Genomic DNA, 57,671 nt, shown 5'->3' with positions numbered 1-57,671 from the left:
GTGCCTCCTCACCATTGTCAGCAGCGTCTGTTTCAAAGCCCAGCCGTCGGAGCAGAGCGGTGGCGACCCTCTGGTTCACCATGTTGTCTTCCACCACAAGGGCACGGGCTTGCTCACTGCCGGTCTTGATGGGGCCCTGTTCCGCCGGCTCAACATGATCGACCCGGGTTGCCAGTTCAAAGGGCAGCTCGAAGAGGAACTGCGACCCTTTTCCAATGTCGGTTTCCACTTTGACGTGGCCACCCATCAGCTCAACCAGCCTCTGGACCAGTGAAAGCCCCATGCCGGTTCCACCATAACTGCGTGAATCACCCGTATCGAGTTGCTCAAACGAGTTAAAGATGTCGTGAATCCGCTCGACGGGAATGCCGCAGCCGGAATCGCTGACGGTGCAGTTGAGAACCAGGCAGTTCTCCTCAAGAGAGACAAAGCCAGCCTGTACTTTGATGAAGCCGTCGCCTGTGAATTTGATGGCATTATCGATAAGGCCCGCCAGGATCTGGCGCAGGCGTGGGGCGTCTCCCAGCACAAGCAGACGATCCGGCCAGTCTCCCATAAACTTGGTGGACAGTGCCAAACCCTGCTGCTCGGCAATATGACGGTAGCTTGCGGTACAATTGGTGATCAGTTCTTTCAGGTCAAACTCGCGGTTATCCAGCTCCAACGTACCCCGATCAATATGGGAATAGTCGAGGATGTCATTGATGACCGTCAGCAAGTCTTCAGTGGACTGCCGCGCCGTCTGGAGATAGTCCTTCTGCCGAGCACTCAGGGTTTCATCGGTCACGAGTTCGATCATCCCCAGAACACCATTGAGCGGTGTCCGTAACTCATGGCTCATGGTGGCAAGGAATTCGGATTTGGCTCGATTTGCCATTTCCGCGCGTTCTCGGGCTTTCTCAGAGGAGGCCAGGGTTTCATCCCTGGATGTCTTCAGGTTCCTCAGATGCCTGGAGAGAGCATTGAGACTTTCCTCCAGTTCCCGGGTTTCCCGGGTAGCGCCGGCAAGGCCGACCTCAACTTCCTCATATTCCCGATTGGTCAGTTTTGCAACCCGACGGGATAGGCCATGGATCGGTGAGACAATGCTGTTCAACGAGTGATTGACGATTATTAGCGTGAACAACAGAAGCGAAAATCCAACAGCCAGTGAGGTCCAAAGAATGTCCTGTCGGCGTGCAGCGAGTTGGGCTTTGTTGACACCCACCTGAACAGTACCGACACGAAGCGCTCCTGACCCGAACCCGTAGTTCGGTTCGAACCATTCGGTCTGGCGGTCTTCACCCAGATCTAGCGGTTGTTGCAGTATCTCTGCTTCGAAAACGTCGAAGGTTTCCTCAGCACGGATATTGCCAGGGTCGTCCGTGGAGACAAACCCAACCTCGTCGCCCACCACGTTAGAGACACGTATCCATTGGGCTCGGCTTCGCCGCAGTGATTGCGACAGTATCTGCTCAAGGGACGCCGCGTTTCCTGAAACAACGGCGTACTCAACCGCTGGTGCGAGGCTGTCAGCGAGCATCTGGCTGCTGTCAGCCAGGTCCTTGCGGGCGTCGTCGAGCCGGGCAGACGTAAAGAACACCATCAACACAACGAACATCACAATCGCTGGTGCGGCCCCCAGTAGCAACAGCTTCCGCGTGAGGGAGACTGGCCTGCCCATACGCTTACTCATCAGACGCCTCCTCGGAACCGGCGAGCCGCTCTTTAACAGAGTTGATGATCTCCTGACGGTCGGGCAGCGGAATGTTCAGGGAACGCGCGACCTGCCCGTTGAGCTCAATTCTGAACACGTCTGGATAGGCGGGCGGGGGGAACTGGCCATCAAGGCGGTACTGTTTTGTATATTCCGCTGCCAGTTTGGCAATTTCGGCCAAAGGTGTATAAGTAGACGCCAGCGATCCGGCCTTGACATAAGCCTGACTCGGGCCGATGACGATGCGGTTACGGCGGTAGGCGGTCAGCAGGATATGCTTGATGGTTCGGGGGTTGTATATGCCGCTATCCGGTGCAGCCAGAATAAAGTCACCGTAGTTCAGCGCATGAATGAGCGTTGGAATCAGATCGTCGTCGGAGCTGACGACAAATACCCGCGCCTGGAGCCCATACGTTGGCAGTTTGTCGACCAGGGGCTCGTAAAGTTCGACAGTCTCGGGCCGGGCAAGCATCGCCACCCGGGTCGCATGAGGCAGGATCACCCGCCCAGCGACGGCCTGTCTGACTAAAGGGGGGTTGTACAGTATGCCGGAAACCGAACCCTCAGAGCGCTCTGCGTATCCGCTGATGAACGATTGATCCACCAGTAAAGCCAGGATGGGCACATCACGGTTCTCCTGCCGGACTCGTGTAAAGGCTTCTGGTCCGAGCGTGATCACTGGTGTGGTACTGTCCTGCGACGTCTGACCGCTACTGAAGGAGCGAATGTTAGCAGTGCTGCCCAGCGCATCTTCAAGAAGAGAACGCATACGGCGGTTCAGAGCGGAGTTCTCGGAACCAGCCAGATACACCTGGGAACCCGCAGAGGATTGAGCGTAAACAGTCTGAAAAGGCACGGACAATACAAAAAGCAGCAACAGTACGGCACTGGCCAGGGCGCGCCGACTGGCATGGCCGCCTGGTTCATTCCCCACTTTGATGTTGTACGTTGGTTTCATACCGTCCAGGGTCGGGTATCGTCCGTGTGGTACCTTTAGAATCTTACGCCGGCTTCAGCGAAGAACTGGTTATGGTCTTTGATGACGTTGTCGGGGCTCAGATCCACCTCTCGGTTCAGGTAGTGTTGCATGGTAACGGCAAACTCATAGCTGTAGCCGGTTTTAAAAATGTGCCTTGCCAGCCTCAGGTCCAGACGCTCGAAATGTGAGCGCCGGAACTCATCCGCAAAATAGAATGCCGCCGATGAGGTCAGGTTTAAAGGCAGATCCTGTATCCACGCAAAACTTCCTGAATGTCTGACCGACAACCGCCCCAGCAGGTCAACCGCGTATCGTTTGTCACCGGCATCGCGATCATTGGCGCCGGTATAGCGACCGTCCTGATCCAAATAAGCATAGCTCATCCTCAGCTTTGTACCGGGAAAATCCAGTGACGCCTCGACTTCAAAGCCCTTTTGGTCAAGCGCGACATTGTTGTCGATGGTCCAGTCTTCTTCGTTGATGACGCCGCTGATCATGTCCCGAAGCTTGTCGTTAAAATAGCGAACTTCCAGTGATAAGGTGGAGCTGTCTAGATAATACTGACCAAAATAGCTTATTTCCCGGGAAATTATGCGCTCTTCTTCAAGTGTTTTGCCATACGTCGACGTGGCGGGGTCGACCAGGTTGGCGACCAGGAACCGTTGCCCTTCAAGAAAGGCGTACGGAGGCTGAACGTTTCTGGGACGATAGGACCAGTCCGGATTCTGTTCGAACGCATCCGGTGTGCGTACTGCCTGGGAGTAGACGAATCGGAGCGTGTGGTTGTTGGCCAGGATGAAGTTGGCGGCCACCCGGGGTGAAAAGTAGCCTTCGTCCGTGGTGGTGGTTTTTTCCCAATAGCCGCCGGCGTTCAAGGTAAGCCAGCGTAAAGGCGAGTACTCAAGGTTCGCAAAAACCTGTGACTGGTAGTTGTTACCGCGGCCATTGAAATAGGTTACAGATCGATAGGTATCCTTGCGGTAACCAAGACCCGATACGAGCTTAAGTTCCGGGTTGAACAACAGGGTATCCTGGATTTCGAACTCCAGGCGGGATTCCTCAATATCTTCATTCAGATCGGCCCGGAATGGGTCGACTTCGTTGGCTGTGCAGGGGTCCAGTTCGACGCTGTTGCCCTGGATAATGTCGCCAAAGGTATCCCTGGGAATACAGATGCTCCAACGCTGGCGGTGATCATAGTTCTGGAAGCTGGTCTGGACATGGTAGAAGTGATTTTCAGAGGTGTGGATGTTCAGGCGCGTTTGCAGATAAAAGTCGTCAACGATAATGTCCGGATGATCGTTGGCGCCGAGCTTTCCATTCTTGATCTTATCCTCTTCATCAATGCCATCCACTACGCCGGCACGTAAATCCAGGCTGTAGTTGCTGCTCAGGGAAAGCGTGCTGTCGTAGGTGAAGGTGTTGACGTCGTAGCCGTTGTGGAATGGGTAGTAAACGTCGTCGTCTTCCTGCTCGTCAAACCCGTCTGACTTGCGTTTCTCATATGCCAGGCGCCAGTTATAGTCACCACTTGAATTGCCTGCAGAACCAAATATTCTTTTATAGCCTCTGGAGCCGGTAATGGCGCGTGCTTCAAAGCCGGCGGTATCTTCGGGGGAGCGGGTAATGATATTGATGGAACCGAGAAAAGCATTGATCCCATAGGCCGCGCTGTTCGGACCACGGCTGACTTCAATACGCTCAATCAGTTCCAGGGGAACCGGCATGGTATTCCAGTCCATATCCGAAAGGTTAGGGCGGTAGGAGGTGCGGCCATCCACCTGTACCTGCAATCGGCGCTGCTCATAATGTACAGTGCCGTGATAGCTGGTCACCGGATTATTACTGCCGACCTCTGCGACGGTCATGCCGGGCACCAGGCGGAAAACCTCTACCAGGTTCATAATGCCAAGGTCACGGATCATTTCGCCGGTAATAATGGTGGTTGTGCCTGGCACCCGCGACTTCGGTTGCCTTAGCCGGGTGGTTGTCAGCACCTCGGGAATTGGGGACCCCATATCATAGCTTTCCGATGAGTCGCCCAGTGCCGCGAGTTCGAAGGATTCATCGTCACCCTCTGCAGCGCCTGCTGGGCCAGCGGCTATAAACATGCCCGCGAATATCGCCGGAACCACGCGACGGAGACCGTTATACGAGCGTGCAAGCGCAGGAATTTTAATGAGATAGGTCGTAACGGACATGAGTGTCGTTTTATACTTTGCCGAGTGTGGGATTTTTTTTATGGTCAACATTTTTTCTTATCCTAGGTGACCAGATTACATTTGTCTCTCTAAAATTTAATGAAAGTCTGATGAATGAGTTACAACTCTATGAATTGTTGGGAAGTATTGGGTATCGAGCCCACCGGTGATCATGCCCGTATCAGGGCTGCCTACGAGCAGCAGGAAAAGTTCGCCTCCGGTGAGGAACTTGAACGGCTGCGGCAGGCGTTCAAGGAGGCAACGGGCGGTGAACCGCAAGCTGATAACGGTCCATCTGATGCCAGCATTGAAGGGCAGGAGCCTCAGGTTGCTGTTGCCCCCGCGACAGCCGGGGAGGCTGAGGGATTGGATGCCTCGGAACGGCAGGTGGTACGGGAGGTTGTGATCCAGGTCCGAGCCCTGTTGAACGATTCCAGTCGCAGTAACGACGCGCAGATCTGGAAAGCCATTCTCGGCGAGCCCCCTGCGGATCAGCCTCATGTTCGCAGGGAAATCGCCGACGCGCTGGAGCCTCAGGTACGGCCGATGGCGGAAAACGGCAGTTTCCCGTCGCCCGTTGTGCAGTTTCTGGCAGGATGGTTCGATTGGTATAGCCTGCGGGATGCACATGAGCACGACGTTGACGAGGACATCGAGTCGGATAAGTCAGCGAGTGATCAGCAGCCCCAGGAAGAGCTGCCGCCCCAGATGGTTAACTTCTGGCCAGCGGTAATAGGCTGGATTGTCGGTCTGGCTGTACTGGCGACCCTATTTAGTGGCATGGGGGGCGGCGGCTGACGCGGCCTCAATCCTGCGGCGATACGCCTGAGCCAGCATGGCTCCCACAATGACCTGAATCTGGTTGTAGCACATGATCGGCAGCACGATCATGCCAAATCCGGGATGCCCGGAAAACAGAACCTTGGCCATGGGCAAACCGGATGCCAGGCTTTTCTTTGAGCCGCAGAACACCACAGCGGCCTCGTCCTCCAGACTGAATCCAAACCGGCGAACCACAAACATCGCCAGCACCATAAAGAACCCCAGCAGCGCGAAGCACAGCAAAATGGCCAGTAGAATCGCCTTCAACGGCAGATTCTGCCACAGGCCGCTCGCAACTGAATGGGAAAAAGCGGAATACACGATCAGCCAGATCACGCACTGGTCATAGCGGGAGGTGAGCGTTTCATTCCGAGCCAGGAAGCCTCCCAGCAATGGACGCAAGCCGTGCCCGACCGCAAACGGCAGAAGCAGCTGTAGCACGATGTCTTTGAGCGCCTCGGCCACCGAAAAGCCGCCGTCGCCCGACGTGCTCACCAGTAGCAACAGCAGGAATGGTGTCAACATCATGCCAAACACATTGGAAGCAGCGGCGCTGCAGATAGCGGCGGGCACGTTGCCTTTTGCCATGGCCGTATAGGCAATCGAGGAAGAGACGGCCGACGGCAGCACCCCCAGATACAGGAACCCCAATCCCAGGTCCGCTGGCATCCACTGAGGCGCAAAGCGACTGATTTCATTAATGGGTAACGCCACCAGGGGAAAGAAAACGAAGGTGAAAGCGGTAATGATGATGTGTAGGCGCCAATGGGTGGCACCGGCTACGATTTGTTCACGTGAAAGTGCCGCGCCATGAAGGAAGAACAGGAGCGCCACAGCCACGGTGCCAGCAGTTGCCAGGGCGTCGGCGGCATCACCACGCACCGGTAGGAACGTGGCAAGGGCAATAGCGCCCATAAGTAATAGCGTGAAGGTATCGAGCCTGAGTTTCATGTGCGCTTCCCCCCCAGGGCTTTAAGGCTCGGCTGGAGCAGGGCTCTCGACAGAGCTTCTGCCTTCACGGAGTCCTGCCGTCGAATCGCCGCAAGGAGCAGTTCATGATCTTCCTGGGAGGGTTCTGGAAGCTCTGAATCGAGTTCGGTCAGTTCAATGGTTTGCGTCACCGCATGGGCAAAATAGTCGTACAGCTCCGACAGGGCAGGGTTGTGTGAAGCTGCGACCAGAGCTGCGTGAAACGTGTGATCGTGGTGGATTCGGCTTTCTATGTCGTCACCGGCCTTTGCCCTTTCATCGAGGGCGAGTGTCATTCTTTCCAGATCCTTTGTGTCTCGGCGCTCCGCTGCTAGCTTCGCAGCCTCGGTTTCCAGCATGATCCGTACTTCAAGTTTGTCTCTTAATTGAGCACGGCTGACCCTTCGCAGGGTTTCTCCAGCGTCCTTTGTCGCACGCACGTAGGTGCCATCCCCCTGGCGGGTTTCCAGCATGCCGACATGCACCAGTACTCTGACAGCTTCACGAACGGTGTTACGGCTTACGCCGAGGGATTCCGACAGTTGCGCTTCAACGGGCAGGCGCTCGCCAATTGCCCAGTGACCTTTCTCAATGGCCTGGCGCAGACTTTCTATGGCGGTTTCGACGAGAGAGCCTTTGGAGATTCTGGCGAGGTGCATGTTTAAGATCCTGAAAAATGATGACCCAATCATCCTATGAATACAGTCGTACTGTCAAACTGTTGAGTTTTGATAAAACGGAAAAGGCTAAGCTGGAGGGTTCAGGAACTCGTAGTCGTCGGGATTCACCTCGCGCGTGACATTGCGGTAGGTGAAGGTAAAGCCGGACCAATTCACGGTGTTTTTGCCATTGCTGTCCAGGTACCAGGAGTGGCAACCAGATTCCCAAACGCTGTCCTTGAGCCGTTTCTGAACGTCTTCAGAGAATGCTCGAAGCCGCTCGGGTTTAACATCCATAGCGGTGCCGGGGGTTGCGTTTAATGTATCGATGCAACCGAGCACATACCGAACCTGGGACTCCAGCATGTACACAATGCTGTTGTGGGCAAGGTTTGTGTTGGGGCCGTAGAGCATGAAAAGGTTGGGGAACCCGGAAACTGTAATGCCTTTATACGCCTCCGATCCATTAGCCCAAGCCTGGTTGAGCGACACGCCGTCGCGGCCGGTGATGCTCATCGGTGACAGGAATTCCGACGCTGCAAATCCGGTTCCCAGGATGATCGTGTCTAACCTATGCAGAGCGCCGTCGGTGGTAATCACGCCGTCCTCTACGACGCGCTCAATACCTGTGGTGACGAGTTCGACGTGAGACTGATCAACGGCTGAGTACCAATCGTTGGAAATCAGTATTCGTTTGCAACCGATCTTGTAGTCCGGAATCAGATGCCTGAACTTCTCGCTATCGCGAACCTGGTGTTTGGCAAAGCGCTTTGCTTGCCAGGCAAAAAGCTCGAGCAAGCTACTAAAACGGGTGAAGGCAAGGGCGCGGCTTTCATTTTTCCAATAGATCAGGGAGCGATAGATGCGGTCCCAAATCGGAAAGTTAAGGAAAAGTGCCTGTTCCCATTTAAAGAACGGTCGGTCCGGCTTCGGAAGTACCCACGCTGCGGAACGCTGGAAAAGGCTGAGAGCCTTCACCTTTGACACGATTTCCGGCACGAACTGAATGGCACTGGCGCCGGTGCCAATAACGCCAACGGTTTTGCCGGTCAGGTCATGGCTATGGTCCCAACGGGCGGAATGAAACATCTTGCCTGCAAAGGTATCCATCCCGGGGAGGTTCGGCCAGGCAGGCTGATTCAACTGGCCGGTGGCGGTAACAATGACATCGGCAGTCAGGGATTCTCCGTCAGTGGTGGTGATTGTCCAGGTGTTGGTGGCTTCGTCGAAAACTGCGCTGGCGACTTCCTTATTAAACCGAATATGCTCCGTCAAGCTGTACTTCTCAACGCAGTGTTGCATATAGCCAAGAATTTCGGGCTGCAACCCGAACTTTCTTGACCAGTCGTGTTTGGGCTCGAAGGAAAAGGAATACAAGTGAGACTGAACATCACAGGCCGCACCGGGGTATGTGTTGTCCCGCCAGGTGCCCCCAACCCCAGATGCCTTTTCCAATAGGGTAAAGGTTTCTATTCCGGCGTTGCGGAGCTGGATGGCCATGCACAAGCCGCCAAAGCCTGTGCCGATAATGATGATTGACGGCGTGGTACTGCGGACACTCTCGTTCACGGAATCTTCCCTTTGACGTTATTGTGGGAATTCGGATACCGGGTAGAGTATACGTCAGACGTAAATTGCGGTAGGTGGTTAGAATCGGATTAACGCAGAACCCCATGTAAACCCACCGCCGAAGGCTTCCAGCAGCAGCACCTCATTTTTCTGGATGCGACCGTCGCGAACGGCAACGTCCAGTGCCAGCGGAATCGAAGCCGCGGAGGTGTTGCCGTGCTTGTTGACGGTCACCACGACCTGATCCATGGACATGCTAAGTTTGCGAGCGGTCGCCGCGATAATTCTTAAATTCGCCTGGTGCGGTACCAGCCAGTCCACATCGGACTTCTTCATCTGGTTGGCTTCCAGGGTTTCGTCCACAATCCTACCCAAGGTGTTCACGGCGATCTTGAAGACTTCATTGCCCTTCATGTGAACATGGCCCTTGCCGGCCCGCACCTGGTCGAAACCATCGCCAATACCAAAGGGAACGTGGAGCAGGTCTTCGTATTTGCCGTCAGCATGGATGTGGGTCGACAGGATGCCGGTTTCCTCATTGGCTTCCAGCACCACCGCACCGGCACCGTCACCGAACAGCACGCAGGTACCTCGGTCTTCCCAGTCCAGAATGCGGGAGAACAGCTCCGCGCCGACCACCAGAACCTTCTTGCTGCTTCCGGTTTTGATGAACTTGTCAGCGACTGATAACGCGTAGACGAAGCCGCTGCAAACGGCCTGTATATCGAAAGCGGGGCAGCCATGGATATCGAGCCGCGCCTGTAGAATGCACGCCGAGCTGGGAAAGATCTTGTCAGGGGTGGAAGTGGCAAAAACAATCAGGTCGATGTCAGCGGGCTGAAGGCCGGCGGCTTCAATGGCCCGGCGGGATGCCTTTTCAGCCAGATCGACGGTGGTTTCGCCTTCTACGGCGATGTGTCGCTGTTCAATGCCGGTACGCTCACGAATCCACTGGTCGCTGGTGTCGACGATTTTCTCCATGTCTTCGTTTGTCATGACATTCTCGGGCAGATAGGAGCCCGTGCCGACAATTCGCGCGTACGTCATGTGCTAGCTTCCTCAGGTGAACGGATCAATACTCAGATTCTTTCAATCATCCTATACCCTATTGATCGTCCCCAGCTATTAGCGTTTTGTCAAAGATGAGCCGGATTCGCCCAGGAAAAGCTGGTACTCAGGCTCTAGTCAGCTATACCTGTAGACAGGAACTCGTGTTGTGAAGGAGTGCTGCTGATGACAGACCTTCCCCTCGGTATGAAGTATTACCTGCTTATTCTCACCTCAAGCCTGATTGAAGACCTCAATGACTATGGCGTCAAATGGATCGCGAACGAACCGGGCATTGCGATTCGCGACGTGGAAAAGGCGTTCTTCTGCGCGCGGGCCCTCGAGACCAGGATGCCGGACGAACCGGGCCAGGCGGACCCCCGCCTGTGGCCGGAACTTATGAAGTCTATCCATACCATAAGGCGTGTGCTGGACGTGGTCGAGAAAACAACATTCGATGCCGTGATCGCCGAGGCCATGGAATCCACATCCGATATAGCCAGAGCTGACATAAAGCACGTCTTCGAGAAAAAACGTGAAGCAGGGGAGGTGGATTTTCGGCTCCACGGACTTCTCAACACCAAGCCGGTGTCCGGCGAGTCGGACCCGGCTGTGCGTGAGGCCTTCATGCTGAAGCGGGCACGGCGCTATCAGAGCTTTATGGCATTCGACGGCGCTACGCTGAACGACGACGAGAAGGTGATACTGGATGACGCGCAATCGGTCGCCCGCCAGATAATGGATGGCGACCGTGACAACCGTCGAATTGATGCATTGCTCGTGATGGGCGCCGTGCTGATTGAAACGGCCAGCGTAAGACCGAAAGCCAGGATACCCCGACTGATCCGGGATAGCTTCGACCGCATGGCCACCAAGGCTGCAATGGCTCTCGGCGCTATTGTCTACCGTGACGAGTATCGTGAGTTTAAAGCTTCCCTCGGATTGGAACGGCTGGATTCGGATTTATAGGGAGCTGCTATATAACGTTTTAACGGTTCACAACTCCCGATGATGAATGGCATCCTGATTAACCACTCTGCGAAAAGAAGGAGACGAGGTAATGGGTATTTCCAACCACGAACTTCATAACGAATTTCCCCAATTCGGCGAATTGATCGATGAACTGAAAAAGAACGACCCGACGTTCCAGCATCATTTCCGGCAGTACGCAGAGCTGGACCAGGAAATCGAAGGCCTGGAGCGCAGGGATGCCCCGATCGGAGATGACCAGCTACACCAGATGAAACAACACCGTCTGCAACTGAAGGATGACCTTTATAAAACACTCGTAAAGAGATCGAACGGCGCGACATAGGTACAAGTTGCTAGGCTCGCAGGACCCGAAAGGAGGCCTCGTAGTGGTTTCCAAGTATGGGGCCGGACAGGAATCATCCATAAAATAGGTAACTACTTAAAACCGGTTACGGTTTACCCCTTTGTTGTTATCGATAAATGGATGATTGAAATGAAAAGAGCCGCATCACTGTACAAAGGGTGGAGAATGAAGCGTAACTTCCTCCACCTGGTCCTGACCATGGAACCTCGCCTTCTGAAGGACGTTGGTTACCCACCTGAGCTTGTTGCACAGCGCCTTGACACGCCGTTCTGGAAGTTCTGATCTGTTATAAAACAGATGACTATAGAGACATCCTTAGAAACTGGATGAACTCCCTGGCACGCCTTGGCAGGTACCGCCGATCCGAATACATTGCGTAGATCGAGCGGGGTACCGGCTCCGCGCCAAGCTTTAAATGCTGAAGCGTGCCGGCTCCAAGCTCCGCGGCCACATAGTCGCGAGGCACCATTGCGATGCCCAACCCCTCTTTTACCGCCTCGATTAACATCATTGAGTTGTCCGCAACCAGCGGACCGGCGACGCTGACAGATTTTGTCTGGCCCGAACCAGTCGAGAGCAGGAACTCCCATCGTTTCGCATCTGAGCTCATGCTGTATACGAGGCATTGATGGGCTGGCAGATCATCGAGCGTGGCAGGCACACCTGCCTCGGCCAGATAACTTGGTGACGCCACCAGAATACGATCGAGCGACCCCAACCGCATTGCGACAAGCGATGAGTCTTCCGGTGCCTCTATCCCCCGAATGGCAACATCCACGCCGCTTCCAACCAGATCGGTGAGTTGGTCGCTCATCTGTAGACGAAGGGACAACGACGGGTTTTCCTTCTTGAACTGGAGAATTAACGGGCTGAGCACTTTGATAGACAGAGAAACCGGGCTGGCAACAACCAGCTCGCCCGACAGGTCGCCAGTATCAGCAACGGAATCGAGCATTTCGCTGGTCTGCTCATTGATGGAAAGGCAATACGTGTAGAATCGCTCGCCTTCGTCCGTAAAGCTGATCATACGGGTATTACGGTTAATCAGTTTCGAGCCCGTCCAGGACTCGAGGAACCGGACGTACTTGGAAATAACCGCATTCGAGCACTGGAACTCGTCGGCTGCAGCCGTGAACGAGCCCAGTTCGTAGATTCGCTTGAAATACTCCACACCCTTGAGGCGGTCCATGCCGGCGCTCCACATCAGATCGTGATCGATGGGGGAATTATACAGACAAGCGCCGGGGTGTGGCTGAATTCTACCGTGTCGGCCGGTCAGACCGCTTGAATCAATTGAGACAGAGGCTTGCGTACCTTGGGCATGTTAGCCATCCGGTCCTCCGCGGTGTCCCGGTACCCCAATGCAGCAATAACCACACTGCTCAGGTTTTCCTCGTTCAAACCGAGGGTGTGATCAAGGGCGGCTGGGTTAAACCCTTCCATCGGTGATGCGTCGACACGCTCGATAGCAGCGGCTGCTAGGGTAAAACCCAGAGCAATGTATGCCTGTTTTGCAGCCCAGGCCTGTTTGTCGGCTGCCGTTTCCAAGCCATTGATGGTGCCCTTGATAGCCTCAGCGAAACCATTCAGATCCCCAACGGCAACGCCTCTCTCCGTTGCCGTCAGTTCCATGTAGCGATCAACCGTTGAGTCATCCAGATCCGTCTTGGTGGCAAACACCAGCAGGTGTGAGCATTCCCTGACCTGCGGTTGCTGTGCGGCGTCTGTGTGGATGCGTTCAAGCAGCGAACGGTCGCTGATGACCTTGATGGTGTAGGGCTGCAAACCATAGGAGGACGGCGCCAACCGCGTGGCTTCGAGAATCCGCTTCAGGGTGTCTTCCGGCAGAGATTTGCCATTCATGCGTTTCGTGGCGTAACGCCATTCCAGGGCTTCGAGAAAATCCATTACAGTCTTCCTTTGTCGGTTTGGGTGGTTGGTTGACTGTCGACACTAAACGATGAGTATCGGGGAATCGATGCGCAAATTGGTAAAGCAGTTTTCACGAAACGTGTGGTGATCCGCAGTCGCTGCGCCGGGATGATAGGATTCGAAACTGACGGAGGAATCACCATGAAACAACGTGCGGGTACCGCATCCTATCAGCCCGACCTAACATCCATTCTCCTGTTATTGGGCGTTGGCGTGCTGATTGCCCTGATGCTACCACTGTCCAGGGCTGCCATGGATATCGGCATGACACCGCTGGCATATGCGTTCTGGCAAGCCCTGGGTGGCGGCATCCTACTGGTTCTCTGTCGTGGCCGGGGTTCTCCGGTTCGATTTGATGGGGCGTTGCTGCGATATTTTTGCATTAGTGGACTGACCGCCATTGCGGTTCCCAATGCTCTGGCCTTTATCGTTGTCGCGAATATTGGGGCCGGCCTGACAGCGACTCTTTACGCATTGCCATCCCTTGCTACCTACGCGATTTCTGTCATTCTGGGCATGGAAGCACTGAGCAAGAAAAGGTCCGTTGGACTTAGTCTGGGCGTTGCCGGTTGTGTCTGGATCCTGTCGCCTAACCCGGCGCGCATAAACCCGGACTCATTGCCATGGCTCATGTTGGGTATGGTGGTTCCGCTATCCCTCGCTGTTGGCAATGTGTATCGCACATCTCATTGGCCGAAAGGGGCCACTCCACAGCAGTTGGCTCCCGGCATGCTCCTGGCGGGAGCCGTGCTGATTCTCCTGGTGGTTGCGGTATCAGGAAGAGCGCATTCACTGCTCTTTAGCGGGACGGATCTCTGGACTATCGTGATTGTCCAGTCCGTCCTGACCGCCATCAGCTATCGCGGATTCTTTCACTTACAGAAGCGGACATCGCCAACCTTCCTTAGCCAACTGGGGTTCGTGATTACGCCGGCCGGCTTGTTGTTCGGGATGGTGATTTTTGGCGAGTCCTATGGCTGGGCTGTCTGGGGTGGGGTGGTTTTGCTCTTGATAGGTGTTGTATTGGCAAACGGTACCACCCGTGAACGCGAAAACTGCAACGCCATTAGCGATCCTGGCTAAACGCAACGTTGTTGTCGATACCCTCGGCGGCGGATTGGTGACGCCAGGCCAACAGGAATATGACGAGGCCAGCGACGGCCGTTGTGGCACCGACATACCCCGTTGACTGCCATCCCAGGCCGGCACTGATCGCCATCCCGCCCAGCCATGGCCCGAGCGCATTGGCCACGTTGAAAGCCGCGTGGTGAGAGGCGGCGGCCAGTGTCTGGGCACCGTGTGCCACATCCATTAGGTGGGTTTGCAGCGCGGGCCCAAGGCCCACCATCAAGGCCACCAGGAAGCACATAACCAGCATGGTCCAGATGGTTCCCGTGGCGTAGGGATACAGCAGCAGCATGCCGATGCTCCACAACAACATCCAGCCGACGCTGCGGAACTGGAGACGGTCGAACAGCCATCCTCCCAGGATGTTGCCAACAAATCCGCCAAGCCCAAAGACGGCCAGTGAAATCGGAATCCAGAAGGGATCGACCCCGGTGACTTCCAGCAGTGTCGGAGCCATATAACTGAATACACAGAACATCCCGGCAAACCCGATAGAACCGATGGCCAACGGGTACCAGATCTCCGGGCGATTGAACGCGCGGATTTCCGAGAACGGGCTTTGCCGTTCCTCTTTCCTGTTGAGGGGTAGGAAAAGAACGATCATTAATGCGGTAAGGGCTGCAATCGCACCCACGAAACCGAATGCGTACCGCCAATCCAGGTGTTGGCCAAGAATCGTTGCCAGCGGGTTTCCGATCAACAATGCGAGGGTGAGCCCCATCATGACCAGGCTCACCACCTTGGCGCGTTTGTTCAAAGGTACGAGTGAGGCGGCGACCAGGGCAGCAACGCCGAAATAGGCACCATGGGGCAGGCCGGCGATAAACCGGAACACCAGAAGTGATCCATACCCCGGTGCCAGGGCACTGGCAATGTTTCCCAGCGCGTAGAATGACATCAACAAAATCAACAGGTGCCGGCGATAAAGCCTGGCCCCGCCAATCGCCAGGATCGGGGCACCCACCACGACGCCCAGTGCGTACACACTGATCAAGTGGCCAACCTGTGGTTCTGTAACGCCCAGGTCCAGGGCGACACCAGGCATAAGCCCCATGATGGCAAACTCTCCCGTGCCAATCCCAAATCCGCCCATGGCGAGTGAGAATATGATCAGTGTAATCCTGGTGGGAGAGTAGGGAGCTTCCTGCAATTGAGAGGGCATGGGGTGGTTGGCCTTGGCTACAAGTCAGTAAATTTCAAACAAGGCGGACCAGTGTGAGCTATTCCAAGGTAGCTCGGAATACGCGTATGTCCCAATTAATAAAAGGGATAGATCAGCTGGCGGATCAAATCAGCCAGCCGAAGAGGAAGTCGAATAACGAGGCGAAAAAACCGCCACTGCTTTTCGCGACTGTGGAGGCTTCAGAGATGCTATCTGAAGACGAGTTCGTGGGCTGCAATGACTTCGAAACTTCTGGGTTGTCAGGATTTGTCGGTTTCTCTGGCAATTGATAATCAACATCCGTTGATGTCTCTTCGGTCGCCTCGGAAGACACATTCAGTGCCACGGAAGGCTCTGCATCAATCGTGGAGAGTTCTTCGACAGTTGATGTCTCCTCAACAATTGAGGGCTCGTCAATGGTTTGGGGCTTTTCCGTGGCTGAAGGCTTTCCAATGGCTGAGGGCTCTTCAACAGCCGCAACAGCAACGGGTTCGCTTTCAGGTTCTTCGGCGATTTGAGGCTCAGGCTTTGAAGCTTCAGCTATTTCCGCTTCTTCTTCCAAGGTTGGTGCTTCTGTTAATACCGGCGATGGCTCCGGCTTAACCTCCGGTTCAGGCGCTGCTGCAATGGGTTGCTTTGCACTGGGTGACCCGAAACGCTGCTTGCTGATTCCTGCGTCAGCCATTGCACTCTCACGGCTTGGCGCGGTGTTGCCAGTAACGGCATTGCCATCTTTACCGGTGATTCCCAGGGCGGACAGCGTTTGTGGGTCCAGGTCTCCAGTGGCCGGCAACCCCTCCTGACCGGATTGATACTTCCGGATTGCTGAGCGCAGGGTGTCGTCCATCCACCCATCAGCTTTGCCAATATCATAGCCCGCACCATAGAGGGCATTTTCAGCAGCAAAGATGGTGTCGGCAGGATTAGCCTGAGCGACTGCACAAAAGGACACCGTCAACGAGGCAAGAAAGCCGGGCACCCTGGTAAAACGTGAATGGCTCATGGGTGAATCTCTCCCTGATACGCTGTATCGCTTTTGTTTGAGTATTGAAAGTATCAGTAATTGAACATGTCGCCCATGACGCAGTTAACACAAGCGGAAAAGGGTCCTAGTTTGACGTTTTAAAGCGTCGAACCAGGCCGTTTAGGTCTTCCGCCATGTCCGCCAGTGAATTGCTGGATTGGTTAACGTGGGCGATATCATCTGTGAGCTTGTCGATGGCACTACTACTGGCCTCCACGTTCTGAGTCATCTCAGCAGCGGTCGCCCGCTGTTGCTCGGTGGCGCTTGCAACCTGCGTCGTCATGTCCACAATCCGGTTCACGGCCGCCATGATTTCTGACAGGGCAGCGCCAGATTTGCCGGCTTCCTCACTGGCCTCAGAGGCCATCTGTTTTGCCTTGCTCATATCAACCACTGCGCCGGCGGCACCGCTTTGCAGGTTCGAGACGATCCGTTCGATATCGACCGTTGAATCCTGAACCCGCTTGGCGAGACCACGGACCTCGTCGGCCACCACCGAAAACCCGCGGCCTGCATCACCCGCTCGCGCGGCTTCTATGGCGGCATTGAGGGCGAGGAGGTTGGTTTGTTCTGCGATAGCCTGAATAACGTCGAGCACGTTACCGATCTCCCCGGACTCCTGTTCAAGTCGCTGGATGCGCTTTGAACCTGCCTCGACCTGTTCCGCAAGCCGGGTGACCGATTTAACCGCGGTCGACACTGTTTCCTGGCCTGTACCCGCCAGCTCGGCTGCCTGACGTGCGGACTCATCTGTGTCACTGGTGTTCGACGCGATTTCGTCGGAGGTGGAGACCATTTCCTGCATTGCCGCCGAAACTTGCGTCACCTGATCCCGTTGTTGCTCGGCATTGGCAGTGGTGCTGTTTGTAATACCAGACAACGACTCGGATTCTGTGCTGAGGCGCCTGGATGAAGCAACAATGCGGGAAATAATGTCTTCAAGGGTTTCCAGGAAGGAATTTACCGCTGAGATAAAGTCGCCGATTTCGTCCGGGCGACCCTTGGTCAGCCGGGTAGACACGTCGCCTTCGTTGTTTCCTATGTTTTCCAGGTAACCCAGAATTTCTGACCGGGCACGTTTGACACTGTTGCCCATCATACGGCTCATCAGCAGCGCAACTATCAGTCCCAGAACGACAGACGCTATAAAAGCGGCGAGAGTCAGGTTGAGTGCGGCCTCGGTCTCTGCTTCCGCATCGTCAGCCACCGTTTCGAGGGCGGCGAAAACCTTTTTCTCAAGATCCCGTGCCAAGGTAGTGATTTCTGGCCCCATGACGTCAAGCTTGTCTTCTTTTGTCCGGATCATCGCCTTTTGCTGAACCAGCAGTTCGTTGACCGAAGCCTGATATTTCCCAAGAGCCTCTATGGCCGTATCAAAATACTGCCTGACGTAATCGGGGACGGAGTCCATATCCAGGAACTCGAGTGCATCGGCAATATCTTCCATGGCATAACCCAGAGCAGTTTCCGAGGACTCGCTACCATCGGCAAAGAAGCGCTGGGAGGCCATTCGCATCATGAGCGTATCGTGGATCAACTGTTCCAGAACGACTCGCAACCGGCTGTCAGGCTCTCTATTGGTGACGCCATCAATAGCCCTGCGCAGAGCTTCTGAAGCAGTGGGGCCGTATTGGTCCAGTTCATTGGCGATGATATTTTTTACGCGCTGTTTGGCGGGAACCAGTTCGTTGTTGAAGGCGTTTGCGAACTGCAACGTTGCCTCTTCGATCTCAGCAACCAATTGCGCGCGGTCTGAACTTTTAATCGTCTGCTGCGCAGCCGACAGCTCCGCGGAAAAATCCGTTTCGAGTTGCTCAAAGCGAGCCAGAATGTCTTCGTTTCCAGTGGCGTAGTAGTCAAAGACTCTCAATCTCATGTTGTAAAGATTGATAAGCACGCTGGTCGCAACGGCGGTTTCCGGCGCCAGATCCCTTGCCACCGTGTCCATTCGCGCATCAAGGTTCTGAAATTCCCGGATGCTGTAAAAGGTTACGAGGGCAAATAAAAGCAGAATGAAAACAGGTGCGATCAGAAGTTTTCCGCTAACACCTAGTCGACGCTCAATAAACTCCAATTTTTCTACAGCCACTGGTCTTCCCCTATAAGCATGCGCGATCTTTCGGTTATCGGCTGGTCCGGGATAATCTGGAGCCAAATAACCAGTCTATTCAACGAAATTTGCTTGAGTCGCAATCATGGGGGAAAGCTTCAGGTTCCAGTGAGCCATGCCGCTTTGGCTATAGATGTAGTGCCCGCTCAGGGAATTCATTTTCGGGATGCGGTCGGGCTTGACGCCATTCAGGATGAGGGACGCCAAGCGGGCAGCTGTAATGCCTTCCTGGTGAGCCGAAATGGTGAAGCCGCCAATCGCTTGCTGCTTGCCGATGTTAATATCCCAGAAGGAAAAGATGGGAACCCGGCTTTGATTAAATGCCGTGGTAATGAGTTCGTCCGGTGCTATGTAGGTACCCTCTGCGTCCCGGATGGTGTGGTGGGTGCCAACGATGATTGCATCGTATAGTTCATGGGCCTGAACAACTGACTTCAACCAGGTATCTTTGTCGTTGGTAAGGATGATGTCCAGTTTGGAGCCATATATTTCGGCACTTCTCTTGTCGCCGAAGTATTCGTTGACTGCGTTCTGCATCGTGGGCGAGTCGTCCATTAGTACCAGAAAGTGTTTATCCACTTTCAATACCTTCTGAAGATGACGGATGCTCTTCTCAAAAAATGGCCGTTCCAGTAAGCCGGCGACCAGCTCGTGTTCCAGGGTAGGGTGCTGTATTGGACCGCCATTGACGCCCAGGAATACAACCGGAATCTTCCGCTCAACCAAATGGTCGGCCATCAGAGAGAATGCGTTGTCATCTCCCAGAATGGCAATGTCAGGCTGAATTTCAGCAATGGATTGCTGGAGGCTGGCCACTTTTTGGGGCCATTCTGTTTTCGGTAATCGTTTGGTGTCGAGGGCAAGCACGCGAATATCGTGGTCATCGCCCAGCACTGACTGGACAGCGGCGATGTAATCGGCATCCCATTTGTAGCCTTGATGATAGCTTTCGATGATCACTACGGTTTTGCTGAAACAAAGAGGACTTACCAGCAGAAGAGCCAGGAGAAGCGTACGCATTGGGCGTTCCTTATTATTGTCCGAGTGAAGTCTGCATCCGCTCTTTCTTGTTGAAAACGCGTTATTTTTTTCGTTATACCACTGCACCAAACAGGAATCGTGCCAAATATTTAAATTATTGTTTTATATGGCTTATTTGTGATTCCAAGAGGCTTGCGTTGGACTCGTCGGCGCCGACTGTCTGGTTTTAGGGACACAATATCCAGGATGAGGGGTAGTAATGTCTTGTTATCCGGACAGGCGTGTCCTGATATCTGGACTTTGGCGGACTGGGTTGTGGCGATCTTCGGGTTTCAGGCGTCGGCTTCTGAGCTAGCGGCTCGCCGGGACGCCCAGACAAACCCCAGTAACCCGACGACAGGGCCCGGAACCAGCAGCCAGGCGGCGTCCAGACCGATATGATCGAACAGCGCAGTCGTCGCGGCAATCGATATTACGGAAATCGCAAAGCCAATGGAGTTCTGGATAGCCAGTGCGGCACCGACCACTTCCTTCGGGCAAGCCTGAGCGGCCAGGGCAGAAAACTGGGGAGAGTCCGCAATTACGGTGGCGCCCCAGGCAAGTAGAAGAATTCCTAACCACATGGCGGGTAAGTCACGCCAGAAAAGGGCAAACACCACGGCGCAAACGCAGGAGGATGCCAGCGCACCGAGCGCGACCTTTGCGCTTCCAATACGACGTGACAGAAATCCTCCTGCAAGACACCCCAAAGCTCCGATGCCAATAATACTGAACGCCATGCCCGATAATCCGATCGCCGAATACTCACTGATCAGCGCCGTATTGGCTACAAGCAGCGGCACCACCGTCCAGAAGGCGTAAAGCTCCCACATGTGCCCGAAATAACCCAGGGCTGCGGCACGAACTCGATTGACCTTGAAAGCGTCAAAGACCGTTGGCGGCCGCTCGGAGGGTGTGCGCGACGCATGCTTCGTCTGACCTGCACCGGGGAGATGAGGGCCGTCCCCAAGCAGATGGATAAGGAGAGCGCCAAGCAGCGCAAGCATCGATGACGCCAGGATAACGTACTGCCAGGGAAGGTCCGCACCGGCTTCTCGCAATGCATGGGGCAGTGCGGTGCCAAGTGTCAGCATTGCGACAAGCTGGGCGAGGGCCTGTCCTGTCCGCTCTGGAGCCCAACTGACAATCAGCTTCATGCCCACGGGGTAGATGCCCGCCAAACTCAGGCCGACCATGAAGCGGAACACAATGCCACTGGCCAGCCCCTCCGAAAACCAGGCGAAGCAGGCGTTAAACAACGCACCGCAGGCCGCACTGACCACGAAGATATGGCTCGCACGATACCGTTCTGCAAGGCCTCCCAAAGCCATGATCAGTGTGCCCAGGATAAAGCCGCCCTGAACTGCGTTGGTCAGCCAGCCGATATCAGCGGCACTGATCTGCCAACTGGTCATCAGGGTATCCGTGGCGCTGTTGGCGCTGAACCACAGCGATGTTCCGAACAGTTGAGCAAGGGCGATTGTCGCAACGGGGCCAAGCCAGCGCAAAAGTCGTGAAGGGATGGGAGTAACCCCCTCAAATTGTCCAGACGTCATACATTGGCTCCATATCCGTCGCGGCCGTCAGTGTAGACTGACTGTTTGGCACAGTATACTGATGCACCAGTCATCGTGTGGCGTAAAACTCTCGGCGTCAGATGAAGTAAAAACCGGATGAAGTACAAAGGAGTGTGGCAGGTTTTCAGTGTTCGCTGGAAGCGTGGTACCTTCGGGCAATATAACGTTATCTATGGATTTCAGAAAACTAAAGCGGGTGGATAGACTCTATGGACGTAATTATTATCGGCGCTGGGGTTATGGGAACCACGTTTGCCACGCTGGCAAAAGAGCTGGCTCCTGAGTTGAATATCACTATCCTGGAGCGTTTGGATAGCGCTGGGGCCGGTAATTCGTGGGTGTTCAACAACGCCGGCACGGGACACGAGGCGAACTGCGAGCTGAACTACACGCCGGTGGATGAGGAGGTTATCTCCGTCGAAAAAGCCTTGAAGATCCATGCCCAGTTCAATGTGGCCAAGCAATTTTGGGCTCACCTGGTCAAAAAAGGCGCTATTAAAGACCCCAAGACGTTCATCAACCAGACCAAGCACTGCACCATCGTGTCTGAATCCTCAATCGACGAATTGCGACTGCGATTCAAGGAAATGTCTGCTCATCATTTCTTTGAGAACATGCGTTTCTCAGAAGAATTCGACGAAATTAAGAACTGGATTCCTTATTTGATGGAGGAGCGCCCTCGCCATGAAAAAATGGCGGCGACCGTCATAGAAACAGGCACGGACGTAAACTTTGGTACTCTGACCCAACAAATGGCTGAATACGCTGCCCAAGACCTCGGTGTGAAGATTGAGTACGGCACCCATGTCAAACGCGTGCACAAGAGCCCCGCGGGCAGTTGGCTTATTGAAACCGAGCGTCACGGAGCCCACGCTCGTTATAAGGCTGATGCACTGTTTGTCGGTGCGGGTGGGGGAGCATTCCCGATCCTGAAGAAAAGCCATCTGCCATTTGCGAAACGGTTTACAGGCTTTCCAGTTGGCGGCCGTTTCCTGCAGGCCCCGATCAGCGCAGAGCAAGCCGATCGTTACCGGGCAAAAACCTATGGCAAAGCAAAAGTGGGCGCGCCTCCCATGTCGGTGCCGCATTTGGATTTGCGAGTGGCGGATGGCCAGCACTACCTGCTGTTCGGCCCTTTCGCTTCCTTTAAGCCCATTCTTGAAAAAGGCCGTGGGCTCTTTGACTACCTCCGGGCAATGCGCCTGCATGATATCCCTGGTTTGCTGAATGTCACCCTCGAGCACTTCCCGTTGGTTAAATATCTGGTTTCCGAAACCTTCAAGGGCGAGAAGAGCATGTTCGAGGAACTTGAGAGCTTTGCGCCCGGCCTGAGCAAAAAGTTTGATTGGAAACCGGTTCACGCTGGCCAGCGAGTTCAGATTATCAAGGACGGCGATCTTCAGATGGGTACGGAAATTCTCGTGTCCAAGGACAAAACGTACGGAACGTTACTGGGAGCATCGCCGGGGGCATCGGTTTCACCCGAGGTTATGTTGCGGTGCCTGGAACAACTTCTACCGGCTATTTTTACCAAAGAAGAAGCCAGAAAAGTGAAGAAGGAGATTTTTCCTGAGGATGATCTGAATACCCTGGCCACCAATCCTGAACGTTATCGGGAGATTCGTGATGCGGTTAATAGACAGTTGGGGATAGTTTGAAGAAAGGCGTTCCATGATTCCGGAATTACGGACCAGAATCATGGAACGTCAGATGAGTAGCCTCCGAATGGCGGCGGCTGCCCTAGACGTAGAAGTCCAAGTCCTCCTGAGCTTTCAACAGGTCCCGCATCTTGATGGGGTCATCGCCAAAGAAGAAGACCAGGCCCCAGTGAGTACCGAAAGCCGACCTGTCAGGAACGGTTTCTTCTGTCGGCGCGACGAGTTCATGTGACTCGAAATAAGGGTGGTCGACACACTCTGGAGGCATTTCCAGCTTGCTAACCACACGGCGTCGAGGATAAACCCCGAAGCAACCGGCATAGCCCTTGGCACCAACTACCTCGCGTGGGAAGAACGCTTCCACTTCCTCTTTCGTGCTTTTGGGATCGAACACCAGCATCGAGGCCTGGTAAGCATTGAATCCATACGCACGCTCGATGAGCTCAAAGGCCTTGAAACCCGGTGGGCGATAGGCGACCTCCCCAAAATACATCTCGCCATCTGCTGTGACAAAGTACTCGGGGTGAATCAAGCCAAACTGGATATCGAATGTTTTAATCAGCAACTCAATCTGCTTGGTGATCGCATTACGCCAGCTTTCGAGCTGCTCTGTCGCCGGAACGAAAACGGAATAGCCGAGCGTCACATATTCAGAGATATTCAGGAACTTGATTTTGCCATCGTGGATCCAGGCCTCAACGGCAAACTCCCAGCCGCTGAGGTGGCTTTCCATCAGCAACGGATATTCTTCCGCTGGAATGTTGTCAATTTCCTCAAGCGTGCGGATCATCCGGTGACCGAGACAGCCGGCCTTGTCGAATGCCTTGACGTGAATCGGGTCGTCCGGGTCACCATCGAGCTTCAGCAGCGTCTGGTTGACGCGTTTCATGAAGCGGACGATGTCTTCTTTCTCGTGTGCCTCTTCAAAGATCCCGACACGGATGCCGCCAAGCTGAGCGCGACGTTTCATCAGCGCCTTGTCGCGGAAAAGAATGGATTGCCCAAACATACGTGGGTTGTTCAGGAGCACAGAATTGATCGCGCCGGACCACTCGACAGTTTCTTCAAATAGCGGTATGGCAACATCAACACCTTCCGCTTTCAGTTTTTGCGCAATTTCAAGGGATCGATCGTTCAGGCGAATAAAATCCCATGGAATGTATGGAATCTTGTTTGCAGTACAGAAATCCGCGGCCCATTCCGGAGCCACAACAATGTAGCGGCGGTCGAATTTTTGCGCTGCTTTAATGGCATTGATGCTCCAGCCAAGCAGGGCGATATAGCCTTTGTTCGGATCCTTTGGGGTCTCCGTCCCTTTGACAGAGTCCATTTCTGGATCGAGCCAGGCGGCCACTTGATCTGCCAAGGGCGCTTCTTGTGTTGTCGACATGTGTCGTTCTCCTTGCAACTTGCCCGAGAACTTAATGTAAGTAGTTGAAATTATTGACAGGCAAGTGTCGTGAGTAAGTAAATCCTCCTTATCAACATAGTCGCTATCATCCGAAAATGAAAAGAACGCCCCGGAATATCCCGTTCTGACATACAAACGTTTAACCGACAAATAATATTGAATGACCGCTCAAGAATGCCTAAAGTGTAGGTATCAAACAAAGACCGCAGGAGGCCCATAATGATCAAATTCTATTTCCACCCCAGACCCAACCCGATAAAGGTGGCCCTTTATCTTGAAGAAACTGGCACACCTTATGAGTTAGTCCCTGTCGATACCCTCAAGGGCGAGCAGCACACGCCTGAATACCGCGCCATTAACCCGAACGGTAAAACCCCCGCGATCGAGGATGATGGTGTACGGGTATTCGACTCTAATGCGATTTTGCTTTATCTCTCGGAGAAGAGCGGGAAGTTGGGTGGAGCGCCTGAGAACCGGGCTGAACTGCTGTCCTGGATGCTGTTTGTTGCTTCCGGCCTGGGGCCGTATTCCGGTCAGTCAGTGCATTTCCGAAATGCAGCGCCGGAAAAGATTCCTTATGCCGCCAACCGCTATCAGCGTGAAGCGCAGCGTCACTATGAGGTTCTTGATACGCACCTGGCGGACCGCACGTATTTGGTGGGCGAAGAATTCAGTATTGCGGACATCGCTGCCTGGGGCTGGGTCGACAAAGCCGGGGTAGTACTCGGAGATGCTGAACTGGCCGGCTTCCCGAACCTTAAGCGCTGGTTTGACCGCATCAACGGTCGCCCGGCTGTCGAGCGTGCAAGAGCCGTCGGCAAGGACATTCCATTTCAAACCGAAATGGATGACGCGGCACGCCGAGCCCTTTTCCCGCAAAACTACCCCGAGCAGGCGTGACAATGATTGATCTTCACTACTGGCCAACCCCCAATGGCCACAAGATCACGATCTTTCTTGAAGAAGCGGGGCTTGAATATGATATCCACCCGGTGGATATCAGTGCTGGGGATCAATTCAAGCCTTCATTTCTGGCGATTTCACCCAATAACCGGATGCCGGCGATCGTTGATCACGCGCCGGCCACCGGCGAAGGGCCGTTTTCTGTTTTTGAGTCGGGAGCCATTCTGTTGTACCTGGCAGAAAAAACAGGCCGCTTTCTGCCCGCGGATCCTCAAGCCCGTATCAACGTCATACAGTGGCTGATGTGGCAGATGGGTGGGCTTGGCCCAATGGCGGGACAGAACCACCATTTCGTAAAGTACGCGCCGGAAAAAATTCCTTATGCTATTCAACGTTACGTGAATGAGACCAATCGGCTTTATGGCGTACTCGACAAACAGTTGGAAGGACGCGACTGGGTTGCAGGTGACTACTCCATTGCCGACATGGCGACCTATCCGTGGGTTGTGCCACATGAGACTCAGCAGCAGAACCTTGATGATTTCCCGAATCTGAAGCGATGGTTCAATGCCATGCAGGCGCGACCGGCGGTCATCAGAGCTTATGAAAAGGGAGCCCCGTGGTCCAGTCGGCCAGCCGTGACGGAGGAGGGTAAGAGTCTGCTGTTTGGTCAGACGGCCAATCGATAGAATCCAAGGGCGGCTGGTCTCCCCACCTACTGACTTATTGGTTACACTGGTTCTACGCATTGGGAGAAAGGCGAAGACAACGCAATGGGCGCTGAGAAGCAACGTATCCAACCAGAGTTCGAGTGGGTAGATCAGCGGGGTGACGAGTCGATCCGATATCTGGATCACGGTTACCCGAGCCCACTTGTGCGCTGGCACTATCATGAGGAGTATGAACTCCATCTGATTACCGAGACCTCAGGAAAGGTTTTCGTGGGTGACTATATTGGTAATTTTGCTCCCAACAGCCTAATTCTCGTAGGGCCCAATCTTCCTCACAACTGGATCAGCCAGCTAGAGAAGGGCGAGCGTGTTGCGCTTCGTGACCGTGTCATCAATTTTTCCCCTGATTTGATCACCGCTTCTGAATCGGTGTTTCCTGAAACGCGCGCCCTGGCTCCGTTCTGGCTGCGTGCTCAATACGGCATTGAGTTCCGGAATCGCGAGGGAATTGAAAAAGCGATAGGATTGTTTGAAGAAGTCGCCACTTCGAACGGCTTTCGACGCTTGACCCGCTTCTGGGCAATGGTTGAGATCCTGGCGGCGATGGATGACTATCGCGTGCTGTCGTCGTCGACTTACCTTCCGATTACCGATGAAAAGATCCTCAACCGACTGAATCAGGCGTTGAACCATATTTTCGAGCACTATCGGTCAAGTATTTCCCTGGGAGATGTTGCTGCGCATGTGAGCATGAGCCCAACCTATTTTTCCAAGTTCTTCAAGAAGGCCACCGGCCATCGATTCATTGAATTTGTTAATACCCTTCGGGTCAACAAAGCCTGCGAACGCCTGGCACATACTGATGATCCGATTACCGAGATCTGCTTTCAGGTTGGCTTCAACAACATCGCTAATTTCAATCGCCGGTTTTTCGATGTGAAGGGCATGACGCCGTCTGAATACCGCAGAACCTCCATGGACGCACTGTATCAACGGTAATCATTACATCATCTGTTTTATCCCTCTCTCTGCATATCCTCTTTTTCTCTCAAAGTGATACTTTCTGGTGACCTTTACGGGGTCCACTCAACCTGAGCTTACCGCCAATTGCCCACACAGCCTGCGTTCTTAGCCTCATTGAGCTAAATAGGCGGGGGAGGCTCTCCTAATGGTGACGACAAAAAAGTACAGAAAAGTGACAGGGTATGTATTTGTTCAGTTCTGACATAAAGCGTGTAATAGCACCATTGATTCGCTTTCCTGACGAGAGGTGATCCGTCAGATCAAGGTACCAGGAATGCTCCGGACAATCCGGACATTCCAAACGACCTACTCCAAAAACAAACAGAGGTTGGAACATGAACAACAAACGATATCTGTCCGCTGTTATGGCGGTTGGCATGACTGCTGTCGCATCCTCCGCAATGGCTGCCACCAAAGTAACCATTGGCACTGTGAACAATGGCGACATGGTTCGCATGCAGGGCCTTTCCGATGAATTCGAAAAGCTTCATCCAAACATCGATCTGAATTGGGTAGTGCTTGAAGAGAATGTCCTGCGCCAGCGTCTGACTACCGATATTGCGACGGACGGCGGTCAATTCGATGTGATGACGATTGGAATGTACGAGGCACCGATCTGGGGAGAGAAGGGGTGGCTGACCCCGATGGAGGATCTGCCTTCGGATTACGATCTGGCCGATATTTTTCCATCAGTTCTCGGCGGCCTATCCTCCGACGGCACCTTGTACGCATTGCCGTTCTACGCCGAAAGTTCGATGACCTTCTATCGCAAGGACCTTTTCGAAGCCAATGGGCTGAGCATGCCTGATCAACCTTCCTGGGACCAGATGAAGTCCTTTGCTGAGCAGCTCCATAAGCCGCAAGAAGAGCAGTACGGTATCTGCCTGCGCGGTAAGGCAGGGTGGGGTGAAAATATGGCGCTGGTTACCACCATGGCTAACGCCTTTGGCGCACGCTGGTTTGATGAAAACTGGAAGCCTGAATTCACTGGCGAAGAGTGGGGCAACGCCGTCAGTTTCTACGTCGACCTTCTCGGGAACTACGGACCTCCGGGCGCCTCATCCAATGGGTTTAACGAAAACCTGGCGCTGTTCAACAGTGGCAAATGTGCCATGTGGGTCGACGCGACTGTCGCCGGATCCTTTCTTACCGATGAGTCTCAAAGCAGGGTAGCGGAACACGTCGGCTTTGCCTTGGCGCCAGAACAGGTAACGTCAAAAGGTTCGGGATGGTTATGGTCCTGGGCCCTCGCCGTTCCGGTGAGCTCAGATGCCAAGGAAGCGGCCAAGACCTTTATCACCTGGGCAACCTCGCGGGCTTACAGCCAGTTGGTTGAGGAAACCTATGGTATTGCCAACGTGCCGCCCGGCACACGCACCTCCACCTACGACAACGCTGAATACCTGGAAGCTGCTCCGTTCGCGACCCGAACCCTGGAAGCAATCGGCAACGCCGACCCCAACGATTCCACGTTGAATCCTTCCCCCTATGTGGGCGTTCAGTTTGCGGCCATCCCTGAATTTCAGTCGATCGCAACCCAGGTCGGCAAGCTGATCTCGGGCGCCCTGGCAGGGTCGATGTCGGTTGATCATGCCCTGAAAGCGGCACAGTCGATCACCCTTCGTGAGATGACTCGCGCCCGCTATTACTCCAACTGAATACCCGGCCAAGACGAAACAACAATGACCTTATGCAGGGTCCGCTTCGGCGGAGCCTGCGTGGAGGTCACCGGAGAACCGATATGAAGACAACCACTCTGAATGCAGGTTCCGCGAGCTCCGCCGCGGAACCCAAACAGGACAGCCGCCAGGGAGGTAAAAGAAAGACATCCCGCATCAATCGTTTTATGGTGTCGCCGTCGGTGCTCCTCCTGGCACTGTGGATGGTGATCCCGCTGTCCATGACCATCTACTTTTCAGTGATTCGCTATAACCTGCTGTACCCAGGCGATAACGAATTTGTGGGGCTGGAAAACTTCCAGTTCTTTGTCACCGATTTCGGTTTTATGGCGGGAATGAGCAACACCCTGCTGCTGGTCGGTGCCGTGCTGTTAATTACAGTGGTTCTGGGTGTACTGATTTCGCTGCTTGTTAACCAGGCATTCTGGGGGCGGGGCATCGTCCGCATACTCCTGATATCGCCGTTCTTTATTATGCCGACCGTGAACGCGCTGATCTGGAAAAACCTGCTGCTGCATCCGGTATCCGGCGTATTTGCAGCGATCTGGAAGTTCTTCGGCGCCACGCCGATCGATTGGTTTTCTGAGTTTCCGTTGTTCTCGATCATCATGATCGTGTCATGGCAGTGGCTGCCGTTCGCCATCCTGATATTGATGACCGCATTGCAGTCGCTGGATCAGGAACAACAGGAAGCGGCACGCCTCGACGGCGCCGGTCCCTGGGCTCTGTTCTTCCATCTCACCCTGCCGCACCTTGCTCGTCCGATCGCGGTGGTGGTGATGATCGAAACCATCTTCCTGCTGTCGATCTTTGCGGAGATCTTCACGACCACGGGCGGTGGCCCGGGTTATGAGACCACCAACCTTGCGTACCTCATCTACAGCCAGGCGTTGCTGCAGTTCGATGTTGGACTGGCCTCAGCCGGTGGCCTGATTGCCGTCGTGCTGGCCAATATTGCCGCCTTCTTCCTGGTGCGGCTGATCGGCAAAAGCCTGACAGAAAAACAATGATTCCCGGAGGTTACAACATGCTTAGCCTGAAACAACGACGTAGCCTTAACACCCTGCTTATGGGGGTGTTGGCGTGGGGTGTGGCCCTGGCCATTTTCTTCCCGATTTTCTGGATGCTGCTGACCAGCTTCAAGACAGAAATTGATGCCTTTGCCACACCGCCACAATTGTTCTTCTCGCCGACCCTCGAGAATTACACGCTGGTTAACGAACGCAGTGACTATCTGCACTTTGCCTGGAATTCGGTGGTGGTGTCTTTCGGCTCCACGATCATCGGAATGATGCTCGCCGTACCCGCTGCCTATTCCATGGCCTTTTTCGAGACCAAGCGTACCAAAGGGACACTGCTGTGGATGCTATCCACCAAAATGCTGCCGCCGGTTGGCGTGCTGGTGCCGATTTACCTGATCTTCAAAGACACGGGTTTGCTCGATACCAAAACCGGACTGGTGATCATCTACACGCTGATCAATCTGCCGATCATGATCTGGATGGCCTACACCTACTTCAAAGAGATTCCCAAAGAGGTGCTTGAAGCAGCTCGTATGGACGGCTCCACGCTGTTCCAGGAGATCTGGCGGGTGCTGCTGCCCATGAGCAAGGGCGGTCTGGCGGCAACGGTGCTGCTGTCACTGATTCTGAGTTGGAACGAGGCGTTCTGGTCGCTCAACCTCACGGCGTCGGAAGCGGCCCCGTTGACGGCCCTGATCGCATCTTATTCAAGCCCTGAAGGCTTGTTCTGGGCCAAGTTGTCAGCCGTATCGACCCTGGCCTGTGCCCCCATTCTTATCTTTGGCTGGATCAGCCAGAAACAGCTGGTTCGCGGCTTGTCCTTTGGCGCCGTCAAATAACGGAGATCTCCCATGGCTAACTTAACAATAAAGAACCTCAAGAAATCCTTCGGGGACACAGAAATTCTCAAAGGCATCAATCTTGAGATTAAAGACAATGAATTTGTGGTGTTTGTCGGACCATCGGGTTGTGGCAAGTCGACCCTGTTGCGTTCCATCGCCGGCCTGGAAGATGTGACCGGCGGCCACATCCTGCTGGATACGAAAGAGATCACCGATCTGGCCCCGGCCAAACGGGATCTGGCAATGGTGTTCCAGAGCTACGCCCTGTATCCCCATATGTCGGTGCGCAAAAACATGTCGTTTGCGCTGGAACTCGCGAAAGAGAACAAAGAGGTTATCCGTAACAAGGTAGCCGAAGCGGCCCGAATTCTGGAGCTGGACCCGCTGCTGGAACGCAAACCCAAAGAGCTGTCCGGTGGCCAGCGCCAGCGGGTGGCCATTGGTCGTGCCATTGTGCGCCAGCCCAAAGTGTTCCTGTTCGATGAGCCGCTCTCGAACCTGGACGCTGCGCTGAGAGTACAGATGAGGTTGGAGCTGGCAAGACTTCACCATGACTTGAACGCGACCATGATCTACGTCACCCATGACCAGGTGGAGGCCATGACTCTGGCGGATAAGGTGGTCGTACTAAACAAGGGCCGGATTGAGCAGGTGGGCACCCCCCTGGACCTGTACCGTAATCCGGCTAACCGATTTGTCGCAGGTTTCCTCGGGATGCCCAAGATGAGCTTCCTGCCGGGCACCGTAACCGCGCTTGATCATTCAAGCGTTACGGTTGAACTGACCTCCGGTACTTCTGTGACATTGCCCGCAGCCAGCGAACAACTGCGTCAGGGCAGTGCTGTCACCGTTGGCGTTCGACCGGAAAACATTGATGTTGTTGAACCCAGTGAGAGTTCACTAACGGGCTACATGGATATCGCCGAAAGCCTGGGTAGCGATACCTATTGCTATGTAAAGGCAGATAGCCAGGAGACGTTGACTGTCCGCATGCCCGGCAACTTTGCCTGTAACTATGGTGATCGCATCGGTTTACGCCTGCATGTGGATGAGTGCCACTTGTTCGACGAGCAAGGCAATGCCGTTCAGAAACCCAGCCGATTGGCAGCGTGACATCTTATGAAACTGAATAACTCAACATTGGACCAACTGAGTCCAGAGGTGTCCGTGCCAGCTTATGAACGGAGTAACCTTAGACAAGGCATCGTTCATATTGGTGTTGGCGGATTCCACCGTGCCCATGAAGCGGTCTATACCCACCAACTGTTGCAGGCAGGTGGCAGCCCGGACTGGTCGATTTGTGGTGTTGGGCTGCGTGAAGGTGATCGGGCCATGCATCAGGTATTGTCTGCGCAGGACCACCTCTACACCTTGATCGAGCTCGGCGCCGACCGCACCAACACCCTCAGTGTGATTGGCTCCATAACGGATTTCTTGTTCGCGCCTGAGGAGCAGGATGCTGTCATCGAGAAAATGGCAGCTTCCGAAGTGAAGATCGTCTCACTGACGATTACCGAAGGCGGCTACAACGTAGATGACAACACCGGGAGGTTCAATGAAAACCATCCGGACGTTCTTCACGACCTGGAAAACCCTCAACAACCGCGCACGGTCTTTGGCTATCTGACCGAAGCCCTACGCCGCCGACGTGAACGCGACCTGCCGCCATTCACCGTCCTGTCATGTGACAACCTGCCGGACAACGGCCAGGTTGCCCGTGGCGCCTTGTTGGCCTTTGCTCGCCTGAGGGATGCAGAGCTTGCAGACTGGATCAGCATGAAGGTGAGCTTCCCTAGCAGCATGGTCGACCGCATCACACCGGGAACCAACGACAGACATCGCCAGTGGCTGAAAGAGAACTATGACCTGGAAGATGGCTGGCCGGTTATCTGTGAGCCTTTTTACCAGTGGGTATTGGAGGATGATTTCTGTAATGGTCGTCCGGAATGGGAAGCGGTGGGTGTTCAGTTCACGGACGATGTCGCCCCTTATGAGCGCATGAAAATCCGCCTGCTGAATGCCAGCCATTCAGCTATGGCCTACCTCGGGTATCTTTCCGGTTACCGATATACCCACGACGTCATGGCGGACGAGCGATTCAGCCGTTTTATTCGCAGTTTCATGGATGAAGACGTGACACCGATACTGGGTGAGATCTCCGGCATTGATGTGGCCGCCTACAAGAAGACCCTGATCGAACGCTTCTCCAATCCTCAAATGGGCGACGAGTTGGCCCGGCTGTGCATGGACGGCTCCAGCAAGATACCGAAGTTCTTGGTGCCGACGGTGCAAACGCTGGTAAACGAAGGACGACCTCTGTCTCGTGTTGCCATGATTATTGCCAGCTGGGCGCTCTACCTCCGTGGCAAAGATGAGCAGGGACAACCGCACGAGATCAATGATCCCATGGCCCCCCGGCTGCAGGCGGCCGTTGAAGACAGAGCCAACCTGACCCCGGAAGTTCTGGGGATGGCAGACCTTTTCGGGACCACGCTCGCCAGCTCCAGCGACTTTGAAGAGGCCTTTGATAGGGCACTCGACAAGCTGGAAACAAAGGGGGTTTTTGCTGCCCTCAGCGAGACCTGACCTGACGAACATTAGGGAGCACAGATATGAATGCACTGGGCAAATCCGAGTCCTGGAGCATGCTGGAACAACTTGCCAACGAGACTCGGAACGACCGGATCGCGGATTATTTCAAAGCGGATCCGGACCGTTTCGATAAGATGAGCCTCCGGTTAGGCGAGCTGTTTCTGGACTATTCCAAGAACAAGGTATCGCCGCAGGTGATGGATGCGCTGTTCGAGATGGCCAAACAGTCGCCGTTGGAGTCGCGCCGGGAACAGATGTTTTCCGGGGAAACCATTAACGTCACCGAACAGCGGCCGGTTCTGCATACCGCCTTGCGCAACCTGGGTGAGGCACCGATTGTCGTGAATGGCCAGGACGTCATGCCAGAGGTTCGGGCCAGCCTGGAAAAACTCAGGGCCTTCACCGAGCAGGTCAGGAATGGACAATGGCTGGGCTACACCGGCAAGCGCATTCACGATGTTGTAAATATCGGCATCGGGGGTTCCGACCTTGGGCCCAGCATGGTGTGTCGCGCTTTGCTTGATTACCAGCATCAGGAAATGAACGTCCACTTCATTTCTAACGTCGACGGCCGCCACCTCAAGAAGGTGCTGAAAGGCCTGGACCCGGAAACCACGTTGTTCGTTGTGTCGACCAAGACGTTCTCCACCCAGGAAACCCTGTTGAATGCGAACAGTGCCAAGCGATGGTTCCAGGCGCAGACGCAAAGCACCGCAGCCGACATGGGCCAGCATTTTGTTGCAGTGTCCACCAACATCAAAGCAGCAACGGGATTTGGCATCCGCGAGGACAGCATCTTCGAATTCTGGGATTGGGTGGGTGGTCGCTACTCGCTCTGGTCCAGCATTGGTTTGCCCATTGCCTTGAGTATCGGGTTCGATGCGTTTATCGAGCTGCTTGACGGCGCTTTCGCCATGGACCAGCACTTCCGGGAGGCCCCAATTGAGGCCAATATGCCGGTCGTACTGGCGCTTGTCGGCATCTGGAACATCAATTTCCTGAGTGCGGAAACCCAGGCGATTATTCCTTACGATCAGGCTCTGCACCAATTACCGGCATTTCTCCAGCAACTGGATATGGAAAGCAACGGTAAGTCAGTGGACATCGACGGCAACTCGGTCAGCCATGCCACCGGTCCCATTGTGTGGGGGCAAACCGGCTCCAACGGTCAGCATGCGTTCTTTCAGTTGCTGCATCAGGGAACACGCTTCGTGCCCATCGACTTTATCGCAACGCTGAAACCGGATGACGAGACAAAAGATCATCATTTCGCCTTGCTAACTAACATGCTGGCTCAGGCCAATGCCTTTATGAATGGCGACCGTCAGAACGACAAATACGCCAGTTGCCCCGGCAATCGCCCCAGCAACGTGCTGTTGCTGGACGAACTGAGCCCCAGAAACCTGGGCGCCTTGATTGCGCTCTACGAACACAAGGTTTTCGTGCAGGGTGCTATATGGAACATCAACTCCTTCGACCAGTGGGGCGTACAGCTGGGCAAGCGGCTGGCCAACGATATTAGCCGTGATATTGAACAGCAGAGCGACAGGTACGATCCATCTACCCAGGGGTTGATGGAGATCGTCAAACAGCACCTGCACACGGGTACAGCAAGTTTGGACCTAGCGGTGGAAGAGGGGAGCAGTCGATGATCAAGGTTATTTCGTTCGGTGAAGCCCTGGTGGACATGCTCTCAAGCAGGGTGGGTGAAGACCAGTCTGAAAACTCTGATTCGGTAAACGAACGCTTCACAAAGTTTCCGGGCGGAGCCCCCGCCAACGTAGCCGCTGCAATCGGTAAGCTCGGCGGAGACAGCTATTTCGCCGGCAAAGTCGGCGATGACATGTTTGGTGATTTTCTTGTTAAGTCTCTGGAAGACATGCACGTGCGAACAGACTACCTGCTGCAAACCAGTGAGGCGAAAACCGCCTTGGCCTTTGTGTCCCTCGATAAAACAGGTGAGCGAAGCTTTGAGTTCTACCGGGGACCATCGGCTGACTTGCTATTCACCCCAGATGAGTTCCAGCCGGAATGGTTCGACGACCGCGGCATATTCCATTTCTGCTCTAACACGCTGACTGAGGCAGGTATTCTGGAAACAACCCAGGCGGGATTGGAAAAGGCGAGGGCAGCCGGATGGCTGGTCAGCTTTGATATGAATCTCAGACATAATCTCTGGCCCAAGGGCGTAGATCCATTTGCTGCGGTATGGGCCTGTGTGGAGAAGGCGGATCTGGTAAAGCTATCCGCTGAAGAACTGGCGTTCCTGTGTCGACACCAGAACGAATCTGAGGTGTTACAGAAAATTTTGAACGCGGGCGCTTCTTTGGTGTTGGTTACGGATGGCGAAAAACCATTGCGTTACTTTACCCCATCCCATTACGGCTCGATCGAGCCACGAAACGTGCAGATGGTTGATAGCACAGCCGCCGGCGATGCGTTCGTTGGTGGGCTGCTCTATCGGCTGTCGGACCTGAATATAACGGCTGCCAGTCTTAAGGTGTTGGGCGAAGCCCCCGAGCAACTTGAAGACATACTGACCTTTGCCAGTGCCTGTGGTGCGCATGCGGTGACTCATGAAGGAGCCTTCACCTCTTTGCCAGGCCTGGAGGAAGTTTCGGCTTACCTACCCGGATAGGGGTATGCCCGACACAGCTCTCGGCAGTTCTATCCATCAGCGCGACCTGTTGTCCTGAATCCGAACCATTCCGAGAAATATTCATTACAGGACCTTTGACTAAAGGCACCAAAGCCGGGTCGGGGCCGGCTACGTTCGCCCCGAAAAAAACAAGATCAAACTCAAACCCAACAAAAACAAAGGTATATAACGAACATGAAAACAATCATCAAACTTCCTTTTCTCAACCGGAATCAACTTGCTGCCGCTATTGCGGGCACGATGATTTCAACCACCTCATTTGCAATTGATTTCCACGGTTACTTCCGTTCGGGTATTGGCGCCACAGTAGGTGGTGGTGACCAGGCATGCTTTTCCGCTCCAGGCGTATCCAAGTACCGGCTGGGCAACGAGTGCGAAACGTATGCGGAAATCCAGTTGGGCTCCGAAGTGTTCAAGGAGGGAGAGACAAGCTTTTATGTGGACTCGATGATCGCGTACATCACACCTCAGGAAAACGACTTCGAAACAGTGAACGACGAGGATGCAACGATTGCGGTGCGCCAATTCAACGTAAGAGGCACTAACGTCATCAAGTCACTCCCTGGGTCAACACTGTGGATCGGCAAGCGCTTTTACCAGCGACACGATGTTCACATCAACGATTTTTTCTATTGGGATGTATCCGGGCCCGGCGCAGGACTTGAGGACATCGATGTAGGGACCGGGCTTCTGCATGTCGCCTGGACCCGTTCCGCCAACGACGAAACCGGTAACGGTGCCGATTTACCGAATGAGGACCCGGTCACCAACGACATCGTTGATGTGCGTTGGACCGGCCTTCCGATCAACCCAGGCGGCACGCTGGAACTGGGCGTTGATTATGGTAGCGCAAACTTGAACGATGAGCAGGAGGACGCCGGCGTTGATGACCAGGACGGCTACATGCTTACCGCCGAACATCACCAGACCAACTTTCTTGGCGGTTACAACAAGCTGACCCTGCAATACGCCAAGGACTCTCTGGTTGCCAGCGGCGGCCGGAGCAACAGCAGCGCCGTAAATCAAGGCTCCATGGTTCGCGTCATTGACCACGGTTTGATCCCACTGGGTAGCGATATGGATCTGTTCTATGTGGGTATTTATGAGGACACCAGTCTGGATAATAACCAGGGTAGTAAATGGACGTCATTGGGGGTTCGTCCCACCTATTACTGGAGCCCGTTGATGAGTACGGCGGTGGAACTGGGTGTTGACCGGGTTTCCCCGGAACTTTCCGGAGCAGAGGACTCAGACCTGCAGAAAATAACCATTGCCCAACAATGGTCACCTGGCGACTCCTTCTTCGCACGACCACAGTTGCGACTATTCGCTACCTACGCAAACTGGAGCGACAATTACAACGCTGCCAGCGAGTCAATCGGACCGGATGACAGCAATGGGCTAACCTTTGGCGCCCAAGCGGAAGTCTGGTGGTAGGTACACACTAGCGCAACACCATCGTTGGCGAACGCGGGCCAGCTCCTGCTGGTCCGCATTATTTCCAGTAACCCACCTTGCGTTAAGATCCACTCACCCGCGACAGGATGAATACTTGCTGGGCCCTCTCCTACAGGTACCGGCCCACAAGCTCATGTATCCATCGGGATGGCGAGCGTTAACTTTCGGTCGGTATCTGTCACAATTGTCTATACTTATCAGAGTATAAAGGCAATGACGCCTGCAGTTCCCGAACCAAAAACGCAGTGGGGCGCCTCTCATGCAGCCTGCAGTATCAGTTGTCGTTCTTTACAGGGTTGTCGCTGTGTTGTTGGTGTTCTTCGGAACCATCAGTCACGCGGCTGCGTCACCATCGACGATAAAAATCTGTTATGAACCCTGGGACCCCTACATCTTTAAGGATCATCAGGGAGAGATGCGCGGCATCGCTGTGGAACTGATGAATGCGGCGCTCAATGATCTGGGGCTGATCGCTACCTACGAGGAATTGCCATTCAAACGCTGCGTATCGGAGGTTCGGTCAGGCGCGTCAGACGTTGCCATGCCTTTGACGGAAGGGCGCAATTATCTTCTGCACTCACAAACAGTATTCGCTCACTGGACATTGGCTGCGATCGTACCTGAGAGCATCTCCATTGAGGAGCCGGTGACGCTTGAGAAGCTGGATGACCTTAGCGTGCTGGTAATCAGCGGGTATGTTTACCCTGACAATATCATGCGCTGGGCAGAGACCCATCAGGATATTACCGAGATCACCTACTCCGCTGATGGTGAGGGAATGGTGCCTTTCCGCATGCTCGAATTCGGGCGGGCCGATGTGTTCATCGAGGACAACTTCTGGAGTGCCAATCTAATCCAGAATCATGATCTGGCGCTTCGCATTTTGGAACCAACACTAGGTTCCGCGGTCAGTGTTGCCGGTTTTCGTAATGAACTTGCCAGCCTGCGCGATGACATTGACCGTGTCCTCGATTCAAAAGGGCAGGGATTCAGAGACGCGCTGTTCAAGAAGCACACCGGTTATGCAGAGTCGTTTTTTTCCGGTCAATACGTCGATCCATTTTAATGTTCCAGTTGGCAATCAGTTGAGTAGGTAACATGCAGAGCCTGGACTGTCGGGTAGTGGAGCACGCAATCGAATGGCTAGGGGCTGGCCAGGCGATTTGGTTGTGCACGGTGTTGTCCACCTTCGGCTCATCGCCCAGGGAGCCGGGCTCAATGATGGTAGCCACCTCTGATGGGAATCATGTGGGCTCGCTCTCGGGTGGTTGTGTTGAGGAAGACTTTCTCGAGCGCGTTGCGGCAGGAGAGTATGAACAACCTGCCGTTATTGTCCGTTATGGCGCCCCCGGCAACAGCCTTGGAAGCCCCCGTATTCGCTTGCCTTGCGGCGGTATTCTCGACGTACTTGTGGAACGAATGGTCGCCACCCCCCAAAACCAGGATCACCTGGAGCAGGTTCGGGAGGCCCTGTCGGGCAAAAGGGAACTCGCTCGACATATCAGATTGACGAACGCAATGCGTTGGCTGTCTGATGCTGAGCCAACAGGGCCGCGAGTGCTGTGGAATGAAACCCAAGAGACGGTTACGGTTCATGTCGGCCCCGTTGCGAAGCTTATTCTCGCCGGCTATTCAACGGTATCTGAAGCCTGTGCACAGTTTGCTTTGAGCCTTGGATATCAGGTAGTGCTGTGTGATCCGCGGGAAGAGGTCACTAATGGCATCAATATGCCACCGGGCGTCGAGTTCCTGCCCCAGTTGCCATCGCTGTATATTGCTTCGCCCGGTGCTTGTACACCCTCCACCGCTGTAGTCGCCGCAACCCACGACCCCCGCATCGATGACCTCGCCATGATGGCCGCTGTAAAAACCTCGGCAAGCTACATTGGCGTGATGGGGTCTGTTCGTACCTCCGAGGCCCGATCCGAACGCCTTTTCCGGACGGGCGGATTGTCACCAGCGGAGATCGAACGGATTCACATGCCGATTGGTCTCAACCTTGGCAGCAAAACCCCGTCGGAAATTGCGCTGGCCATTATGGCAGACATTGTTCGGGTCAGACGGGGTTGTGAAATCAGAGATTTATGAGTTAGGTGGCTAGCCTTTCACGCCTTACGGATCGACTGTAATGCCCGAGCCCATTTCTCCAACTCCTCGAGCATCGCCGTCCCGGAACCTTCGTGGTGCTCACTTGCCTTGAACGTCTTATTGTCATCCACAAGATTCCAGGGCATCTGAACCATCACGCCCTCCATCATCGGCATCATCTTCAATGTTGTTACCAGCTGTTTTGCGAGTTGCGCCGAGCGCAGGCCTCCGGATACGCCACCGTAGCTCACAAACCCGCATGGCTTGTAGTTCCACTCGGTGTATACGTAATCCAGCGCGTTTGTAAAGGAGGGAGGGGGGCAATAGTTGTACTCGGGAATAACGTAGACGTACGCATCAGCTGCATCGACGCTTTTTGACCACGCCTTGGTATGATCATGTTCATATTTCTGTAGACGCGGATGGTTTGGTTCGTTGTAGACAGGCAGCTGGAAGTCGGCCAAGTCGATGAGCTCAGACTCAAATCGCCCGTCGGCATTGGCGAACTCGTTGAACCATTTAGCGATCGATGGCCCAACCCTTCCGGGGCGGGTGCTGCAGATGATTGTTTGAAGTTTCAGTGCCATAGTCAATTCCCTCAGTGTCATGTTATCTGGTGTCGAAACTCACGCGAAGGAGCTGTCCTCTCCGGGCTTTAACCCCCACTCACCTCCGTACTCCGTCGGCTAACGAAATAGCCAGTTTGCAACGAGTCGAACCACTCGAGGCATGATCAGATAGACCACCAGTGCGACGATAGCAGCTGCCACCAAACCATGTCGCACACCCCATAACGCCAGCACTGGAAGTTGATCAAAAATTGGCTGGAAAACGACTGGTACGATCAGAGTGAGTGGCCAAATAACCGCTGTTGTAATGAGCCATTGCTTCCAGCGAGTGGGCTGTTTGGCTTTTGACGTGGGTGGGGTGAACCAGTAATCGATGCCAGTCCGAATCTCCACGTGTTCATCGGACGCCAGCGCCGGAACGATGTCGGATACCAGCTCCCGCCGAACATCAGAGTTCAGCCAAGTGTCGGCTTCGTCTGAGTGGGAAAAGCGCACCGCGATTTCAAAGGTGTCATGCCCTTCGGGCGGTCGTACCACATGAACGCCTTGGTGCCCGGAAAACTGAGCAGCGGCGGCAATGATTTGCCTGAGCCAGGTTTCATAGCGGTCGCGGTGGCCGGGTTTCACGGTGTGCCGGATTATGATGGATCGACCAGAGTCATAGTGGATGCTTGGGGCGGCCTCTGCCTCTTGTTCGTTCATAGTGTGCTTCCCAATCCATGATTGTTTGGGGGCGACGTCCTGTCTGCCCCCAGAAGCAGTGCCTGCTCTTTGCCTACGCTAGAGAGCACCGAATTTTCCTGATTGAAAGTCGAGCATGGCCTGTTTGATTTCCCCCTCTGTATTCATCACAAAGGGTCCATAACCCACGACTGGCTCATCAATGGGCTCGCCACTCAACACGAGCAACCGAGCGTCATTGTTGGACTCGAGCACAATCTCTTGTCCCTCGCGGTCCAGGCTTGCGAGCTCAGCGTCACGCAGAATATCTGTCTCATTGATTTGCACCGAACCGTTCAGCACCGCCACCAAGGTGGTGTAGCCTTCGGGTACCGGCAAATTCACACGGGCACCAGGCTCCAGCCTAAGATCCCACACGTTGATTGGCGTGAACGTACTGGCAGGTCCCTTATGTCCAAGATACTCGCCAGCAATGACACGCAGCGCTCCACCACCACCTTCCAGGGACACACGAGGGATATCCTTATTGAGCAACGTCTGGTAAGCCGCTGGTGTGTCCTTCGCCGATGCCGGCAGGTTGACCCAGAGCTGCACCATGTCCAGCAAACCGCCTTGCTCTGTGAATTGCTGTGAATGGAACTCCTCATGCACGATACCTGCGCCAGCGGTCATCCACTGGACATCTCCCTCACCAATGAGTCCACCTGCACCCGAGGTATCCCGGTGTTCCAGTTCACCGCTGTAGACCACTGTAACGGTCTCAAAGCCTCGATGAGGATGTTGGCCAACCCCCCGTGGGCGTTGAGCCGGGGGGAATTCCGAAGGCCCCGCGTAATCCAGGAGCAGAAACGGCGATATATTGGATGCGCCCATCCGATCATAGGAAAACAGCGAACGAACCGGAAAGCCATCACCCACCCAATGACCACGAGGGGGACCGTACGTTGTCAGAATCTTTTTCACATTGGCCTCCTATGGGTCTATCGACCCGATGTTATTACTGCGTCAACGTGACGATAAAACAACGCACGGGTGTCGAATAGATAGCAATATGCCTACTTAGCGTTCTATTGATGCAACGATATTTTCGGCGAGATACTCACGGAAAAGACGAGTACCCCGCCTTTGAGTTACTGCTTTTCAGGCAATGTGTTGTAGCTGGTAATCAGGTTACGGTAGTCGGGGATGTGATTGGAGAATAGAGCTCCCAGCCCCTCAATGTCGTTGCGCCAATCACGGTGCAGCTCACAAGCCAGCCCAAACCAGGTCATCAGCTGAGCACCGGCCTGTGACATCCGGTCCCAGGCGGAGTGTCGGGTCAGTTCGTTGAACGTACCAGACGCGTCAGTTACCACGAACACGTCATAGCCTTCTGCCAGAGCAGAGAGCGCCGGAAAGGCGACACACACCTCGGTCACAACCCCAGCGATGATCAGTTGCTTTTTACCGGTATCCTTTACGGCCTTTACAAAATCCTCATTGTCCCAGGCGTTAATTTGTCCCGGGCGTGCAATATAGGGGGCATTGGGAAATTGCTCTTTCAGTTCCGGAACCAATGGCCCGTTGGGACCGGTCTCAAAGCTGGTTGTCAGAATCGTCGGAAGCCCAAAGTATTGGGCCAGGTCACCCATAGCCAACACATTATTCTTGAACTTGTCCGGGTCGATATCACGGACCAGGGAGAGCAGGCCGGTCTGGTGATCCACCATCAGTACCGCAGCGTCGTTTTTGTCGAGTCGAACATAGGGTTTGCTCATAACCTTCTCCTTTCTCGGTGGGAACGGCGCATAGCACCGTCGTCGTTACCCATTCTCCCCGTTATGACCTGAGAAGAAGGGAATAGATTTAACGATAGTGCAGGTGGGGTGGCCTGAGTAGGCACTAATTCTTATACTCAGGGTTCTATATATAGGACGAGTGGATATGCAGGATCTGAACGATCTTTTTTACTTCGTTAAAGTGGTGGAGCACGGCGGATTTGCGCCGGCGGGCAGGGCGCTTGGATTACCCAAATCCAAGCTGAGCCGTCGAGTTTCTGAGCTCGAGAGCCGACTTGATACCCGGCTGATCAATCGTTCGCCCCGCGTCTTTACCGTCACGGAGTTGGGGAAAGAGTATTATCGTCACTGCGTGGCAATGCTGATTGAGGCGGAGGCCGCGCAGGAAGTCATCGATCATTCCCATTCCGAGCCGGTGGGGTCCATCCGTGTGAGCTGCCCGCCGGGGATCATCTACTTTCTGGTGGCCCCGCTAATTGTCCGGTTTATGCAGCAGTACCCGAAAGTAAACGTTGAGATGGAGGCCACGAGCCGGCGGGTCGACGTCGTCAGGGAAGGATTCGATGTCGCCTTGCGAGTGAGATACCCGCCGCTCGAAGACAGTGACTTAACGATGAAGGTGTTATCCAAAAGCCCCCAGTGCTTGATGGCAGCGCCGGAGGTTGTTTCGCAGTACCCAAAACCAATAACACCCGATGACTTATTGAAACTTCCCAGTATCGATTTTGAACAATGGGATGGGCAACATGTGTGGTGCCTGGATGGGCCAGCTGGTGCGTCCGTAAAAATCCATCACCAGCCACGCCTCGTTACCGACGATGTCTTTACGTTGCTTAAGGCCGCTGTGGGTGGTTTAGGTGTGGTGAAAATGCCGCTCATCGTCGGTGGGCAGGATCTGATTGCCGGGAACCTCGTCAGCATTTTACCGGACTGGCGACCTCGCGGTGGTATCTTCCACGCCGTGTTTCCCTCGCGCCGAGGGCTGCTCCCGGCAGTGCGAGTATTTCTGGACTTCCTGGCGGACTCACTTGAGGAGGTCGATTTCAGGTTGCCGGATGACGACCATAGAAAGCGCTAAATCCGTCTAACGATAATTCTCAGGTATTCATGAGGCTTGCGGAGCAAACCCAAGCGCCAGGCTGTTGTGAATCTGACGTTGCCTTTCTTCGGTTATCTGTCCCGTGAGTAGGTCGCCTTATTAAGCCCGAGAACAGCCAGCGTACATACGGCACCGGAGAGTAGGTACAGCGTCACCGAGGTCACTCCGAACTGCGCCGAAAGGCCCAACGCAACCAGTGGTGCAAATGCCGCACCGAGCAACCACGACATGTCCGATGTCAGCGCAGCGCCGGTGTATCGGAAACGCGCCTCGAAGTTGGCTGTGACCGCTCCGGAAGCCTGGCCATAGGACAGTCCAAGCAGAACAAAGCCGATAATGATAAACAGGTTCTCGCCCAGTTCGCCGCCTCCCAGTAGGGCCGGTATGAACAGGCTGAAAACAGCAATCAGCGCTGCAAGGCAGCCGAGCATGGTGCGCCGACCAATAAGGTCAGCCAGCACACCTGAAAGAATAACGCCTGCGATTGCAAAGCCCGCACCAATGATCTCGATGACTAGAATGTCTGCGATGGTCCTGTCGGAATAGAGGCTCAGCCAAGACAGCGGGAAAACGGTGATCAGGTGGAATAACGCATAGCTGGCCAGTGTTGCCAGGGCTCCGATCAGCACGACCCGACCCTGATGGCTTATCAGTTTTCCCACTCTGGATGGCTGCAACTCTCTTTCATCAAGCAGCTGGGCGTAGTCGTCAGTGGCGACCAGCCTCAGGCGGGCAAACAGGGCAACCACGTTGATGGCGAAGGCTACAAAAAACGGATACCGCCACGCCCACTCAAAGAAATCCTTTTCCGAAACGCTGGACACCATATAGGCAAACAAACTCGCCGCAACAATGAAGCCGACTGGAGTGCCCAATTGGCCGATCATTGCGTACCATCCCTTTCTGTTGGGAGGGGCATTCAGTGCCAGCAACGAAGACAGCCCGTCCCACGAGCCCCCGAGAGCCACGCCCTGGCCCAGCCGGAACAGCGCTAACAACACGATGGCGTAGAAACCGATGTCGTCATAAGTAGGCAAAAACGCAATGCCGGCGGTGGTGGTGCCGAGAGCAAACAATGCTACCGTCAACTTGGCTTCGCGCCCGAATCGTTCCTGCAATCTCATAAAAATAACGGTGCCAAATGGCCGGGCAACGAACGCCAGTGAAAAAATCACGAAAGAATACAGGGTGCCAACCAGTTGGGTCTCAAATGGGAAGAACAAAGCAGGGAACACCAGCACTGACGCGATGGCGTATACGAAGAAGTCGAAATACTCTGAGGCCCGACCGATGGCTACACCCACGGCAATTTCACCGGGTGTGATCGGTGCCTGATGACCTGTTGTATCGGCAGGCCGGGCCTGGCTGTGAGTAGTCGTCATGGTCGTCGAGCCTCAAAACAGAACGTATCAGGCGTCAGTGTAAGACGATTTCAGCGAATAAGGTACTGGACAACATGTCCAATCGCGATCAAGATTTCCAGTCTCCATAATAGGCAATCCCAAATCTCGACAACGGATTTTCTAGCATGTTTTTGCCACGAGTTCGACACGGATTAACACTTCTTCCGCTGGCCTCGCTCGGTGGGTGTGACATGGTCGTAATGAATCCTTCGGGGGACATTGCCGCTCAGCAGGCCGACCTGATCATCGTCTCTACGCTGCTGATGCTTATCGTGATTGTGCCAGTGATCTTCCTGACGTTTTTCTTCGCCTGGCGCTATCGGAAGAACAACGAAACCGCGGCCTATGACCCTGAGTGGGACCATTCCACCAAGCTTGAACTGGTGATCTGGGGCGTGCCGCTACTGATCATCATCGCGCTGGGTTTGGTTACCTGGATCAGCACCCACAAGCTGGATCCCTATCGACCACTCGACCGGATTGACGCCGATCAGCCGCTGGAAGCGGACCATGAACCATTATTGATTCAGGTGGTATCGCTCGACTGGAAGTGGCTGTTCATCTATCCCGAGCAGGGTGTGGCGTCAATCAACGAGCTGGTAACGCCCGTGGATGTACCCATCCGTTTTCACATCACGTCTTCGTTCACTATGAACTCGTTTTACATTCCAGCGTTGGCGGGCCAGATCTACTCCATGGGCGGCATGCAAACCACTCTGAACGCGGTCATTAATGAGCCAGGTGTCTACGAAGGCTTTTCAGCCAACTACAGCGGTGCCGGATTCTCAGATATGCGTTTCAAGTACCACGGCGTGTCGGACGACGAATTTCAGGCTTGGGTAGATGAGGTAAAACAACAAGGCAGCACCCTGGACCGACCGGAATATCTGCAGCTGGCTAAACCCAGCTCCGCCGAACCGGTCAGCTACTACAGCACGGTGGCACCGGATCTCTACCACGCGATCCTGAACCGGTGCGTTGTCGAGGGGAAAATGTGCATGGACCAGATGATCACTCCCTGATCAACCCCTGATCACCCCAACTGATTCAAGAGACTGAGAATGCAGGATAAAACAGATCTGACAAGTTTGATCTTCGGTCGGCTTTCATTGGAGTCGATCCCTTATCACGAGCCCATTCTGGTCGTGACCTTTATCGTCGCCGCACTGGCTGGCCTGGCGTTGGCAGGTTTCGTTACCTACAAAAAGTTCTGGGGCCCTTTGTGGCGTGATTGGATTACCAGTATCGATCACAAGAAAATTGGCATCATGTATATCATCCTGGCCTTCGTTATGCTCTTGAGGGGATTCAGCGATGCCATGATGATGCGCCTGCAGCAGGCCATGGCCTTCGGTGGCTCTGAAGGCTACCTGCCGCCTGAGCATTACGACCAGCTGTTTACGGTTCACGGCGTGATCATGATCTTCTTCGTTGCCATGCCATTAATTGTCGGCATTATGAACTACGTCGTGCCGCTGCAACTGGGCACTCGGGATGTCGCCTTTCCGTTCCTGAACAACTTCAGTTTCTGGATGACCGCCGCCGGCGCAGGCCTGACCATGGTTTCGCTGTTTATCGGCGAGTATGGCAAAACCGGCTGGCTGGCCTTTCCACCGCTCTCCGGCATAGAGGGCAGCCCCGGTGTCGGGGTCGATTACTACATATGGTCGTTACAGATCGCCGGGGTAGGAACCCTTTTATCGGGGATCAATTTCACTGTGACGATCATCAAGAATCGTGCGCCGGGCATGACGCTGATGAAAATGCCCATCTTTACCTGGACAGCGCTGTGCACAAACATTCTTATTGTTGCCGCTTTTCCGATCCTGACCGTGGTGCTGGCCATGCTGTCCATGGACCGGATGTTGGGCACCCATTTCTTTACCAACGATATGGGCGGCAACATGATGATGTATGTCAACCTGATCTGGATCTGGGGCCATCCGGAGGTCTACATCCTGATTCTGCCTGCCTTTGGCGTATTTTCTGAAGTAGTGGCTACGTTCAGTGGCAAACGCCTGTTCGGCTATACGTCCATGGTTTACGCCACCATTGTCATCACTTTGTTGTCTTATCTGGTGTGGTTACACCATTTCTTCACCATGGGGGCAGGTGCCAGTGTGAATTCCTTCTTCGGGATTACCACGATGATCATTTCCATACCCACCGGTGCCAAGCTGTTTAACTGGCTGTTCACCATGTACCGCGGCCGCATTCGCTTCGAACTGCCAATGATGTGGACAGTATCGTTCATGGTGACCTTCACCATCGGCGGTATGACCGGTGTTCTTCTGGCGGTGCCACCGGCCGACTTTGTCCTCCATAACAGCCTGTTCCTGGTTGCCCACTTCCATAACGTCATCATTGGTGGCGTGCTGTTCGGTATGTTCGCTGCGATTAACTACTGGTATCCGAAAGCGTTCGGCTACAAGCTGGATGAATACTGGGGTAAGTGGTCGTTTTGGCTCTGGAATGTGGGCTTTTACGCGGCGTTCATGCCGCTCTACGTGCTGGGCCTGATGGGGGTCACCCGGCGAATGAACCACTTTGATGATCCCTCGCTGCAGATCTGGTTTGTCATTGCGGCCGTTGGCGCTTTGCTTATCTTTGGCGGCATCATCGCTTCGATTATCCAGTTTGTGGTCAGCTATCGCCGCCGCGACCAGCTCCGGGATTTGACCGGCGATATCTGGAACGGCCGCACACTGGAGTGGTCAACGTCATCACCACCCCCACAGTACAATTTTGCGTTTACCCCGGTTGTCTATGACAACGATGCCTGGACTGACATGAAGAAGCACGGGTTTGAGCGCCCTCGAGACGGTTTCCTGCCCATCCATATGCCGAAAAACACGGCGTCCGGCTTCGTACTGGCCATGCTCAGCGCCGTGTGCGGTTTCGGGCTGGTTTGGCACATGTGGCCACTAGTAGGGGTCTCGTTTGTCGCTTTGATAGCTGGCGTTATCATTCACACCTTCAATTACAACCGTGATTACCATATTCCGGCCGAAGACGTTACCCGGACTGAAGAGGAACGGTCACAACTACTGGATAGGTACGCCTGATATGACAACGAACGCGACCGATGCCAATTCGATGCTGCCAAGTTCGAACTTCTACGTGCGAGAACACCATCCCGAGTCAGGCACGCTGCTGGGCTTCTGGCTCTATCTTATGAGTGACTGCCTGCTGTTTGCGGGCCTGTTTGCGACCTATGCCGTGCTGGGCAACAGCTATGCAGGCGGCCCGACCGGGGCCGATATCTTCGATCTGCCCCTGGTCGCTGTGAACACCGGCTTTTTGCTGATTTCGTCCATCACTTACGGCTTTGCGATGCTGCAGATGCAGCTCAAGCGGGTCAAAGGCACGCTCTTCTGGCTGGCGATCACCGGCCTGCTTGGCGCGGCCTTTATCGGCCTGGAACTCTATGAGTTTGCGCACCTCATTCACGAGGGGTACGGGCCTCAGCGCAGCGGTTTCCTGACCGCGTTTTTCTCACTGGTGGGAACCCATGGCCTGCACGTTAGCTTCGGCATCCTCTGGTTGATTGTTCTCATGGTTCAGGTCAAGCGTTATGGCCTTACGACAGAGAACGGCCGACGCCTGATGTGCCTCTCGATGTTCTGGCACTTTCTCGATGTGGTCTGGATCGGCGTCTTCACCTTCGTCTATCTGATGGGAGTTCTGTAATGAGTGAGCATAACGCGCATGCCGACCACGGCAGCCTCAAGAGCTACATGACGGGCTTTGTGCTTTCGGTGATCCTGACGGCAATCCCGTTCTGGCTGGTTATGGCCAACGTTATTGAAAGCGCGGGCCTTACCGCATTGATCATACTGGCCTTTGCAGCGGTGCAGATTTTCGTGCACATGATTTACTTTCTCCACATGAGCCCGAAGTCAGAGGGCGGCTGGAACCTGCTGGCGCTGATTTTCACGCTGATATTGGTGTTTATTGCCCTGGCAGGCTCCATCTGGGTTATGTACAACCTGAATATCAACATGATGCCCGGCATGATGTCCGGTGCCTGATCCTGATGGAAGACACCACACGGCAGCCTCGTTCAATAACCTTTGTGGTTGTCTGGGCGCTGATTGCATTCCTGGCCTTTAGCGGGTTTATGACGTTGGGCGTCTGGCAGGTGCAACGGCTGGACTGGAAGCAGAAGCTCATTGAGCGAGTCACCCAGCGGGTTGAAGCGCCTGCATCGTCTGTTCCCGGCCCGAATGCCTGGCCCGCAATCAATGCGCAGGACCATGCCTATCGGCATGTGCAGGTAACGGGGCGGCTTCTATACAAAAAGACCACCCCGGTACAGACGTCGACCGAACTGGGACAGGGCTTCTGGCTGATGACGCCGTTGCTGCAGGCCGATGGTAACCTGGTGATGATCAATCGGGGTTTCGTGACGGAGCTGACCGACGATAATACCGCAGGGCAGTCGGAAAACCAGCCGGTTACCGTGACCGGCCTGCTGAGGCTCAGCCAGCCCGGGGGTGGCGTGTTGAGGGACAATGATCCGGCCAACAGCCGATGGTATTCCCGTGACGTACAGGCGATTGCCAACGCCAGAGAATTGCCTCCCGCCCGGGTTGCACCCTACTTTATCGACGCAGACGCCCAAGGAAAGCCACGGGCACCTCACTCCCTGAAACAAGTCTATCGTGAACCCGTTGGCGGTCTCACGGTGGTTTCATTCTACAATCACCATCTGCAATACGCTCTTACCTGGTTTACACTGGCCCTGATGGTCGCGGCTGGCGCGTTCTGGTTTGCCCGCGAAGAGCTGCTGGTGCGCAGGCACCATCAACACGCCTGAGATCAACCTAATCCGAACCTGAGAGGGGCCAACTTGATAGCACAATGGCATCGGGCGATCAGCATCGCCGGTCGCCACAAAAACATGCAGTTGCTGATTCAACTGCGCTGGATCGCCGTAGTAGGGCAGATAACCACCATTGGCGTAGTCAGCCTGTATTTTGGTTACCGGCTGCCACTGACTCCAATGCTTCTGGTCATTGCTCTGCTGGCTTTGTTTAATGTCGTCAGCTCCTGGCGTTCGCGGTGGCGGCACTCGGTTACCAACAGGGCCCTGTTCCTGGCCTTGTTGGTGGATGTCACCGGCTTGACCGCGCTGTTGTATCTGAGCGGCGGCGTCACCAACCCATTCGCTTTTTTGTTCTTGCTGCAGGTTATTCTTAGCGCAGTGCTGCTGGAAGTATGGGCAACATGGATCATCGTTGGACTGACCAGCACCAGCCTTGCCGTAATGGCGTTCTACTACGTGCCACTGGCACCTCCGACCAGCGGCCCCGTTATGTTTTCGGGGCCTTACCTTGAAGGCCTGCTGATCAGCTTTACTCTGAACGCCATTCTGCTGGCCTACGTTATTACGCGCATCATCGGCAACCTTCGTTCCGGTGACGCACAGTTGGCAGACTTGAAACAGCGGGCTGTTGAAGAAGAACATATAGTCAGGATGGGGTTATTGGCCTCGGGAGCCGCACACGAGCTGGGCACCCCGCTGGCGACTCTTTCGGTTATTCTCGGTGACTGGCGACGAATGCCGGAGCTGGCCGGACAAACCGAGATGCAGGACGAAATCGCGGAAATGCAGGCCCAACTGCAGCGTTGTAAAAGCATCGTCAGCGGAATTCTACTATCCGCAGGCGAAACCCGCGGCGAGTCATCCGCAAAAACCACTCTTGATGACTTTTTACGGGACCTGATGGACGAGTGGCAGGAGATACGATCAATTGAGACGTTCCACTATCACAATCGTATCACCCAGAACTGTTCAGTTATTTTCGATACCGCCCTGAAACAGATGATATGGAACGTATTGGATAATGCTCTGGAAGCATCTCCAGAGTGGGTCAGGGTGGACGCCCGGCGGGATGCGGAGTTGTTGCAGTTGGAGGTTTCGGACCAGGGGCCGGGCTTCCCGTCAGCGATGCTGTCCGAATTCGGCAAACCCTACCAATCGAGTAAGGGTAGGCCCGGCGGTGGCCTGGGACTTTTCCTCAGCGTTAACGTCGCTCGCAGACTAGGCGGCACAGTGACGGCGTATAATAGGCCCGAAGGCGGCGCCAGTGTTACGCTGACGCTGCCACTGGTGGCAATAGCCTCGCCATAAAAGACCCGATGCAGGACTTTTCAGAAAGGACGGAATACAGATGTCGGCAACGCGTTTGCTGTTGATCATAGAGGATGACGAGGCACTTGCCCGTACTTTGACTCGCTCCTTCAGGCGACGGGATTATCAGGTTGTAGTTGCCTCAACCCATGACGAGGCGGCTGCGCTATTGGAGACCTGCTCACCTGGGTATGCGGTAGTCGATTTGAAGCTAAAGGGAAGCTCGTCAGGGCTGGAGTGTGTGCAGTTGCTCCACAAACACGACTCTGAGATGTTGATTGTGGTGCTGACAGGCTTTGCCAGTATCAATACTGCGGTCGAAGCGGTCAAGCTCGGTGCCTGTCACTATCTGGCCAAACCCTCAGACACCGATGATATAGAAGCGGCCTTTGAACACGTGGCGGGCAGTACCAGCCTGAAAGTGACCAACCGCGCCACCTCCATCAAGACGATGGAATGGGAGAAGATCCACCAGGTGCTGGCGGAAACGGATTTCAACATCTCCGAAACCGCTCGCCGGCTCGGTATGCATCGACGCACTCTGGCCCGTAAACTGGAAAAGAGACCGGTCAAATAACCTTCGACCATAGGGAACAATAAAATGAAGCGAACACAGTTTCTGCAGGATTTGATCAAGCAGCTCTCACCAACGCTTGACTCGACTACCTACGTCTATTGCACTGTGGCTCACGCAAAGTATGGCGAGCTGGAAAAGCTCAAACCCATTGTGAGTATTGCCGAGCTGGAAGGTCTTACACTGGTCATCCCTCTGGAGCAGGCCAAAGCCGAGGGCCTGGACTACTACAGAGTCTTCCGGCGTATCACGCTGAAAGGCCACTCCAGCCTGGAAGCCCTGGGGCTCACATCCGTTGTAACGAGCTTGCTGGCAGAACGTGGGATTACCACCAATGTCATCGCCGGCTTTTATCACGATCACATGTTCGTGCCCAGCGATCGAACCGACGAGGCTATGGAAGCATTGAAGGAGCTTGCCAACCAACCCAACGACTAACGGCAGGACGGAGAGGGGGGGGGGAGTTCACGAAACTATTTGTGTGGCGATTGTTCAGGGCCTTGGATGATGATTCATCCAAGGCCCTTTTCGTTTAAGCTGCCTTCAGGCGGTTTCATAGAGCGAGCAGGGCTTCCCCTTGCTCGTTTTTTTTGTTTCATTTTTGAAGCGATCTAGATCATTTTCGGAGTTCAACATGTCTCAAAACATCTACGACAACCAAGCCTTTTTCGACGGTTATGCCCAACTGCCACGCTCTCAGTTCGGATTGGAGGCCGCCCCCGAGTGGACGTCTATTCAGGCCATGCTCCCGGATCTGCCCGGGAAACGGGTCATTGATCTCGGTTGTGGGTACGGTTGGTTCTGCCGCCATGCGCGAGAGGCAGGAGCTGAAGAGGTACTTGGTGTCGACTTATCTGAAAAAATGCTGGCACGGGCACGGGAACTCACCGATGACAAAAGCATCATCTACCAACGAGGTGATCTTGGACAGCTCGCACTGCCGAGCCAAGCAATCGATTTGGTATACAGCCAGTTGGCTCTGCATTACCTGCCCGACCTCGCTCCGTTATTTGCCGCTGTCTATCAGGCGCTGCAACCTGGCGGCTGGTTGGTCTTCTCGACCGAGCACCCAATCTACACCTGTCCGGTACGTCAGGGCTGGCTTACCGATGATGAAGGTCAGCGGTCGTGGGCGGTCAACAACTATCAAAATGAAGGTAAGCGCGTCAGCAACTGGCTGGCTGACGGGGTAGTAAAATACCACCGGACCTTAGGCACCACATTGAACGCGCTGATGGCTGCTGGTTTTTCTATTCGACATGTCAATGAATGGGGGCCAACTGCGGAACAGATCGACGCAAACCCAACGCTGGCCGAAGAGAGGGAGCGTCCCATGATGGTGTTGGTTTCTGCGCAACGATAAGACCATTCAAACGCCGAATATGAATTGTGAGGTTCTCGCTGTCCAATTCCAGCAGACCTGGCGATAACAGTTCAATGTACTCCCTGAATCTGTAATTAGACGTCTGTTATGGTATATGGGGAGAGCACTGTTGCCCATAATCGAACCAACGCATTAGGAGCCCCTATGCTAAAGCGACGTCACCGGGAAACACCCACAACTGTCGCGACCCTCGACGATCTCGCAACGTTGGCAGACTATTCGTTCATCGAAACTCTCAACTGCGACCCTGAGGGGCATGCAAACGGAGCCGACCACGCGCCGCGACAGGTCTTCTCGGGCCACTATGTTCCAGTCAAACCCACGCCAATTGAAAACCCCGAATACGTCGCACACGGGGAAAGCCTGTTTCGCGAATTGGGTTTCGCCGACAGTATGGCGCAGTCAGACGACTTCCTCCGCATGTTCTCCGGCGACTTATCGCGGGTTCCGGAGCCAATGCGCAAAGTCGGGTGGGCGTGTGGTTACGCTCTTTCTATCTACGGCACCGAGTTCTACCAGCAATGCCCGTTTCAAACCGGCAATGGATACGGTGACGGTCGCGCTATGTCGGTGCTTGAGGCCGTCATCAACGGCCAGCGCTGGGAAATGCAGCTGAAAGGGGGAGGGCGCACACCCTATTGCCGCGGCGCGGATGGCCGAGCAGTTCTGCGGTCCAGTGTCCGGGAGTTCCTGGCACAGGAGCACATGCACGCGCTCGGTGTGCCCACGTCACGGTCCCTGAGTCTTTACGTATCGAAAACCGAGAAAGTCAGGCGGCCCTGGTATTCGGAGGGCTCGCGCTTAATAGATCCGGATGTGCTTGTATCCGAGCCAGTAGCCATCTCTACGCGTGTTGCACCGTCGTTCATTCGGGTAGGGCAACTCGAGCTTTTTAGTCGTCGTGCACGCAAACAGGAACACCCGCAGGCGATGGAAGAGCTTGAGAAGATCGTCTTGCACCTGATTGATCGTGAGTATGGTGACGTGATCGACCAGAGGTTGGCCACATCCGAAAAAGTGGTGTTGCTTGCACGCGAGTACCTCAGTCGGTTCACATCCCTTGTGGCTGACTGGATACGCGTCGGCTACTGCCAGGGTAACTTTAATAGTGACAACTGTGCGGCCGGCGGGTTCACACTCGACTATGGTCCATTCGGATTCTGTGACGCTTTTGACCCGCAGTACCAGCCATGGACGGGTGGCGGAAATCACTTCGCGTTTCTTAATCAACCCGCGGCAGCCGAGAGAAATTTTCAGATGTTTTGTTCAGCGCTACGGCCATTGCTGACTGAAAATCCCGACTATCTGCAGCAACTCGACGGAATTCAACATGACTTTCCAAAAGTGATGCGAGCGCAACTGGAGAAGATGTGGGCTTCCAAACTTGGACTTGCCACTTTTAATGGGGCTTTGGTGAGCGAACTCCTATCCTTGATGGCCAAAACCCCTGTTGATTACACGATTTTCTTTCGCGAACTCTCAACGGTGCCCGACGACATTGGTCCACTCAAGAAGAGCTTCTACAGAGGCTCGACGTATAATGCAGACCCCGAAGGGATGGACAAACTCTGGTCAGAGTGGCTCACAAAATGGAAAGCGCTCATTGAACCTTGCTCTCGTGAAGAGCTTTCTCGTCAGATGAAGCGCGTTAATCCAAAATACAGTCTGCGGGATTGGCTCGTTGTGCCTGCGTTTCAGCAAGCAGCTGAAGGGAGCTACTCGCTGCTGCATGAGCTTCAGGAAGTCATGACGCAGCCATACGCCGAGCAATCGAAAGACGTGGAAGAGAAATATTACAGGCTGAAGCCGCCGGAGCTCTTTGGGGTTGGTGGATCGTCACACTATAGCTGCTCGTCGTGATTATCCAACATCACCGGAGCCTGCGCGATAGAGGACGATTTCCTTTATCTCCTTGATGGCACCTCGACCGCCGGCGTAAAGGCTTTCGACCCTACCAGCGGTGTCGATGTCCAGTCGCACAGTGATTACGGCAGGAGAGGGCGGTGACATCCAGCGACCCTGCTCAATGCTGAATTCTTGGTTGCCGATGGCACAGCGCTCACGAAGGAAACAGGCAAGTGGGCCTGCCGCCATGCCGGTTGCAGACTCTTCTCGTATCCCGTATCGGGGTGCGAACATTCGAGTTCCGGCATCTCGTCCATGACCAACACCATCAAAGGAAAAAACATAAAACCCGATTAGATTGAGAGCCTCACTCAGTTCCTCGATCAAAGCAAAGTCTGGCTGAAGACCTTTGATCGTTTCGGCTTCGCGAATACCGACCAAGACAAAGCTATTACCTGTGTTCACGATGGCCGGTTCGGCATCCTCAATCAGATCTGATGGGGTAACACCTAGTGCCTGAAGGGTCGATTGAAGATCAGACTCAGTGAGTGGCTCATAATGAGGAGCTCTTTGCTCCTTATAGGCGAAGTCACCTTCCATGTTGATTGACCTACACCCGTCAATCGTCTCTTTCGATAATTGGTCGTTTGTCAGTAGGCCGCTTTGCCGCAGATAGCTGAACGTTGCGATCGTCGCGTGCCCACAATGAGCGATCTGCTGGGTTGGCGTAAAGAATTCCAGTTTTATATCCGCTGAATCTGACGGAGAAACAAAAGCTGTCTCGGACAAGCCAACAGCTGCTGCAATCTGCTGTTTCTCGTCAGCACTGAATCGCTCTGCGTTCAAGACAACACCCGCTGGGTTTCCACCGGAATCACCGTCAACAAAGGCACTTACGATTGGAACTTCAATTTTCATATTAACATTCCTTCAGTTTTTCAAGAATGAATCCATTCTTTCAATCGGCGATCCGGGTAACAAACGAATAAAGTTACTCTATACTTAAGTACACATTAACTATGAAAGAGTGCGGACAGTGCAGAAACTCCCACCGCTAAGAGCGTTACAGGCATTTCGGTACGCCGCCAGAGAACTGAGTTTTAAGGCAGCTGCGGAAGCTCTTAACATTTCGCAAGCGGCCGTGAGTACCCATATTCGTGGCTTGGAGGATTTTCTAGGATTGAAACTCTTTGTTCGTTTGACGCGTGAGGTGAAACTGACGAAGGAAGGCAGGGCGCTTTCAGGCTATGTTGAGACAGGCTTTCAAGAGCTCGAAAGAGGCATTGCGCTGTTTGCACCGAACTCTGATCCGGGCCGCCTCACGGTGGCAACCATGCCATCCTTTGCCAGTCGCTGGCTCGTACCCAGAATCGACTCCTTCCAGGAAAAGTATCCGGAGATCAAGTTAAGCCTGCAGCCAAACCTGCAACTGGTGGATTTTCAAGGTGATGGTGTTGATCTCGCCATCCGTTTTGGTAATGGCGATTATCCTGGTCTGGAGTGCCGGCCATTGCTTAAAGAAAAGCTTTTACCAGTGTGTCATGGGAGACTTATGAATATCGAATCTGTCACACCGGAAATTCTTGCTGGGCTGCCTTGGCTTATCGACGAATCTATCGATATGGAAAGCTCGTGGAAGGCGTTCCAGGAAGAACTCGGTATAGAAATTCCAGACAGTTCAATAATGCTTCGAGTAACAGAAGGAGCGACGCTCATTGAAGCAGTGCTCGCCGGCAGAGGAATTGCATTGGTGAGATATAGCCTGGTGGAGGATCTTCTTAGATCAGAGGTGCTTCAGTGCCCAATCGATATTTCGGTACCGGCGGAATACCAGTATTACCTGGTTGCACCCGGGGCAAAATTCCGCACCGATAAGGTTCGCGCCTTTGTTTCCTGGATTACAGGAGAGGCATCTGCGAATAGCTTAAATAACGACAGAAAGATGGACGACCACAAAAAATACTAAATTTCTGCAACGAAATATCAGTAGTTTACCCAACACAATCCACACAAAGTGCTAAACAAACTTAAAGCAAACTCGAGAATAGGGCGCTCATTCCTTTTTCCACACAAATTGCTAAATTCGTCGTCCGACTCGGAGTTAGGAATAGTCTCGCTGGAGCGGAAAGATTGGAGGCAAACAACAAGCCTTGTTAGCAGGGGACGCAATTAAACAAAAGCGAGCGTTCGCGCTGCACGTATTTCATTCCAAATTTGCTCCCACCCCGATCTAATCTTCATCGGTTTCAGCCGCCGGATCACGGCACTCGACCTAGTTTCTAATACTCCCTGAAAATCACTTGACTCCTACGACCAGCAAACAAGCTAAGCAAGACTTTATTTAGTAAGCCTAAGCCCTTGGCGCGCCCTGTGGGGCGGGCTAATCCGGGTTCGCTGTTCACTCATCCCGCGTTGCGGGACAGGCCCTGTATCCGTCGCGCTTCCGACCTCCGGCCGGTATAGGATCCCCGCTGATCGCGGAGCTCCGAAGTCGGATCAACAGACGCTTCGCGACTGTTTAAAAGATCGTCCGGAAGCAAGTGGCACCAATATGGGTTGAAAGAATCCCGCTCACTCAGTCGGAAAGTTTGCACTAACGGTGACTTTTAGTTGATTAGCAAAAGTCAATTGCTGCCCGAACAAGATGAGACTGGGTTTGCAATTCTGCTTCGCCCCGGCCGATCGAGTTTGAGTTAACTCTTTTTAATTCGATAGGGTGAGTAAAAATTGAATGGAATGAGAATATGGACATGCGGTTCTTCCTAACCTCCCTTCTTGTAACAACGCTGTTTACCCCCACCGCTTTTGCGTTTCAGGCTCCTGACGAAAACGTGAGGTCGGCGATTTTCAACCCAGTTGTCCAAATGACCGCGTTTAAGCGGCCAGTTTATTGCGCTCAACTTCCTGCAACTTGCCAGGGTTTAGCGCTACCGGTCCGGTGACATCCCAGTTTCGGGTGCCTCCG

The 57,671-nt window shown here is 54.3% G+C and carries 51 protein-coding genes (1 of these 51 running past the window's edge); 30 read left to right on the top strand and 21 right to left on the bottom strand.

Annotated features, from left to right (window positions below; translation table 11 throughout):
- The 3 genes in view from AC0B60_RS12710 to AC0B60_RS12700 are tightly spaced (at most 35 nt apart) and all read right to left on the bottom strand, a layout consistent with a single transcriptional unit that may run on beyond the window.
- Positions 1-1,675, bottom strand: the 5' portion of a protein-coding gene (locus tag AC0B60_RS12710; RefSeq protein WP_465086192.1) for an ATP-binding protein. Its footprint begins 269 nt before the window's first position; only the first 1,675 of its 1,944 coding nucleotides appear in the window; the start codon lies at positions 1,673-1,675; the stop codon falls past the left edge of the window.
- Positions 1,668-2,654 (bottom strand): ABC transporter substrate-binding protein, encoded by a 987-nt coding sequence (locus AC0B60_RS12705; RefSeq protein ID WP_465086191.1) that lies wholly within the window; start codon positions 2,652-2,654, stop codon positions 1,668-1,670. Before AC0B60_RS12705 ends, AC0B60_RS12710 begins: the two co-directional genes overlap by 8 nt.
- Before the next feature lie 35 nt (positions 2,655-2,689).
- Positions 2,690-4,786 (bottom strand): TonB-dependent receptor plug domain-containing protein, encoded by a 2,097-nt coding sequence (locus AC0B60_RS12700; RefSeq protein ID WP_465086190.1) that lies wholly within the window; start codon positions 4,784-4,786, stop codon positions 2,690-2,692.
- A gap of 219 nt (positions 4,787-5,005) precedes the next feature.
- Between AC0B60_RS12700 and AC0B60_RS12695 the strand changes: the two genes are divergently transcribed.
- Positions 5,006-5,674 (top strand): J domain-containing protein, encoded by a 669-nt coding sequence (locus AC0B60_RS12695; RefSeq protein WP_465086189.1) that lies wholly within the window; start codon positions 5,006-5,008, stop codon positions 5,672-5,674.
- Here the strand turns inward: AC0B60_RS12695 and AC0B60_RS12690 are convergent.
- From AC0B60_RS12690 to AC0B60_RS12675, 4 genes are all read right to left on the bottom strand, one after another.
- Positions 5,645-6,649, bottom strand: a complete 1,005-nt coding sequence (locus AC0B60_RS12690; RefSeq protein WP_465086188.1) for a bile acid:sodium symporter family protein — start codon at positions 6,647-6,649, stop codon at positions 5,645-5,647. The genes AC0B60_RS12695 and AC0B60_RS12690 overlap by 30 nt on opposite strands.
- The gene (locus AC0B60_RS12685) at positions 6,646-7,326 is read right to left on the bottom strand and encodes a FadR/GntR family transcriptional regulator (protein ID WP_465086187.1); all 681 of its coding nucleotides are present in this window, start codon (positions 7,324-7,326) and stop codon (positions 6,646-6,648) included. Before AC0B60_RS12685 ends, AC0B60_RS12690 begins: the two co-directional genes overlap by 4 nt.
- Positions 7,327-7,413: 87 nt before the next feature.
- A complete protein-coding gene (locus tag AC0B60_RS12680; RefSeq protein WP_465086186.1) occupies positions 7,414-8,895 on the bottom strand; it encodes a flavin-containing monooxygenase in 1,482 nt (493 codons plus the stop codon).
- A 78-nt stretch (positions 8,896-8,973) separates the two neighbouring features.
- Complete coding sequence (locus AC0B60_RS12675) at positions 8,974-9,942, bottom strand: beta-ketoacyl-ACP synthase III (protein ID WP_465086185.1); 969 nt, start codon at positions 9,940-9,942, stop codon at positions 8,974-8,976.
- A 186-nt stretch (positions 9,943-10,128) separates the two neighbouring features.
- On the opposite strand from AC0B60_RS12675, the gene AC0B60_RS12670 reads away from it, so the two are divergent.
- On the top strand, positions 10,129-10,911 hold the full coding sequence (locus AC0B60_RS12670) for a hypothetical protein (RefSeq protein ID WP_465086184.1): 783 nt from the start codon (positions 10,129-10,131) through the stop codon (positions 10,909-10,911).
- Positions 10,912-11,002: 91 nt separating this feature from the next.
- On the top strand, positions 11,003-11,257 hold the full coding sequence (locus tag AC0B60_RS12665) for a YdcH family protein (RefSeq protein WP_465086183.1): 255 nt from the start codon (positions 11,003-11,005) through the stop codon (positions 11,255-11,257).
- Between the two features lie 322 nt (positions 11,258-11,579).
- Here the strand turns inward: AC0B60_RS12665 and AC0B60_RS12660 are convergent, their stop codons facing one another.
- Entirely contained in the window at positions 11,580-12,467 is an 888-nt protein-coding gene (locus AC0B60_RS12660; protein WP_465086182.1) for a LysR family transcriptional regulator, read from the bottom strand.
- Positions 12,468-12,553: 86 nt separating this feature from the next.
- A complete protein-coding gene (locus AC0B60_RS12655; protein WP_465086181.1) occupies positions 12,554-13,186 on the bottom strand; it encodes an NAD(P)H-dependent oxidoreductase in 633 nt (210 codons plus the stop codon).
- A gap of 165 nt (positions 13,187-13,351) precedes the next feature.
- Between AC0B60_RS12655 and AC0B60_RS12650 the strand changes: the two genes are divergently transcribed.
- Positions 13,352-14,293 (top strand): DMT family transporter, encoded by a 942-nt coding sequence (locus tag AC0B60_RS12650; RefSeq protein ID WP_465086180.1) that lies wholly within the window; start codon positions 13,352-13,354, stop codon positions 14,291-14,293.
- Here the strand turns inward: AC0B60_RS12650 and AC0B60_RS12645 are convergent.
- The 5 genes from AC0B60_RS12645 to AC0B60_RS12625 form a co-directional block, all read right to left on the bottom strand.
- Positions 14,277-15,500 carry an MFS transporter gene (locus AC0B60_RS12645; protein ID WP_465086179.1) on the bottom strand — a complete coding sequence of 408 codons (1,224 nt, stop codon included), beginning with the start codon at positions 15,498-15,500 and terminating at the stop codon, positions 14,277-14,279. The two genes, AC0B60_RS12650 and AC0B60_RS12645, sit on opposite strands and share 17 nt — an antisense overlap.
- Positions 15,501-15,624: 124 nt before the next feature.
- Complete coding sequence (locus AC0B60_RS12640) at positions 15,625-16,503, bottom strand: peptidoglycan-binding domain-containing protein (RefSeq protein ID WP_465086178.1); 879 nt, start codon at positions 16,501-16,503, stop codon at positions 15,625-15,627.
- Positions 16,504-16,609: 106 nt separating this feature from the next.
- Positions 16,610-18,613: a HAMP domain-containing methyl-accepting chemotaxis protein gene (locus AC0B60_RS12635; protein ID WP_465086177.1), complete on the bottom strand. Its 2,004-nt coding sequence runs from the start codon at positions 18,611-18,613 to the stop codon at positions 16,610-16,612.
- Positions 18,614-18,688: 75 nt separating this feature from the next.
- Positions 18,689-19,654 (bottom strand): ABC transporter substrate-binding protein, encoded by a 966-nt coding sequence (locus tag AC0B60_RS12630; RefSeq protein WP_465086176.1) that lies wholly within the window; start codon positions 19,652-19,654, stop codon positions 18,689-18,691.
- A gap of 293 nt (positions 19,655-19,947) precedes the next feature.
- Positions 19,948-21,210, bottom strand: coding sequence for an MFS transporter (locus tag AC0B60_RS12625; RefSeq protein WP_465086175.1), 1,263 nt, complete (start codon positions 21,208-21,210; stop codon positions 19,948-19,950).
- 230 nt (positions 21,211-21,440) lie between these two features.
- Here AC0B60_RS12625 and AC0B60_RS12620 point away from each other — a divergent pair, with 230 nt between their 5' ends.
- Positions 21,441-22,889 carry a malate:quinone oxidoreductase gene (locus tag AC0B60_RS12620; protein ID WP_465086174.1) on the top strand — a complete coding sequence of 483 codons (1,449 nt, stop codon included), beginning with the start codon at positions 21,441-21,443 and terminating at the stop codon, positions 22,887-22,889.
- 82 nt (positions 22,890-22,971) lie between these two features.
- On the opposite strand, the gene AC0B60_RS12615 is transcribed toward AC0B60_RS12620, so the two are convergent.
- Positions 22,972-24,279: an ATP-grasp domain-containing protein gene (locus tag AC0B60_RS12615; protein WP_465086173.1), complete on the bottom strand. Its 1,308-nt coding sequence runs from the start codon at positions 24,277-24,279 to the stop codon at positions 22,972-22,974.
- A gap of 240 nt (positions 24,280-24,519) precedes the next feature.
- Between AC0B60_RS12615 and AC0B60_RS12610 the strand changes: the two genes are divergently transcribed.
- The 13 genes from AC0B60_RS12610 to AC0B60_RS12550 all read left to right on the top strand — a co-directional run bounded on the left by AC0B60_RS12610 (position 24,520) and on the right by AC0B60_RS12550 (position 39,237).
- Positions 24,520-25,200: a glutathione S-transferase family protein gene (locus AC0B60_RS12610; RefSeq protein ID WP_465086172.1), complete on the top strand. Its 681-nt coding sequence runs from the start codon at positions 24,520-24,522 to the stop codon at positions 25,198-25,200.
- 2 nt (positions 25,201-25,202) lie between these two features.
- Positions 25,203-25,892, top strand: coding sequence for a glutathione binding-like protein (locus AC0B60_RS12605; protein ID WP_465086171.1), 690 nt, complete (start codon positions 25,203-25,205; stop codon positions 25,890-25,892).
- Positions 25,893-25,976: 84 nt separating this feature from the next.
- Positions 25,977-26,873: an AraC family transcriptional regulator gene (locus tag AC0B60_RS12600; protein WP_465086170.1), complete on the top strand. Its 897-nt coding sequence runs from the start codon at positions 25,977-25,979 to the stop codon at positions 26,871-26,873.
- 389 nt (positions 26,874-27,262) lie between these two features.
- The gene (locus AC0B60_RS12595; RefSeq protein ID WP_465086366.1) at positions 27,263-28,555 is read left to right on the top strand and encodes an ABC transporter substrate-binding protein; all 1,293 of its coding nucleotides are present in this window, start codon (positions 27,263-27,265) and stop codon (positions 28,553-28,555) included.
- A gap of 83 nt (positions 28,556-28,638) precedes the next feature.
- Positions 28,639-29,586 (top strand): carbohydrate ABC transporter permease, encoded by a 948-nt coding sequence (locus AC0B60_RS12590; RefSeq protein ID WP_465086169.1) that lies wholly within the window; start codon positions 28,639-28,641, stop codon positions 29,584-29,586.
- 17 nt (positions 29,587-29,603) lie between these two features.
- Positions 29,604-30,437 (top strand): carbohydrate ABC transporter permease, encoded by an 834-nt coding sequence (locus AC0B60_RS12585; protein WP_007152224.1) that lies wholly within the window; start codon positions 29,604-29,606, stop codon positions 30,435-30,437.
- A gap of 12 nt (positions 30,438-30,449) precedes the next feature.
- The gene (locus tag AC0B60_RS12580; RefSeq protein WP_465086168.1) at positions 30,450-31,553 is read left to right on the top strand and encodes an ABC transporter ATP-binding protein; all 1,104 of its coding nucleotides are present in this window, start codon (positions 30,450-30,452) and stop codon (positions 31,551-31,553) included.
- A gap of 6 nt (positions 31,554-31,559) precedes the next feature.
- Positions 31,560-33,026 (top strand): mannitol dehydrogenase family protein, encoded by a 1,467-nt coding sequence (locus AC0B60_RS12575; protein ID WP_465086167.1) that lies wholly within the window; start codon positions 31,560-31,562, stop codon positions 33,024-33,026.
- Between the two features lie 26 nt (positions 33,027-33,052).
- A complete protein-coding gene (gene pgi, locus AC0B60_RS12570; RefSeq protein ID WP_465086166.1) occupies positions 33,053-34,684 on the top strand; it encodes a glucose-6-phosphate isomerase in 1,632 nt (543 codons plus the stop codon).
- Entirely contained in the window at positions 34,681-35,670 is a 990-nt protein-coding gene (locus AC0B60_RS12565; protein ID WP_465086165.1) for a carbohydrate kinase family protein, read from the top strand. The genes pgi and AC0B60_RS12565 overlap by 4 nt, the downstream gene beginning before the upstream one ends.
- A gap of 195 nt (positions 35,671-35,865) precedes the next feature.
- Positions 35,866-37,128: a maltoporin gene (locus AC0B60_RS12560; protein WP_465086164.1), complete on the top strand. Its 1,263-nt coding sequence runs from the start codon at positions 35,866-35,868 to the stop codon at positions 37,126-37,128.
- A gap of 280 nt (positions 37,129-37,408) precedes the next feature.
- On the top strand, positions 37,409-38,215 hold the full coding sequence (locus tag AC0B60_RS12555; RefSeq protein ID WP_465086163.1) for a substrate-binding periplasmic protein: 807 nt from the start codon (positions 37,409-37,411) through the stop codon (positions 38,213-38,215).
- 32 nt (positions 38,216-38,247) lie between these two features.
- Positions 38,248-39,237, top strand: coding sequence for an XdhC family protein (locus tag AC0B60_RS12550; protein ID WP_465086162.1), 990 nt, complete (start codon positions 38,248-38,250; stop codon positions 39,235-39,237).
- A 17-nt stretch (positions 39,238-39,254) separates the two neighbouring features.
- Here AC0B60_RS12550 and AC0B60_RS12545 read toward each other — a convergent pair whose 3' ends face one another.
- From AC0B60_RS12545 to ycaC, 4 genes are all read right to left on the bottom strand, one after another.
- Entirely contained in the window at positions 39,255-39,824 is a 570-nt protein-coding gene (locus AC0B60_RS12545; RefSeq protein ID WP_465086161.1) for an NADPH-dependent FMN reductase, read from the bottom strand.
- Between the two features lie 99 nt (positions 39,825-39,923).
- A complete protein-coding gene (locus AC0B60_RS12540; RefSeq protein ID WP_465086160.1) occupies positions 39,924-40,508 on the bottom strand; it encodes an antibiotic biosynthesis monooxygenase in 585 nt (194 codons plus the stop codon).
- 78 nt (positions 40,509-40,586) lie between these two features.
- Positions 40,587-41,450, bottom strand: coding sequence for a pirin family protein (locus tag AC0B60_RS12535; RefSeq protein WP_465086159.1), 864 nt, complete (start codon positions 41,448-41,450; stop codon positions 40,587-40,589).
- Positions 41,451-41,617: 167 nt separating this feature from the next.
- Entirely contained in the window at positions 41,618-42,244 is a 627-nt protein-coding gene (gene ycaC, locus AC0B60_RS12530) for an isochorismate family cysteine hydrolase YcaC (protein WP_465086158.1), read from the bottom strand.
- Between the two features lie 166 nt (positions 42,245-42,410).
- On the opposite strand from ycaC, the gene AC0B60_RS12525 reads away from it, so the two are divergent.
- Positions 42,411-43,343 (top strand): LysR substrate-binding domain-containing protein, encoded by a 933-nt coding sequence (locus AC0B60_RS12525; protein WP_465086157.1) that lies wholly within the window; start codon positions 42,411-42,413, stop codon positions 43,341-43,343.
- Positions 43,344-43,435: 92 nt separating this feature from the next.
- Here the strand turns inward: AC0B60_RS12525 and AC0B60_RS12520 are convergent, their stop codons facing one another.
- The gene (locus AC0B60_RS12520) at positions 43,436-44,746 is read right to left on the bottom strand and encodes an MFS transporter (RefSeq protein ID WP_465086156.1); all 1,311 of its coding nucleotides are present in this window, start codon (positions 44,744-44,746) and stop codon (positions 43,436-43,438) included.
- A gap of 146 nt (positions 44,747-44,892) precedes the next feature.
- Here AC0B60_RS12520 and cyoA point away from each other — a divergent pair, with 146 nt between their 5' ends.
- From cyoA to AC0B60_RS12470, 10 genes are all read left to right on the top strand, one after another.
- On the top strand, positions 44,893-45,789 hold the full coding sequence (gene cyoA / locus AC0B60_RS12515) for a ubiquinol oxidase subunit II (protein ID WP_465086155.1): 897 nt from the start codon (positions 44,893-44,895) through the stop codon (positions 45,787-45,789).
- A gap of 69 nt (positions 45,790-45,858) precedes the next feature.
- Positions 45,859-47,832 carry a cytochrome o ubiquinol oxidase subunit I gene (cyoB, locus tag AC0B60_RS12510; RefSeq protein WP_465086365.1) on the top strand — a complete coding sequence of 658 codons (1,974 nt, stop codon included), beginning with the start codon at positions 45,859-45,861 and terminating at the stop codon, positions 47,830-47,832.
- 1 nt (position 47,833) lies between these two features.
- Entirely contained in the window at positions 47,834-48,457 is a 624-nt protein-coding gene (cyoC, locus tag AC0B60_RS12505; protein ID WP_465086154.1) for a cytochrome o ubiquinol oxidase subunit III, read from the top strand.
- The gene (gene cyoD / locus AC0B60_RS12500; RefSeq protein WP_465086153.1) at positions 48,457-48,798 is read left to right on the top strand and encodes a cytochrome o ubiquinol oxidase subunit IV; all 342 of its coding nucleotides are present in this window, start codon (positions 48,457-48,459) and stop codon (positions 48,796-48,798) included. Before cyoC ends, cyoD begins: the two co-directional genes overlap by 1 nt.
- A gap of 5 nt (positions 48,799-48,803) precedes the next feature.
- Positions 48,804-49,586: an SURF1 family protein gene (locus tag AC0B60_RS12495; protein WP_465086152.1), complete on the top strand. Its 783-nt coding sequence runs from the start codon at positions 48,804-48,806 to the stop codon at positions 49,584-49,586.
- 33 nt (positions 49,587-49,619) lie between these two features.
- The gene (locus AC0B60_RS12490; RefSeq protein WP_465086151.1) at positions 49,620-50,903 is read left to right on the top strand and encodes an ATP-binding protein; all 1,284 of its coding nucleotides are present in this window, start codon (positions 49,620-49,622) and stop codon (positions 50,901-50,903) included.
- A gap of 40 nt (positions 50,904-50,943) precedes the next feature.
- Positions 50,944-51,480 (top strand): response regulator transcription factor, encoded by a 537-nt coding sequence (locus tag AC0B60_RS12485; RefSeq protein WP_465086150.1) that lies wholly within the window; start codon positions 50,944-50,946, stop codon positions 51,478-51,480.
- 24 nt (positions 51,481-51,504) lie between these two features.
- The gene (locus AC0B60_RS12480; RefSeq protein ID WP_465086149.1) at positions 51,505-51,915 is read left to right on the top strand and encodes an ACT domain-containing protein; all 411 of its coding nucleotides are present in this window, start codon (positions 51,505-51,507) and stop codon (positions 51,913-51,915) included.
- Positions 51,916-52,111: 196 nt separating this feature from the next.
- Positions 52,112-52,840 carry a class I SAM-dependent methyltransferase gene (locus AC0B60_RS12475; protein WP_465086148.1) on the top strand — a complete coding sequence of 243 codons (729 nt, stop codon included), beginning with the start codon at positions 52,112-52,114 and terminating at the stop codon, positions 52,838-52,840.
- 165 nt (positions 52,841-53,005) lie between these two features.
- Positions 53,006-54,721: a protein adenylyltransferase SelO gene (locus tag AC0B60_RS12470; protein WP_465086147.1), complete on the top strand. Its 1,716-nt coding sequence runs from the start codon at positions 53,006-53,008 to the stop codon at positions 54,719-54,721.
- Here AC0B60_RS12470 and AC0B60_RS12465 read toward each other — a convergent pair whose 3' ends face one another.
- Positions 54,722-55,624 carry a PhzF family phenazine biosynthesis protein gene (locus AC0B60_RS12465; protein ID WP_465086146.1) on the bottom strand — a complete coding sequence of 301 codons (903 nt, stop codon included), beginning with the start codon at positions 55,622-55,624 and terminating at the stop codon, positions 54,722-54,724. It lies immediately after the preceding gene.
- A 109-nt stretch (positions 55,625-55,733) separates the two neighbouring features.
- On the opposite strand from AC0B60_RS12465, the gene AC0B60_RS12460 reads away from it, so the two are divergent.
- Positions 55,734-56,672 (top strand): LysR substrate-binding domain-containing protein, encoded by a 939-nt coding sequence (locus tag AC0B60_RS12460; protein ID WP_465086145.1) that lies wholly within the window; start codon positions 55,734-55,736, stop codon positions 56,670-56,672.
- The last annotated feature ends 999 nt before the right edge of the window (positions 56,673-57,671 follow it).

The organism is Marinobacter sp. V34 (assembly GCF_055524115.1).
This window is presented reverse-complemented; position numbering and strand designations above follow the sequence as displayed.

Coding starts and splice junctions, on each gene's coding strand:
- AC0B60_RS12705 (WP_465086191.1), bottom strand. CDS start 2,654: ATGAAACCAACGTACAACATCAAAGTGGGGAATGAACCAGGCGGCCAT.
- AC0B60_RS12700 (WP_465086190.1), bottom strand. CDS start 4,786: ATGTTTATAGCCGCTGGCCCAGCAGGCGCTGCAGAGGGTGACGATGAA.
- AC0B60_RS12695 (WP_465086189.1), top strand. CDS start 5,006: ATGAATTGTTGGGAAGTATTGGGTATCGAGCCCACCGGTGATCATGCC.
- AC0B60_RS12690 (WP_465086188.1), bottom strand. CDS start 6,649: ATGAAACTCAGGCTCGATACCTTCACGCTATTACTTATGGGCGCTATT.
- AC0B60_RS12685 (WP_465086187.1), bottom strand. CDS start 7,326: ATGCACCTCGCCAGAATCTCCAAAGGCTCTCTCGTCGAAACCGCCATA.
- AC0B60_RS12675 (WP_465086185.1), bottom strand. CDS start 9,942: ATGACGTACGCGCGAATTGTCGGCACGGGCTCCTATCTGCCCGAGAAT.
- AC0B60_RS12670 (WP_465086184.1), top strand. CDS start 10,129: ATGACAGACCTTCCCCTCGGTATGAAGTATTACCTGCTTATTCTCACC.
- AC0B60_RS12665 (WP_465086183.1), top strand. CDS start 11,003: ATGGGTATTTCCAACCACGAACTTCATAACGAATTTCCCCAATTCGGC.
- AC0B60_RS12660 (WP_465086182.1), bottom strand. CDS start 12,467: ATGGACCGCCTCAAGGGTGTGGAGTATTTCAAGCGAATCTACGAACTG.
- AC0B60_RS12655 (WP_465086181.1), bottom strand. CDS start 13,186: ATGGATTTTCTCGAAGCCCTGGAATGGCGTTACGCCACGAAACGCATG.
- AC0B60_RS12650 (WP_465086180.1), top strand. CDS start 13,352: ATGAAACAACGTGCGGGTACCGCATCCTATCAGCCCGACCTAACATCC.
- AC0B60_RS12645 (WP_465086179.1), bottom strand. CDS start 15,500: ATGCCCTCTCAATTGCAGGAAGCTCCCTACTCTCCCACCAGGATTACA.
- AC0B60_RS12640 (WP_465086178.1), bottom strand. CDS start 16,503: ATGAGCCATTCACGTTTTACCAGGGTGCCCGGCTTTCTTGCCTCGTTG.
- AC0B60_RS12630 (WP_465086176.1), bottom strand. CDS start 19,654: ATGCGTACGCTTCTCCTGGCTCTTCTGCTGGTAAGTCCTCTTTGTTTC.
- AC0B60_RS12625 (WP_465086175.1), bottom strand. CDS start 21,210: ATGACGTCTGGACAATTTGAGGGGGTTACTCCCATCCCTTCACGACTT.
- AC0B60_RS12620 (WP_465086174.1), top strand. CDS start 21,441: ATGGACGTAATTATTATCGGCGCTGGGGTTATGGGAACCACGTTTGCC.
- AC0B60_RS12615 (WP_465086173.1), bottom strand. CDS start 24,279: ATGTCGACAACACAAGAAGCGCCCTTGGCAGATCAAGTGGCCGCCTGG.
- AC0B60_RS12610 (WP_465086172.1), top strand. CDS start 24,520: ATGATCAAATTCTATTTCCACCCCAGACCCAACCCGATAAAGGTGGCC.
- AC0B60_RS12605 (WP_465086171.1), top strand. CDS start 25,203: ATGATTGATCTTCACTACTGGCCAACCCCCAATGGCCACAAGATCACG.
- AC0B60_RS12600 (WP_465086170.1), top strand. CDS start 25,977: ATGGGCGCTGAGAAGCAACGTATCCAACCAGAGTTCGAGTGGGTAGAT.
- AC0B60_RS12595 (WP_465086366.1), top strand. CDS start 27,263: ATGGCGGTTGGCATGACTGCTGTCGCATCCTCCGCAATGGCTGCCACC.
- AC0B60_RS12590 (WP_465086169.1), top strand. CDS start 28,639: ATGAAGACAACCACTCTGAATGCAGGTTCCGCGAGCTCCGCCGCGGAA.
- AC0B60_RS12585 (WP_007152224.1), top strand. CDS start 29,604: ATGCTTAGCCTGAAACAACGACGTAGCCTTAACACCCTGCTTATGGGG.
- AC0B60_RS12580 (WP_465086168.1), top strand. CDS start 30,450: ATGGCTAACTTAACAATAAAGAACCTCAAGAAATCCTTCGGGGACACA.
- AC0B60_RS12575 (WP_465086167.1), top strand. CDS start 31,560: ATGAAACTGAATAACTCAACATTGGACCAACTGAGTCCAGAGGTGTCC.
- pgi (WP_465086166.1), top strand. CDS start 33,053: ATGAATGCACTGGGCAAATCCGAGTCCTGGAGCATGCTGGAACAACTT.
- AC0B60_RS12565 (WP_465086165.1), top strand. CDS start 34,681: ATGATCAAGGTTATTTCGTTCGGTGAAGCCCTGGTGGACATGCTCTCA.
- AC0B60_RS12560 (WP_465086164.1), top strand. CDS start 35,866: ATGAAAACAATCATCAAACTTCCTTTTCTCAACCGGAATCAACTTGCT.
- AC0B60_RS12555 (WP_465086163.1), top strand. CDS start 37,409: ATGCAGCCTGCAGTATCAGTTGTCGTTCTTTACAGGGTTGTCGCTGTG.
- AC0B60_RS12550 (WP_465086162.1), top strand. CDS start 38,248: ATGCAGAGCCTGGACTGTCGGGTAGTGGAGCACGCAATCGAATGGCTA.
- AC0B60_RS12545 (WP_465086161.1), bottom strand. CDS start 39,824: ATGGCACTGAAACTTCAAACAATCATCTGCAGCACCCGCCCCGGAAGG.
- AC0B60_RS12540 (WP_465086160.1), bottom strand. CDS start 40,508: ATGAACGAACAAGAGGCAGAGGCCGCCCCAAGCATCCACTATGACTCT.
- ycaC (WP_465086158.1), bottom strand. CDS start 42,244: ATGAGCAAACCCTATGTTCGACTCGACAAAAACGACGCTGCGGTACTG.
- AC0B60_RS12525 (WP_465086157.1), top strand. CDS start 42,411: ATGCAGGATCTGAACGATCTTTTTTACTTCGTTAAAGTGGTGGAGCAC.
- AC0B60_RS12520 (WP_465086156.1), bottom strand. CDS start 44,746: ATGACGACTACTCACAGCCAGGCCCGGCCTGCCGATACAACAGGTCAT.
- cyoA (WP_465086155.1), top strand. CDS start 44,893: ATGTTTTTGCCACGAGTTCGACACGGATTAACACTTCTTCCGCTGGCC.
- cyoC (WP_465086154.1), top strand. CDS start 47,834: ATGACAACGAACGCGACCGATGCCAATTCGATGCTGCCAAGTTCGAAC.
- cyoD (WP_465086153.1), top strand. CDS start 48,457: ATGAGTGAGCATAACGCGCATGCCGACCACGGCAGCCTCAAGAGCTAC.
- AC0B60_RS12495 (WP_465086152.1), top strand. CDS start 48,804: ATGGAAGACACCACACGGCAGCCTCGTTCAATAACCTTTGTGGTTGTC.
- AC0B60_RS12485 (WP_465086150.1), top strand. CDS start 50,944: ATGTCGGCAACGCGTTTGCTGTTGATCATAGAGGATGACGAGGCACTT.
- AC0B60_RS12480 (WP_465086149.1), top strand. CDS start 51,505: ATGAAGCGAACACAGTTTCTGCAGGATTTGATCAAGCAGCTCTCACCA.
- AC0B60_RS12475 (WP_465086148.1), top strand. CDS start 52,112: ATGTCTCAAAACATCTACGACAACCAAGCCTTTTTCGACGGTTATGCC.
- AC0B60_RS12470 (WP_465086147.1), top strand. CDS start 53,006: ATGCTAAAGCGACGTCACCGGGAAACACCCACAACTGTCGCGACCCTC.
- AC0B60_RS12465 (WP_465086146.1), bottom strand. CDS start 55,624: ATGAAAATTGAAGTTCCAATCGTAAGTGCCTTTGTTGACGGTGATTCC.